The following is a 57,671-nucleotide window of genomic DNA, read 5'->3' as shown; positions in this document are numbered from 1 at the left end:
AAGGGTTCCAAAAACGCAAAAAGCCCGCGTTCCAATCCATGGGAACGCGGGCTTTCTGGCCAGGCCGCCCCTGGCATCCGAGCCGGAGATCAGGGAAGTTGGTCTAGCCCGATTTTCGATGCAGAGCGTTCGGCCGACTTTTCCCGCTTCAACAGCAGGGGAAAGAGGATGACCAGCGTAAGCATGAGCAACAGAATTTCCAGCGCGTAGACGGACGTATAGCCAATCACCGGCCCCGCCCAATCAGGACCAAACATCCCTCCCTCGGCCATATCGGACACGATGTCGCGCATGGCTCCTCCGAACGCAACCGCAACGCCATTCGCCGTCGCCTGCACAGCCCCCCAAGCCCCTAGCGCAAGACCACTGTGCCCGCCCTCGGAAAGATCCATGGCCGCAGTCAACGTTCCCACCGAAACGAATCCCGCCCCGAGTCCGATGAAGGCGGTTCCGAAGCGGAATATACTCGCGGAGCCCGTGCTGGCCGCGAAGATCACCGCAGAAAAGGCGACGAGGCCGATCAAAGCACCGAAGCCCGTGATGCGATAAGCATTTCCGCCGCGACCAAGCAGATAGCCGGACACCCCAAATGCCAATAAGGTCCCGGCGGACAGAAGAGCCGTGAGCGCCGTGGTCTGAGACACGCTCATGCCCAGCACTTGCCCCCCGTAAGGCTCGAGAAGGATATCCTGCATCGTGAAGGCAGCCGTACCCAAACCGACCACGACCAGCAGCCGGCTCGCACGCCCGCCACTCGTAAAGGCCCGCCACGACTCCATGAAGGGAGGTCGTTTCTCGGGAGCAGCCGCGCGCTTGGGATCGATCGCCTCCTGCTTCCACAAGGCCACGACGTTGAGGACAATCGTCGCAACGGCAGCGCCCTGGATCAGCTGGATCAGCAACTGCTGGGAAAAGTTCGTCAGCAACTGACCGAACAGCAAGGCGCTCAACAACATCCCCACCAACAGAGTGACGTAGAGCAAAGCAACCACGCGGGGCCGCTTGTCCTGAGGCGCCAAATCGGTTGCCAGGGCAAGCCCTGCGGTTTGCGTGGTATGCAAACCGGCACCAACCATCAAAAACGCCAGCGCAGCGCCAATCTTACCCAGCAAGTTCAGCGCGTTCTCGGTATCGGAAAGCAGCAGCAGGGCAAACGGCATGATCGCGAAACCGCCGAACTGCAGCATGCTGCCGAACCATATATATGGAATCCGTCGCAATCCGAAGGCCGAGCGATGGTAATCGGATCGATGACCGATCAGGGCCCTAAAGGGCGCAAACACCAGCGGCAGGGCAACCATGGTTGCGACCAGCCAGGTCGGCACGCCAAGTTCGACCACCATGACGCGGTTGAGGGTTCCTGTCAGCAGAACCATTGCGATCGCTACCGAGACCTGGAACAGCGACAGGCGCAACAAACGCCGTAGCGGCAAGTCCGCCGAAGCCACGTCAGAGAACGGCATCAGGCGCATCAACAGCTCACGCCAAGCGGCGATCACGCGCGGATCAACAGGTTGGCTCATGCCGAGATCATCTCCCACTTGTGATATGAGAAGGGGAAAGGCACAGGCTTCAAAGGGCACCGCCCCATTCTCGCTTGCAGAACAGCCGTCAACGACAGCGTAAACCTAAATGCCGCCGAGCGAACGAAAGACGGCGATGGTACGCCCCCGCGAGGTTATTTGGAAGGCCGTCGAGGATTCCGCCGGCATGCACAGGAGAACGCGAGAATGCACCGCGAACTGGTATCGCCACTCCAGTCCATAGGCGAGACACATACTTATGAAGAAAACAGCAAGACGAAAAGGCGGGGGCACAACATACCGGAGCCGGAACCGATCACGTCAGTCCCGGCTCCCGATCCAAGCGGATGGGGCATCAAGCATATAGCAGAGATACCCCGTCCACCATCGCAAGGGGCGTGTATGGAGATCATACAAGGCCCGCTGCGGGCGTGGCCGACGACGCGGCCACAACCGATCCATACGGGGTCTTACTGCCAGCCGAGACCAACAGCGAAAACAACCCAGTGCACAGCAATGGCGAGAACCAGCAGTGCAAAGAAGATGGGCATCAACCAGGTAGCCGGGTTGACAACGAGCCAGATCTTCCAATCGTCTTCGGGGTTTTTCGGCTTTGCGACGTCGCTCATTGTATTACTCTCTTTGATGATAAAGTGAATTGGAACCAGCTTACCACCAAGGGTTAGCGGCAATCACGAACAGGTGAGCCAGCGCAGCCAGACCGACGAATGCGGTGTAGGTGACTTTGAACTGCTCGTGGAATTCCTTAGCCTGCTGCTCGGTGAGACCCGACAGAGATTGATCAGCCATTGCATTAACTCCCAAAGAGATATTTGACTACGCCACTGTCAAATAACAGATGACAAGGTATCTACCGCGGCAAAACAGCGCCGCGAAAGGGCAAACTTACTCGGCCGGAGCAGCCTCGACAGCTGCCGGCGCAGGCGCATGCCAGCCCTGACCGTCGAGCGAGAACGCAACGACGTGAACCAGAACTGCCAGAGCACCCAGTGCGATGAAGGTAGGAATCAGCCAGGTCGCAGGATTGACGACCAGCCAGATTTTGTAATCGTTTTCGAGCGGCTTGTAACCCATGAATTGCATTGTCATGCCCTCTCTAAATTACCACCAAGGATTCGCCGCGATGACGAACATATGAGCCAGAGCAGCCAGACCGACGAACGCGGTGTAGGTGATTTTGAACTGCTCGTGGAATTCTTTTGCCTGCTGCTCGGTCAGACCCGACAGACTCTTCGCATCAGCCATGGTTGGCCTCCATTTGAGAATAATACCGCTTCACACAGCCTGGGAGCACAGTAGAAGCGCGCCGACCTCAAAACTTCAGGACCCCGCTGGATCCTGGGTGTCATCTTAGCTTGACAGGGTTACATGTCAAGCCTTTTGGACACAAACCCACACGAGGATCAATATTCCACGGAAGCGTCGATTTCAGAGCCTCCCTCAACAAGCCAAGGGCGGCACAGCACGAGTAGCGCCCAAGCGCCAAAGAGGCGAACGAGCGGAACAGCGTCTTCGACCGTGGAAACGGTTGCGATTCATGTCGGCAGGCAACGGCAGGAACCAGCAAGAATGCCGACTCAGGGACAGATCGAACGGCAGCAACCCGAACGAGAGGCCCTTAAAAAACCAGAATCATAGACAGCAAGGAACGGCGATCAGAGCAACTGATACCGTCAGCCTAAGCCAGATGAAGCGAGGAAAGCAGGAGGGACAACTGACCGACAACGGATGATGACTAAACGATTAGCTCACCCTATACACATTTCGGGCGCGCTTATCGCGCGCCCGGAGTTCGCGGCAACACGGGGCTACCGCTGAACTGCATTGACTCCAGCTTACCAGCCCAAGCCAACAGAGAACACGACCACGTGCACGGCAATGGCAATACCAAGAACCATGAACAGGTAAGGCATCAGCCAAGTAGCAGGATTGACAACCAGCCAGATCTTCCAATCGTCTTCGGGATTTTTCGGCTTTGCGACGTCGCTCATTGTATTGACCTCTAAAATTAAGAGTGAACTAGAACCAGCTTACCACCAAGGGTTAGCGGCGATCACGAACAGATGAGCCAGAGCAGCCAGACCGACGAATGCGGTGTAGGTAACTTTGAACTGCTCGTGGAATTCCTTAGCTTGCTGCTCGGTGAGACCCGACAGAGATTGATCAGCCATTGCATTAACTCCCAAAGGGATGTTGACTACGCCACTGTCAAATAACAGATGACAAGGTTTCTACCGCGGCAAAAAACGCCACGAGAGGACAAACTTACTCGGCCGGAGCAGCCTCGACAGCTGCCGGCGCAGGCGCATGCCAGCCCTGACCGTCGAGCGAGAACGCAACGACGTGGACCAGAACTGCCAGAGCACCCAGTGCGATGAAGGTAGGAATCAGCCAGGTCGCAGGATTGACGACCAGCCAGATTTTATAATCGTTTTCGAGCGGCTTGTAACCCATGAATTGCATTGCTATGCCCTCTCTAAATTACCACCAAGGATTCGCCGCGATGACGAACATATGAGCCAGAGCAGCCAGACCGACGAACGCGGTATAGGTAACCTTGAACTGCTCGTGGAATTCTTTTGCCTGCTGCTCGGTCAGACCCGACAGACTCTTCATATCAGCCATGATTGGCCTCCGATATAAGAAATTGATGCTGTCACTCAACACGCTGGAGGTCATCCGGTAGAAAGCCGCCAGCTGCATGCCATGCCCACCTGAATGGGACTTGAAAAACTGTAGGACCCATCTGAGATCCTGGGTGTCATCTTAGCTTGACATGACCAGATGTCAAGCAGGTTTTACATATCAGATGGACCAACATCGGAGACCGAGCTGCACCCTTCACATTCAATGCATTAGGTCTTTCTGGCGATAAGGGCCAGAAACGGAGCGCACTCTATGCGCACACGCAGGATAAGGCCCGGGGCATCAGGCCAGCAGGTGCTTGAGATAGGTCAACCCAACAGCCATCAGGGCGATCACAGCGGTTGCGATAAACGCCACTTTACCCATGTAGAAGAAGGTGGATATGACCGGTCGCAGGTTCGGCATCTCGACAGGAGCAGAATCCTCGCCGCCCTCAGTCGCCGGTTCCTCCACCGGGGCTGCCGCATTGCCCGACGATCTTGGCTCTGCGGCAACGATCTGCAAAGGCGAGTCGCTTGCGACCCTGAAAAACTGGAGCTTGGGGCTGACCCCCTCCTCCTTTTCCATCACGACGAACTCGCTATCAGCGCCAAGCTGCTCCAAGACCGCGAATTCGTTTGCGAAAGCCTCGATGGAATCGCCATCCCCCTGGTGCTCCCAAGCCGAGGATTTCTCGGGCCAAGTCTTCTTCGCCGCATACTTCACGAGCATTTCCTCTCGAAATTCGAAATCGAATGAATCGCCCGACCCCATCCTCCAGGTAAGCCTCAGGCTCTCGGATGCGGACCAAGCTGACGAAACAGGCAACGCCAGCTCATGAGAAGGCCAACGAGTTGCTCCCCCGGCCGTCTAGATATGGAGTTCGCCCACTACAATCAGGGGATTGTATTTCTCGACCGAGGCATTGTCACCGTTACAAGGACGAAACATGTCTCCACCTTGCGCCACGAGCACCGCCCAAACAGCAAGATCTTGCAGCGTTGCCCTTCGAGAATAAGATCGATTATCCTTCACGCCTCAAGCGCCCCATCGCGTAACCCACTGACAGAAAAACCTTATCGACTCTAGAGAACACGAGATGCACGCCGAGCACCTTCATCTTTGGCAGCACAACCACGCATTCGGGCAAGAGCGCCGACGCCCCGGAGAACAGCGCACCCTCATCGTCATCGCCATCACTCTCGTGATGATGCTGATCGAGATCAGCACCGGCATCCTGTTCGGTTCCATGGCCCTGCTTGCCGATGGCCTCCACATGGCCTCCCATGCCGCCGCCCTAGGTATCGCCGCCTTCGCCTATGTCTATGCCCGCCAACACGCCAGGGACGCCGAATTCAGTTTCGGCACAGGGAAAATCAACGCATTGGCCGGATTCACCGGGGCCATTCTACTCGCCCTCTTCGCCTTGATCATGGCCTGGGAGAGCTTGGCGCGCATGCTTCAGCCGGTCACGATCGCGTTCGACCAAGCCATCGCAGTCGCCATCATCGGACTGATCGTGAACGGCGCCTCCGTGCTGATTCTGGATGCCGGCCACGACCATCATCACGACCAAGACGCGACGAGCCACTCACATCACCATGACCACAATCTCCGCTCGGCCTACCTGCATGTCTTGGCCGACGCGCTGACCTCCCTGCTCGCGATCTTCGCGCTCCTGACCGGGAAATATTTCGGATGGGTTCTGCTCGACCCGATCATCGGCGTCCTCGGCGCTCTGCTGGTCGCGCGCTGGTCCTGGGGGCTGATGAAAACGACGAGCGCGGTCCTGGTCGACCGTCAAGGTCCGGAAAGCATTCGCTCGAAGATCCGCGCCTCGATCGAGCAAGACACGCAAGACCGCGTTACCGACCTCCATCTCTGGTCCATCGGGCCAAACCTCTACGCCGCGGCCATCTCCATCATTTCACACAAGCCCAGACAGCCGGCGGAGATCAAACGCATGCTGCCGACGGACACAGGACTGGCGCATGTCACCATCGAGGTCAACCCCTGCTGCACACAAGGGACAGGAACCTGAACGCCTCCGCTGCGTAGCAGGGCCTAAATCACGTTCGGCCCAAGCGCGGGCGGCGGAAGCGGTGCAAGATCGCGGCGAGTCGCCGCCCCCCCCCCCACGCAGCACATGACCCGAATGACGCGCGATGCAGCAAACCATGCCTGCAGACTGCCACATCAAGGAGTGCGGATTCACGGATATGCGTGAGCTGGTAATCGAGCGGTGCGGAATCCATTCTTCTTGCAACCTCCCGATCCACCATCGGCGGCATGCGGCTCTCGATACATTCCAAACTCTTCCTCACGATCCTGCTGGCGTGCGTGATCCTGCTGATCGGCACGCACGCCTTCGTCCAATGGTCCTTCCGGCGCGGCCTGGTCGAAATGGCCGATGCGCGCGAACAGGAACGTATCGAGCACATCACCGACCACCTGATCGCCATCTATCGGCGCGACCATTCATGGGACTCGCTCGCCAACAGCCGCCGACACTGGCTCGACACCCTTCACCCCGACATTCCCCCCGAACCCGGATGCGGCCGACCGCTCAAAGGCAAGCGCTTCAGAGCCTCACCTCCCTGGAGGAAAGAGGCAACGAACGAGCCGGGCATGAGGCCTCCGTCGCAAGAGCCCAATCCGCGATCCTCAGGTAACCGCCCGACCCCGCTCGAGATGCGGCTCGCTCTCGCCGACCAGAGCGGCAACCTCATCCATGGCCGCGAGCCGCTCGCGCCTGACAGCCGCCACTACCCTTTACAACTGGATGGCGCCAAGATCGGCGAATTGATCCTGACGCCAGGCCCGCCCTTGCCCGAGGACGCCGAAATCCGCTTTCGCTCCACCCAAGGCGACCGCCTATGGATCATCGCGGTCGGCATGCTCCTCTTGTCCGCGGTCCTGGCCTACCCGCTGTCACGGCGGCTGGTCAGGCCCGTGCGTGATTTTCAGGACGCGACCCGCCAACTCGCCGCCGGCAATTACAGCGCCCGGGTACCTGTGCATGGGAGCGACGAAATCGCCAAGCTGGGGCGCGACATCAACGCGCTCGCCGGCGCGCTCGAACGAAACGAACAGACTCGCAGACGCTGGGTCGCCGACATCTCGCACGAATTACGAACCCCGATCGCCCTGCTGTTCGCCGAGCTGGAGGCGTTGCAGGACGGAATTCGCCCCTTGAACCGGGGTTCGCTCGACACCCTGCATGCTGACGCATTACGACTCGGGCGCCTGGTGGACGATCTCTACGAGCTTTCCACCACGGATATGGGGGCACTCGGATATCGCATGGAGCCAACCGAGGTCGGCGAAATACTGGGCGCAGACATCGATGCATTCCGACGTCGCTTCGAGGAGTCGGGACTGAGGCTGGAGTATCGCAGTTCGCTGGAAGATCCGACCTTCATCCACGCCGATGGACAACGTCTGTCGCAGCTCTTCCGCAACCTGCTGCGCAACAGCCTGCAATACACGGACGCTGGCGGCGGATTGACGGTCACGATCGCCCGGCAGCAGGATCGCATCCTGATCGACTTTCAGGACACCGCTCCCGCCGTCCAGCCAGCTGCCCTTCCCCGCCTGTTCGAGCGGCTCTATCGTGTCGACAGCTCGCGCAGCCGTCACACTGGAGGCGCAGGACTCGGACTGGCGATCGCCAAGAACGTCGTCGAGGCCCATGCGGGCGACATACATGCATCCGCCGCCCCGCGTGGAGGATTGTGGATCAGAATCCAATTGCCCATATAGACCCGACGACCTCCAGAGATCAACATGGAGCACGCATCCACGATGAGCGGCCGAACCCAACCCCTGATCCTGATCGTCGAAGACGAAGAGCGGCTTGCCGAACTGGTCGCGGATTATCTGAGAACGGGCGGATACCAAATCCACCACTTGAGCGATGGCGCCACCGTCACCGACTGGGTCAAGGAAAACAAGCCCGACCTCGTCCTCCTCGATCTGATGCTGCCGGGCAAGGATGGCCTCACCATCTGCCGCGATGTCCGGGAGCGCAGCGAGACCCCGATCATCATGACCACGGCGCGCGTCGAAGAGATCGACAGACTCCTGGGGCTCGAACTGGGCGCGGACGACTATGTCTGCAAGCCCTACAGCCCGCGCGAACTGGTGGCACGGGTCAAGGCCGTACTGAGACGCACCCAGGCACCTGAGAGAACGCCTCGCAACGAGATCCTCTCGCTACTGCCGGAAAGCCTTCGCGTTCGCACGCCGCATCGCGAGATCGAGCTGACCGCCGTCGAGTTCGCCCTGCTGGAAACACTCTATCGCGCACCAGGGCGCATCTTTTCTCGCAACAGTCTGATGGATCATATCTACCGGGACCACCGTGTCGTCTCGGACCGCACCATCGACAGCCACGTCAAGAAGCTCAGACGCAAGCTGGCCGAGCTCCTTCCCGATCGAGAAATCATTCACTCGGTCTACGGCGTGGGATATCGCTACGAGGATCTGGAAGGCGATCACGGCGTCTGATCGACACCACAGCTTTGCTCCTGCAAGACCGAAGAACAAATTCTGCGTCTTTTTCTACGGATATGCTGCCTCGATCATGGATTCGCCGCTCCATTGGTCGATAATGTGAGTGCCGTAAGCGGAGCGGTATCGAGAGACGATGCGGCTATCCCTGCAGAAACCGCTCTTGGTCCATGACTGCTGCAGGCAGCTCGCCGCACATCACCTAGTCGGAGCAGGAGAAACATGATGAAAAGAATAATGACTTCTACCGCGATCAGTCTGCCACTGGTCTTGTGCCTGAGCGCCTGCGGTCAGCAGTCAACCGTCAGCTTCGAAAAGGACGTTCACCCGATCATCAGCAAGCATTGCGTCGAATGTCACCTGAAAGGGGGGCAAGGGTTCGAGGCCAGCGGATTCTTGGTGGAATCCTATGATTCCGTCATGAAAGGCACCAAATTCGGCCCAGTGATCGTCGCCAGCGACCCCCTCTCCAGCAGCCTCTACCGGCTCGTCGCGGGCGAGGTCGACGAATCGATCCGGATGCCGCACGGCAAGGATCCCATCAGCGAAAAAGAGATTGCGACCATCGAGCGCTGGATCGAACAGGGGGCGAAGAACAACTGACCGAACGCCAGCACTTCGACCGCACTCAGCGGCGCGACCACTCCAGCACGCCGCTGAAGGCGACAGCCCACTCGAGATGACAGTCACGGCCTGCTGTCATGCCTTGCGGGTTCGCTGTGCTCCCAACCGAACCCGCCGACGACCGCATTGCCCCTCGCCCCCGCGATCCGGGCCGTTCGCCAAAGAGCGCCCCGCGGCATGCCGTAGCGCGGGAAACCCCGCGGAAGCCTCGACAGACGCGCCCTCGCGCCTTGCTTTCGCCGCAGCCTGAAATCTGCAATGCTAACGCGCCTTTCGTCCGACGATTCCTAATTGGGGATACGATGATCTCCGTGACACTGAATGGCGAGCCATTGGAACTCGACCTGGATCCAGACACACCTCTGCTGTGGGTCCTGCGCGACCACCTCGGGCTCACTGGAACCAAATACGGTTGCGGCGAAGGCCAATGCGGGGCCTGCATCGTCCAACTCGACGGCGAACCGGTCAACGCCTGTCAGACGCCGCTCTCGGCGGCGGCGAACCATTCCGTCAAGACGATCGAGGGACTGTCGCCCGACGGACGACATCCGCTGCAGCTTGCCTGGATCGTCGAAGAGGTCGCCCAATGCGGCTATTGCCAAAGCGGCCAGCTCATGACCGCCGACGCCCTGCTGGCCAAGTACCCACGCCCGACGGACGCCCAGATCGATGCGGCCATGTCGGAGGTTCTCTGCCGTTGCGGATCCTACAACCGCATCCGCCGAGCCATTCACCGAACCGCCAACCCCGAGTCCCAGAATGGCTAGCCCCCTTGCAGAGCTTCGCCTCAGCCGACGCGCCCTGCTGCGAATAGGAGCGGCCACTGGCGGCGGACTGGCACTCGGCATCTTGTTCCAGGCCCGGGCAGAACCGGAGTCCGACACTCAGGATTCGAGCCAGCATAACGGCATCCTGTCTCCCAACGCATGGATCCGCATCCATACCGATGGACGCATTCTGCTGGTCATCGCGCGCTCCGAGATGGGACAGGGAATCGCAACCGGCCTGGCGATGCTCATGGCGGAGGAACTGGAGGTCGGGCTCGATCAAATCCAGGTGGAGCAGGCACCGGTCGGCTCAGCCTACACCAATCACCTCTTGGGCGAGCAGGCGACCGGCGAAAGCACCTCGATCCGCGATGCCTGGCAGATCATGCGCGAGGCGGGGGCGGTCGCGCGTCAACTCCTGATCGCGGCCGCAGCCACCATCTGGTCCGTACCCGACAGCCGATGCTCGGCCCGCCGCGGGCGCGTCCATCTCGCCGAGGATCCGCGCAATCTGTCCTACGCCGAACTGGCCGAAACGGCCTCGCGGCTGCCTCTGCCACCCGCGCCCAAGCTCAAACCGAGCGACGCCTGGACCCTCATCGGCACACCGCAGCCACGGATCGACAGCCCGGACAAGGTGCTCGGAGCCGCCAGCTTCGGTCTCGACATCAAGCTGCCCGAAATGCTCTATGCGTCGATCGCGCGCTGCGAGGTCATCGGTGGACGCATCACGGGCTGGCGCTCCGAGGCCGCGCTCGAGATCCCCGGGGTGCTGGATGTCTTCGCCGTCCGCTATGGCATTGCAGTGATCGCCAAGACCAGTTGGGCCGCCTTGCGCGGACGCGATAAGCTCGAACTCAGCCTGCGGCCGTCCGCCAACCCGGCGGCGGACTCCAACCGCATCCGCGATCGACTGCAGGGCGCCCTCAAGGGCCGCGCCGCCGTCGCCCGCAAGGATGGAGACGTGAGCACGGCACTCAATGGCTCGCACGCCCAGATCGAGGCCGTCTACGAGGTGCCCTTTCAGGCCCATGCCTGCATGGAACCCATGAACTGCACGGCGGACGTCACGACCGAACGCTGCGACATCTACGTCCCAACCCAGGCGCAAGGGCGCACCCAGGCGACGGCCGAGCGGATCACAGGTCTGCCGAAGGACCGCATCGCGGTCCATACGACCTTTCTCGGCGGCGGCTTCGAGCGGCGCCGCGAGCAGGATTTCGTCGTCGATGCCGTCGAGCTGTCGCAGCTGCTCAAGCGGCCGGTGCAGGTCGTCTGGACCCGCGCGGACGACCTCCAGCACGATTTCTTCCGGCCCATGAGCCTGCATCGGCTGCGTGGCGGAATCGATGCCGAGGGTCGGTTGACGGCCTGGTTCCATCGCGTCGCCGGCCCCTCGGTTCTCGCGCGGATCGCACCGGACGAGATCCGTGACGGGATCGATCCCTGCATGATGGCCGGGGCCGCCGACCTCCCCTACAGGGTTCCTCATCAGCGTATCGAATATCGCCGCGCCGACACCCAGGTTCCGATCGGACTCTGGCCGGGCGGCGGCTACGACCACAATAGCTTCGCCGCCGAGTGTTTCATCGACGAGTTGGCACACCTGGCCGATCGGGATCCGTTGCAGCTACGGCGCAACCATCTCGCGGATCGGCCACGGCATCTAGCACTATTGAACGAGGCCGCTCGAGAGGCGGACTGGGACAAGCCGCCCGCCTCGGGTCGAGGCCGGGGTCTCGCGCTGGCCGAGGCGTTCGGCAGCCTGATCGTAGCCATCGCCGAGGTATCAGTGGAGAACGCCGACATCCACGTGCACCGAATCCTCTGCGCGGTCGATTGCGGACAGGCGATCAATCCCCAGTCCGTGCGGGCCCAGATCGAAAGCGGGGTGGCGTTCGGCCTGACGGCTGCCCTCAAGGGGAAGATCACCCTGACCAAGGGACGCGTCGACCAGAGGTGCCTGAGCGATTATACGCCCTTGAAAGCACACGAAATGCCGGAGGTCTCGGTCCATCTGGTCGCCAGCGACGCCGAGCCAGGTGGCGTCGGCGGGCTCGCCATACCCGTCATGGCCCCCGCTGTCGCCAATGCGCTTTTTGCATTGACGAAACAGCGGATTCGAACATTGCCGATCCGGCTGAGCTGAATCCTGGACCAAATCGATGACAGGCGCACCCGACCATGAGTCGGGCGCAACCGTCGTTCAGCGAAGAAACTCACCCGGAAACGAGCGAGAGATCATCTGGGGCTTGGGTCATGGAAGACACCCTCACCTATAGCGGCTCGTCCTGAATGCGAGATGTCGCTAATAGAGAATGTCGTTCGAATCCGGTATCTGGTCGATCAGACCCGGATTCTCCAAGATCATAGCGAAGGCCGCGTCCCAAACCTCGCGCTTGATGAAGATGCCACCGATCGTCGCCGGCCCCTGAGGAACCCCGACCGACCTCATGTCAAGCTCGCCCAGGTCCACATAGAGCCTGAAGCACATCTGGTTCTCATTCTGATACTCACAGCGGAAGGCACTGAGGAAAATGACCGCGTCCACCGGTACACCACCTATAGTGCACACGCCTGTCCCCTGCGAGATAAAGTAGTTGGCCAGCCCCTCGCCCGTGTAGCCGTTATCGTGGTTCGTGGAAGGCATGTCGGAATCCACCTTGACCGAACCAAGATCCTGATCGACCAAGGCCGACGAAACGAGATCGTAGATGGCATCCGCTTGGCTCAGGGTATAGGAACCGTCGACCGCCTTGAATCGGGCGATGATGCAGGCATGGGTGTCGCCCGATTCAACGAAGGTCGTCCCCACGTACCAGTCCTCGGCCTCCGCCATCAAAGGCGTCATCGCGAGCAGGATCGCGAGGCATTTCAGAAAGGTTTTCATGTTCGCCTCCTCGTCTACAACTGAAAGATGCACGAATCCTCTCCAACTAAGTATATTGGATTCACAGTGTGCAAACCTCGTCCAAGGAGGGTGCCAGTCGACGGATCCATGACCTGGATTAAATAAATCCAAAACTTTTCTTGCGTGCGGTGCAAAACCAGAAACGCATCTAGATTGAATCGCTTAGACGATCTCTGAAGCCGGGCACGGACGATCCACTGCCCCCACGGATCGGTCCCGGCCTCAGTGTTCCAAGGCCGTAGCCTGACGCTTCATCTTATCCACGATGGCATAGACGCCGACGTGTCTGTTCGGGCTGAGGTGCTCCTGCAGATGCAGTCCCTCGAACAGGGCGTCCACATCCAAATCCGCGATCTCGGCAGACGTCTTGCCCGAGAACAGCCCCACCAGCAGTGCCACGACCCCCTTGATGATGGCCGTATCGCAGTCGCCCTGATAGCGGACGAGCCCCGCTCGCGAGGGATCCGGATCCGGTCGGGCACAGACATGCACCAGACTCATGCACTCGATGACCCGGTTGGCATCGGTCTTATCCTCCGGGGCCATGGCCGGCAGTCGCTCGCCGAGTTCGACCAGATACTGATAGCGCTGATCCCAGTCCCCGAGAAGCTCGAAATTGTCGATGATCTCGCTGATTTCCGTGTTGAGCATGGCTACGCTTGCCACCTGTCTATGCTTGGCGCCGGATCCGGGATCCACTCAGACGCTGAACGACTCGCCGCAGCCACAAGGGTTCTTGGCGTTCGGATTGTTGAACTCGAATCCCTGATTGAGCAGGTTCGATCTCACGAAATCGATTTCCATGCCGTCGATGCGCTCCATGCTCTCGGTGTCGACGACCACCTTGACCCCATGACTCTCGAAGATCTGGTCGCAAGCCCCCAGATCGTCCGCATAGTCGACCTCGTAGCTGTAGCCGCTGCAACCGCTCTTCTTGGTTCCGACGCGCAGACCGACCCCATGGCCACGCTTGGCCAGCATGTTCGCAACGTGCCGGGCGGCCGCTTCAGTGAGAGTGACAGCCATGATGAGAATCCTCCCCATTGAGTGATGTCATTGGACACCGACTTAGACGCCCAAGGGGTCGATTTCAAGGTTGAAGCCTCCATGAGCCACGAGTATCGTCGCCGCACGTAAGGATCATACCCCGAATCATCGACCCCCCTTGCCCTCCGAACTCAGCGTTTCGCACCCGGCACAGTGTCGCTCGACCGCAACCGATGCCGACATCGCCATCGCTTTGTGCATCCTGGATGTCCAACTGCAGCCGAACTGGCATTATGCCGCGGACCATCGGGGAACGAACGATGCGAGCCATCTCCAGGTACCCGGCTGGGCCAAACGCCTGACGGCCTCCACGGAGTTCATTCTCGCCGCTCGGCGCGCATGGGACGAGGCGCGCGCGGAGCGGCTCGGGCTGACCCTGCCGGACCCGGTCGGGACGCGGCGATTCGATGTCACCCTGGCCCCGATAAGGGCCCCGGACGGATCGGTCCACGGAATCAACGTCTGCATTCTCGACGTCACACGATCCCTACTGACCCGGGAGGCCATGGCGGACACGGCCGACTGCTACCGTCTGGCCGCCGACTACACCTACGACTGGGAGTACTGGATCGCGCCGGGAGGGCGTCTGCGCTGGATGTCGCCGTCCAGCGCACGCGTCAGCGGATACGAGCCCTCCGCCTTCTTCATCGATCCCGATCTGCTGGAACGGATCGTCCACCCGGACGACCGCGCGGCGGTCATGGCGCACCTGCTCCGGCGCTGCAGCGAAGGTGAACCCGACACTCAGACCTTCCGCATCCTCAGAGCGGATGGCGAGATTCGCTGGATCGAGCAGATCTGCCAGGCCGTGTTCGAATCCAATGGCGATTTCGCCGGCAAGCGCGCCAGCAACCGCGACGTCACAGACCGCATGCAGGTCGAACAGGCCCTGCGCGAGAGCGAGAACCAGTTCCGTCTCATGTTCGAACTGGCGACCGTCGGCATGGCGCTCATCGACCCCCAGACGCGAAGCATCCTGAGCGCCAATCAGCGCCTCTGCCGGATCCTGGGTTACTCCGCGGACGAACTGCTGGGCAAGACCTTCTACGAGCTCACCCATGCTGAGGATCGCGAGCAGGACCTGTTGAGCTTCAGGCGCGCGATGCAGCCCGAACAGGCCGACTATTTCACCGAGAAACGCTATGTCCGCAAGGACGGCCGAATCGTCTGGGGCCTGGTCAATGCCACCTTCATTCGCGACGAAACGGGTTACCCGCTGAAGGCGGTCGCGGCCATCATCGACATCACCGCCCGACGCCAGGCCGAGGCCCGCGCGCGCGAGCTGGCCACCGTCGTCGAATGCTCCTCCGATTTCATCGGCATCGCCGACCTCGACGAGCGCGGCATCTATCTCAACCCAGCCGGCAAGGCATTGGTCGGACTGGACAGTGACGAGGCGGTTCTGGCGGCCCGTATCGAGGATTTCATTCATCCCGAAGACCTGCCATTCGCCAGGCAAGAGGTGCTTCCGATCATCGCCCGCGAGGGCCGCTGGTCCGGTGAGATCCGCTTCCGCCATTTCCGGACCGGGGAGGCGATCGACGTCTACTGGGACGCCCTGCGGATCGACGACCCCGAGACCGGCCGCCCCCTGCAATTCGCCACCGTCACGCGCGACATCCGCAAGGAAAAGGCCGCCGAGCTGGCGATGCGGCAGGCCGACCAGCGCAAGGACGAATTCCTCGCCATGCTGGGCCACGAGCTGCGCAATCCCATGGCACCCATCCGCAACGCGGTCGAGATCATCCGCCGGGTCGGTATCGGCGACGATCCGCGCATCCACTGGGCCGTGGAGGTGCTCGACCGGCAGACGGCCCACATGGGGCGGCTACTGGACGACCTGCTCGATGTCTCGCGCATCGTCAAAGGCCGGCTGGAACTGGAGCTGCGCCCGGTCTCTGTCAGCGACATGGTTCAACAGGTCGCCGACGGCGTGCAGTCCCTGATGGACGAGCGGCATCACCATTTCACCTGGACCCTTCCCGGTCCGGATGTACTGGTCGAAGGCGATTCGGTCCGGCTGTCACAGATTCTGCTCAATCTGCTGGTCAACGCGGCGAAATACACGCCCGCGGGCGGTCGGGTGCGCGTCGAGACCGAGACGACCAGCGATCGAATCCTGATCCGGGTGATCGACACCGGACAGGGCATGAGCCGGAAGCAGATCGATTCGCTCTTCACGCTCTTCGCGCCGGGCGTGAGACCTGCGGACACCCAGAGCGGAGGACTGGGTCTCGGACTCGCCATCGCCAGACGCCTCACCGAAATGCATGGCGGACACCTCCAGGCCATCAGCGCCGGCGTGGATCGCGGCACCGAAATGCGACTCCAGCTGCCGCGAATCCAGACGCCTCAGCCCCACGAAGAGACGGCGACCGAGACCGACCGTCCCATCCCGGCATCCGCACCCGACCTCAAGCGCATCCTGGTGGTGGACGACAACGCGGACGTCGCGGGCGCACTGGCGATGCTGCTCGAGCTTCTAGGCTATAGCGTCGAAACGGCCCATTCGGGTGCCGCTGGAATCGCCGCCGCTCGGCGCTTCCGTCCCCGAATCGCCTTTCTCGATATCGGCATTCCGGATATGGACGGCCTGGAGATGGCCCAGCGACTCAGGGCCGACTTCCCGGATCCCAAGCAGCTGATGCTGGTGGCGCTCACCGGACTCGGCCACGAACAGGCCAGGGAACGCATCGCCGCCGCCGGTTTCGATCGGCACCTGGTCAAGCCGGCGGAACAGAGGGTCCTGATGGAACTCCTGGAACAGGTGGACTGACGGCGGATCCAGGCCGACGCGAACCTCTCGAAGCATGGCTACTCGACTGGATGGGGCCGCAACTGCCGGACAAGGCGGTCAGTGGCGGTGCTCGGCGACGCGCATGCTGGACGCGGACGCCATATCCAGCAATCCCCTCATCAACGCGGCACGCTCCAAGGTCGACAGGGTCTCGATGAGCGCCTGCTTGTCTTCCGGACTCAGGGGAAGATGGGCGCACAGGAGATTGATCAGCTCGCTGTCGCTCATCTTCTCCAGATCCTCCCAGGGGATCTCGACGCCCCGCAGGGTGCAATAGCTCCTCAATGAGGACAGAAAACCCGAGCGGTCCGGGATCTTCTGCGTCTCGCTGTGATAATCGGCGGCGAATCGTTCCCAGTCCACGGATGCGCGCCTGTATCCCTTGCGCCCCTCGATCTCGGCACGCACCTGAAAGCGGCAGACCCCGGTGAGCACCAGGACGATGCGTCCGTCCGACGTCTCGCTGTAGGAGGTGATTCGACCGGCACAGCCGACGCGATGGATCTCGGGGGTCTCTTCCGCCATGGTTTCGCTCGTCGGCTGAACCATTCCGATGAGATGATCCGAGGCCAGAGCGTCCCCGACCATGTTCAGATACCTGGGCTCGAAGATATTGAGCGGAAGCTGAACGCCCGGCATGACCACGGCCCCGGCGAGCGGAAAGACGGCGAGGTCGGATGGCAGATCGGTGAATTTCGGAAAAAACGGATTTCGGGTCATGATGTGCTCCAGAGGACGAATCCGGACTCCGATCCGTCGCATTTGGCTCCTGTCGAAGAAGGATCCGTGACTCGCCTAACTTGGGGTATTCGCGTCCGTTACCCAACCCGTCCCGAGGCTCGGATCCGAAAAGGCATCCCAACACCCATCCTAATCCATAGCAGCTCTAAAGAGAGGGTCCATCCCCTGCTCCGGCCTCTCGGCCCTTTTCTCCCCTCAGCGCCGCCCATCCAACGCCCCGACCCGCGGCACCCGACCGCTGTCGATCGAGGCGCGAGGATACAGGGTGGAAATCCTCGGCCACGACCGCATTCTGTCCTCCATGCACCGGAACACGAGGAGGACGACATGCAGGATACATCGCCGCCGACGGACCAGATGGAAACGGATCGGATCCGGATCTCGCGCGACTTCGAGCGCGTGCGCCATTTCAGCGAGCAGCTCTGCGAACCGCTGATCACCGAGGACTATGGACTCCAGACGGCACCCGAGGCCAGCCCGCCCAAATGGCACCTGGCCCATGTGACCTGGTTCTACGAGACCTTCCTGCTGCGCCCCTTTCTGCCGGGCTATCAGGTCTTCCATCCGCGCTTCGAATATCTGTTCAACAGCTACTACGAGCAGACCGGAACCGGTTTCTGGCCCCGGCCGGAGCGTGGACTCCTGTCGCGTCCGAGCGTGGCCGAGGTCTACGACTACCGCCACCATGTCGACGCGGCCATGGAGCGGCTGATCGCGGACGGCCCCGAATCCGACTGGCCACGCATCTGGCCGAGACTGCGGATCGGCCTGAATCACGAGCAGCAGCATCAGGAGCTCCTCGTCACCGACATCAAGCACCACCTCGCCCACAACCCGCTGCGCCCGGCCTACCGGCCGGACCTGCCGTCGGCAGCGATCGCCGATCCGGCGCCGCTGGGCTGGACCCGATTCGATGCCGGTCTCATGGAACTCGGGGCTGGCCCGGAAGGCTTCGCCTACGACAACGAGCGCCCGCGCCATCGCGTCTTCGTCGAACCCTTCGCACTCGCCGACCGGCTGATCACCAATGGGGAATTCCTCGAATTCATCGCCGACGGGGGTTACCGGAACCCGGCCTTCTGGCTCTCGGACGGATGGGCGACCGTGAAACGCGAGGGCTGGACCCACCCGCTCTATTGGGAAGGCCAGGGAACGCCGAACCCGAGCGACTGGCAGATCATGACCCTGGCCGGAATGCGCCCGCTGAACCCGGCCGAACCCGTCTGTCATGTCAGCTATTACGAGGCGGACGCCTTCGCCACCTGGGCCGGCAAGCGCCTGCCCACCGAAGCGGAATGGGAGCGGGCCGCCGCGGATCGGCCGATCAGGGGCAATTTCGTCGACGACGCCTGGCTGCATCCGCGCCCGGCCGAGAATGGCGAGGGACTGCGCCAGCTCTTCGGCGATCTCTGGGAATGGACCGGCTCCGCCTATCTGGCCTATCCCGGATACCGCGCCCCGGCCGGCGCGCTCGGCGAGTACAACGGCAAGTTCATGTGCAACCAGATGGTTCTGCGCGGCGGATCCTGCGCCACCTCGCGCAATCATGTCCGGCTCAGCTACCGCAACTTCTTCTACCCGCACGAACGCTGGCAATTCAAGGGGTTCAGACTCGCGGAGAGCATCCAATGAGCGCAGCTGCCGCAACCAGACTTCAGCATGATCAGAACCGAGCGGACCGCTGGGAAGGCAACCTGGATGCAGACCATCCCTCGGACCCATCGGAGCGAATCCGCTTCTACGACTATCATCCGGCCCCTGCAGACGTGCGTGCCGAGGTACTGGAGGGGCTGTCCAGACCCCAGAAGCGTCTGCCGCCCAAGCTCTTCTACGACCGGCGCGGATCGCAACTCTTCGACGCCATCACCGAACTGCCCGAGTACTACCCGACCCGCACCGAGATCGGCATCCTGAGCGAGCGCGGCGCGGAGATCGCCGAACTGCTCGGCCGCCACAAGGTGCTGATCGAGCTCGGCAGCGGCAGCAGCCTCAAGATCCAGACCCTGCTGGCCGCGCTGCAGCCCCAGGTTTACGTGCCGGTCGACATCTCGCGGGAACATCTGCTCGCATCGGCCCAGACGCTGGCGGCACGCTTCACCTGGCTCCATATCCGGGCCGCCTGTGCGGACTATTCGGCACCCTTCACGCTGCCGCTCGAGTCCCATTGGTCCAATCTCACCGCCTTCTTTCCCGGCTCCAGCATCGGCAACTTCGATCCCCAGGACGCCCTCCGCTTCCTCCAGCGCGTCGCCCAAATGCTCGGTCAGGGTGGCCGGCTCCTGATCGGAGTGGATCTGCGCAAGCAGCCTGAGCTGCTCCATGCCGCCTACAACGACGCCCAAGGCGTCACGGCGGACTTCAATCTCAACCTGCTCGTCCGCATCAATCGCGAGCTCGATGCCGATTTCGACCTGGATGCCTTCGAGCATCGGGCCTTCTTCAATGCGGACAAGAGCCGCGTCGAGATGCACCTGATCAGCCTCCGCGATCAAAAGGTTCATGTCGGAGGACAGGGCTTCAGCTTCGCGCGGGGCGAGAGCATCCATACCGAGTGCTCCTACAAATACGGCATCCAAGACTTCCATGCGCTCGCCGCCGATGCCGGATTCCGGCCCGAACGCGTCTGGACGGATAGCGACCAGCGCTTCAGCGTTCATGCGCTGCGCGTGATCTAGGCCGACTGGCCGCTGGCATCAGCGTTTTTGTCCCCTGGCTCGGGTCAAGGTAGTATCCGAGGCTCACCGGCCCCATTCCGAGGCCGTCGGCATCGAGTATCGACCCCGATGAACGAGATTTCCCAGGAACAGACGCTCGAACGCGATGTTCAGTTGTTTACCGCCCTATTGGGCGAGGTTCTGCGCGAACACAGCCGCAAACGCGTGCTGGTGATCGTGGAACGGCTGCGCGACGGCTTCATGCAGCTGCGCGAGCAGGAAGATCCGGAATTGCGCGACCGACTCATGAAGCGCATCGAGGGATTGGATCCCCAAACGCTGTCCGAGGTCATCCGCGCCTTCAACATCTACTTCGGCCTGGTCAACACGGCCGAGGAGCTGAATGCCCACCTGGCGCGGATGGACCTCATATCCGCGGGCGAGCGCCTCTGGATCGGCTCCTTCGACGATACGGTGCGTGGCTTCCAGGAGGACGGGGTCAGTCCGGAGAATTTCCAGAGCCTATTGGAGCATCTGGTCTATCTCCCCGTCTTCACCGCGCACCCGACCGAATCCAAGCGCCGCACCATCGCCGATACCTTCCGCCGCATCTTCCTCATCGCCCAGGATCTGCACCGCCGTCGGCTCAACGAGGAGGAGCTCGAGGAGAAGCTGCAGGAGATCCTGACCCAGATCCAGATCCTCTGGAAGACCGACGAGGTGCGCGTCCACAAGCCCCAGGTGACCGACGAGATCCGCCAGGGGCTGCACTATTTCCGCGAATCGCTGTTCGAAGCGGTCCCATCGGTCTACCGCTTCCTCGACAAGGCGGTCCGGCGCGTCTATGGCCCCAATTGCGGGATCAAGGTCCCCAGTTTCATCCGCTTCGGCTCCTGGATCGGGGGGGACCGCGACGGCAACCCCTTCGTCAAGCCCGAGACCACCGAACTGGCCGTGCGCATGCATGCCGAGCTGATCCTGGAAGAATATCTCGACCGCATCCGCCGGCTGCGCCGGATGCTCAGCCATTCCAGCGCACTCTGTCAGCCCTCCCCCGATTTCCTCGACAGCCTCGACGCGGACGAGGACTACTGGATCGAGACCATGGGGCAGAGCCAGCGTCTCTTTCTCTACGAGCCCTATCGGCGCAAGCTCGCCATGATGAGCCATCGCCTCCAGGCCAACCTGGACCGGATCCGCGCCCGCATGGAGGGCCGCGATCACGACGGCCTGCCCGAGGGCTACGGCAGGGACCGCGATTTCCTGGCCGACCTCTATCTGATCCGCGACTCGCTGATCCATCACGGCGACGCGAGCGCCGCGAACGGCCCGCTGCAGGATCTGATCCGCCTAGCCGAGTCCTTCGGCTTCCATCTGGTCCATCTGGACATCCGCCAGGAGTCGACCCGCCACACCCAGGCGGTGACCGAGCTCTTCGCCCGCCAGCCGGGCTCGCCCTACTATCAGGCCTTCAACGAGGAACAGCGTCTCATGGCGCTGGCCGAGGCCATCGCCCATCCGCACCCCTTCGTCATCGACAAGGCGACCCTGACCGCAGAGACCCGCGAGACATTGGAGGTCTTCGAGGTCATGGCGCGGATGCGCGCCGAGATCGGCGACCGGGTCTTCGGCCAGTACGTCATCTCCATGACCCACGCGGCCAGCCACGTCATGGAGGCGATGTTGCTGGCGCGCCTGGCCGGACTGCTCGGCAAGGACCGTCAGGGATGGTTCTGCAGCCTGCAGATCTCGCCCCTGTTCGAGACCATCGAGGATCTGAGCCACATCGACCAGGTCATGCGCACCCTGTTCGACGACCCGACCTACCAGGCGCTGCTCAAGGCCTCCGGCAACCAGCAGGAGGTGATGCTGGGCTATTCGGACTCCTGCAAGGACGGCGGCATCCTCTCGGCCAGCTGGAACCTCTACGAGGCCCAGAAGAAGGTGATCGCGCTCGCCGACGACCGGGGCGTGGCCTGCCGGCTCTTCCACGGCCGCGGCGGCACCGTCGGGCGCGGCGGCGGGCCGACCCACGAGGCGATCCTGTCCCAGCCGGTCGACACGGTACACGGCCAGATCAAGTTCACCGAGCAGGGCGAGGTGCTCTCCTATCGCTACGCCAATCCGGAGACCGCCCGCTACGAGCTGACCATGGGCATCAGCGGTCTGATCAAGGCCAGCCGCTGTCTCATCGAGCCGCCGGACGAGGAACGCAACGACTATCTCGGCATCATGGACGAGCTGGCCCGCTACGGCGAGGAGGCCTATCGCGGACTGGTGAAGGACACCGAGGGCTTCCTCGACTATTTCTACGAATGCACCCCACTCGACGGCATCGGACTGCTCAACATCGGATCGCGTCCCTCGCACCGCAAGAAGGCCGACCGCTCGCTCGGGTCCATCCGCGCCATTCCCTGGGTCTTCGGCTGGGGCCAGTCGCGCCATACCATCCCAGCCTGGTTCAGCATCGGCCAGGCCATTGAGCGCTATCGCGCCAACGACCTGGAGCGCCTGGCCAAGCTACAGCGGATGTACGAGGAGTGGCCCTATTTCCGTGCCCTCCTGTCCAACACCCAGATGTCCCTCTTCAAGGCCGAGATGCGGATCGCGCGTCAGTACGCCCAGCTCGCCGAAGACCAGGAACAGGCCGCGCGGATCTTCGATGCGATCGAGGAGGAGCACAGACGCACCGTGACGCAGGTATTGAACGTGGCGGGACTGCGCGTCCTCATGGAGGAGACCCCGGATCTCCATCGCTCGCTGGCACGCCGCAACATCTATCTGGATCCGCTGAACCACATCCAGGTCGCCCTGCTGGGACGCTATCGCACCGAAGAGGACGAGGAACAACGGGAGGAGTGGCTGGATCCACTGCTGCGCTCCATCAACGCCATCGCCGCCGGAATGCGGAACACCGGATAACGAAGATGCCACGAGCGATCGACCAATGAGCGCACTCATCGAGTCCAGGGATCTGGTCCGGCTCTACCCGGGCGTGCGCGCCGTCGACGGAATCAGCCTCGGGGTCGAGCCGGGTCAGTGCTATGGCCTGCTCGGCCCCAACGGCGCCGGCAAGACGACCACGCTGGAGATGCTCGAGGGCATCCAGAGACCGACCTCGGGTCAGATCCTCTTCAAGGGCCGCCCATTGGATCGAGAGTATCGCCAGTCGATCGGTATCCAGTTCCAGGCCACCGCGCTGCAGGATTTCCAGACCGTCGGCGAATCGCTGCGGATGTTCGCCAGTCTCTATCAGCGCCGGGCGGATCGCGACGAGCTGATCCGTCTCTGCAACCTCTCGGAACTCCTGGACCGAGACACCCGCAGGCTCTCCGGCGGACAGCGCCAGCGCCTGCTGCTGGCCATCGCGCTCGTCAACTCGCCCGAGCTGGTCTTTCTCGACGAGCCGACCACGGGACTCGATCCCCAGGCTCGGCGCAACTTCTGGGGGCTGATCGAGCGGGTGCAGCGGCGCGGCACCACCATCATCCTGACGACGCACTACATGGAGGAGGCGGAAAGGCTGTGCGACCGGGTGGCCATCGTCGACCGGGGGCGCATCGTCGCCGAGGGACGCCCGGCCGATCTGATCCGGGCACATTTCCCCTCGCGCGTGATCCGACTGCCGGATTCGGCCTGGCCCGAAGGCGCCATACTGCCACCCGAAGCGGTCATAGAGGACGGGGAGATCGAACTCTATGCCGAAGAGGTCGCCTCCACGCTCGCCGAGCTGGAGCGGCTGGGAGCGGATCTCGGCGACCTGAGACTGGAAGCGCCCAATCTCGAGGATCTATTCCTCAAGCTCACCGGTCACGCCTTGCGTGCCTGAGCCGACCCCCCAAGACACCCAGGAGCATCGGGAATGTGGTGGCAACGAACGCGCGCGATCCTGATCGCCCGCAACCGCGAGTTCTATCGCGACCGCGCCGGTCTGGCCTGGAATATCATGATGCCCATCATCATGATCCTGACCTTCGCCTTTCTCTTTCCGAGCGAGCGCGACAAGAACCTGTTCGAGGTCGGAATCGTCGCGCCGGACGGCGAGATCGCCAGCGCCTCCTCGCCCTTCCTGGAACTGGAGCACATCCGCTGGATTCCCTATGCGAGCCCGGAGCCGGCGATCGCCAAGGTCGGGCGCCATCAGCTGGATCTGCTGCTCGACCTGCGCGGCGCGCCCTCCTATTGGGTGAACGAGGGTTCGGCCCGAGGCTATCTCGCCGAGCGCCTGCTCCGGACGGCCTACGCTCCAGAGGCGGAAAACGTGCCACGGCGGCGCGCATTGAGCGGCGAGCCATTGCGCTACGTCGACTGGGTCCTGCCCGGGATCCTGGCGATGAATCTCATGTTCTCCAGCCTCTGGGGGGTGGGCTGGGTCGTGGTGCGCTATCGCAAGAACGGCGTGCTGCGTCGCCTGAAGGCGACGCCCCTGAGCCCATTGGAGTTCCTCACCGCGCAGGTGATCTCGCGGCTCCTGGTGGTCCTGGCAGCCAGCCTCATCGTCTATCTGGTGGCCGTCCTGGTCCTGCATCCCCCGATGCGCGGCTCCTATCCGGCCCTGTTTCTGATCTATACCGCCGGCGGGCTCTGCCTCATCAGCATGGGGCTCATCGTCTCCTCGCGACTGCGCAACGAGGAGGTGGCGGACGGCTTTCTCAACCTGTTGTCCTGGCCAATGATGCTGCTGTCGGGGGTCTGGTTCTCGATGGAGGGGACCAGCGCGATCGCTCAGGATCTTTCGCGACTGATCCCCCTGACGCATCTGGTTGAGGGTGCCAGGACCGTCATGATCGACGGCGGCGGCATTCTGGACGTCCTGCCACAGATCGGATGGCTGCTGGGACTCTCGGCGGTCTTTCTCGGAATCGCCACGCGTCTCTTCCGCTGGGAATAGATCCGGGCGATCTCGGAGGCTCAGGAGCCTGGAAGCTTCACGACCTTGAGTTCGACCTTGGCGACACCCTTCTTGATGATTCCAAGCTCGCGGGCCGCCTTTCGCGAAAGGTCGATGATACGGCCTTTGACGAAGGGCCCCCGGTCGTTGACCTTGACGAGGATGCTGCGTCCGGTTCTGGTATCCGTGACGCGAACCTTGGTCCCCAGGGGCAGGGTCTTGTGGGCGGCGCTCAAACGGTTCTTGTTGTAGACCTGTCCGCTCGCGGTCCGGCGGCCGTGCAGACTGTCGTGGTAATAGGAAGCGATCCCCTTCTGGACCTGACCGACATTGGTCCGGGCCATCGCGTCGCCACCCATCGGCAGGAACAGGATCAGCAGCGCGGCTGCAGCAAGGGTTTTCATCATTGGCGCAAATCTCATGTCTAGGAACGACCACGCCCAATGAAGACAAGGCGTGTATGACAATCACGAATTTCCGCCAGTCTAAGTGAAAACCCTATTCGGGTAAACCCTTAATGCTATGTAATTGTTTCAGCCTCCCTCCAACAAGTCATGATCCGCACGTCCATTCTCAATGACCCCATCCGGTCGACGATAAGACGAAGCACGCGCGCCTTCCGGGAATTTCAGGATGCGCCAAGACCAGCGCATGGCCTCAGGATCCATGGGCCACGGGCCGCTCGCGCTCTTTCATGTCGTCGCAATCCATATGGGCCATCGGCCCCACCAGATCGGCCGACAGATTCTTCGAGGCGCTGATGATCGCGACCAAGACCGAGGCCAGGTAGGGGATGGATTGCACCATCAATACGGCGGCCCAGATCCGCACGTCCAGCATGAAGGCATCGTCGCGCAGCATCACCAGGGCCGCCGCGAGCCAGAAGGCGAACCCGAACAGGGCCTCTTCGCGCGTCTCGGCCAGCGCACGCATCACGGCGGACGCCTCCGCCCTCTTGGGCGTGCGGAAGAAGCCCAGCTTGCCGGTGACCAGGCCGCCGAACATGGCCCGCGAAATGGTGTGGGACAGCGCCAGGCCGGCCAGACCCGCCGCGAAGCTCTGACGCAGCGTGGCCGTCACGCGCCGACGATAGAGGAAGAAGCTCTTGGTCATCTTGAAGACGAAGAGCACCAGGGGCACCAGTGCGACCGTCATATAGGGCGGCGTCACCGTCTGCGGGAACATGACCATGGCCACCGACCAGGCCAGTGCGGCGAAGTTGAACAGCAGGTTGAACCCGTCGGCGAACCAGGGTAGCCAGCCGGCGACGAAATGATACCTCTGCCCGGCCGAGAGCGCGCTCTTGCGCACACCCAGCAGCTCGCGCCAATGGTGGAGCAGGATGCGCACCGCGCCGTAGGCCCAGCGGTAGCGCTGCTTGCGGAAATCGGCGAAGGTGTCCGGCATGAGGCCGCGGCCATAGGTGCAGGGGATGTAGAAGGCCTTGTAGCCTGCCTCGAACAGACGTAGACCGAGTTCGGCGTCCTCGGTGATGCACCATTCGGCCCAGCCATCGACATCGTCCAGGGTATTGCGCCGGATCATGGTCATGGTGCCATGCTGGATGATGGCGTTGCGCTCGTTGCGCGTAACCATCCCGAGATGGAAGAAGCCGCGGTACTCGGCCATGCACATCGCCTTGAAGGCATTCTCGTCGGCATCCCGATAGTCCTGCGGCGCCTGAGCGATCGCGACCTCCGGATCGGCGAAAGCCGGAACCAGATGACGCAGCCATTGCGGCTTGACGATGTAGTCGGCGTCGATGACGGCGACCACTTCGGCCGCCGGATCGGTCTGGCGCAGAGCGTAATTGAGCGCCCCCGCCTTGTAGCCGGCCAGCGGGTCCACGTGAAAGAAGCGGAAGCGCGGCCCCAGCTCGCGGCAGTAGGCCTCGACCGGCTGCCAGACGTCCGGATCCTTGGTGTTGTTGTCGATCACCAGGACCTCGAAACGGGGATAGTCGAGCGCCGCGAGACCATCGAGCGTCTCCTTGAGCAGATCGGGCGGCTCGTTGTAGGCCGGCACGTGCACCGAGACGAAGGGCAGCTCGGCATCGGGCACCGAGCGCAGCGGGAACGGACGCCGCCATCGGTGCAGCCAAAGTGACTCGGCCCATTCGTGCGCCTCGGCCATCAGCAGCACGATGACGCCGACACCACCGATCATCAGCAGCAGACCGACGATCGCGGTCGCCGGGGTCATGTACTGACGCGTGTAGTCGTAGACGATCCAGACGGCCGCGGTGGAGATGGCGTAGGTGATGAGCGCCAGAAAGCCCTTGCCGCGCTTGGACAGGGTCGCGCTGTCGCGATAGAGGAAGGCCAGCAGCAGAACGCCCATGACGACCGACAGTGCCGCCAGCTCGCGCCAGTGCGGAATACGGACGACGGGCTCGCTGAAGGCGAACTTGGGCTCGCGATTGGCGTCGTAGACGCCCCAATAGGTCCCTGTCGCCCCCTCGGTCCTGGCCTTCCAAGGCTGGTCGAATGCCTCCATCACGTAATAGATGATGTGCTCCGACTCCGCCTTGGCCAGGAAGCGGCGCAGGAAACGCGTCTGATTGTTCGGCGATGCCTCGGCGCCGCGGTTGCGCCGGCCGTTGCTGGGCCAGCCGACCTCGCCGATGATGATGGGCTTGCCCGGATAGGCCTCCTTGACCTCCTCGTAGCGGTTGATCGCATAGTCCACCGCCTGGTCGAACGGCACGCCCTCCCAGTAGGGCAGCAGGTGGACGGTGATGAAGTCCACATGCTCGACCAGTTCCGGATATTTGAGCCAAATGTGCCAGGGCTCGGCGGTGCTCACCGGGATCCAGGTGAATTTGCGCACCCGGTCCAGATACTGGATCAGCTCCGCCACCTCGACGTCCTCGCGCAGGAGGGCCTCGTTGCCCACCATCACGCGGACCACGTTGCGGTTTCCCTCGGCGAGCACATCGGCGAGCCGTTTGATCTCGGCCTCGTTGAAGTCCTTGTCGTCTCCGATCCAGGCACCGAGCGTCACGTTCAGATCGTGGGCGGCGGCCAGGCGCGGCACCGCGGCCAGGGTGCTCTCGACCGTATAGGTCCGCACGGCATGGGCATCGCCCTGCAGCAGCGCCAGATCGGCATCGATGTCCAGCAGCGAGGGGAACATCTTGCGGCTCGGATCGTCGTCGGCGCGCATCGGCGAGAAGGAGAACCCCTGGATCCGGCTCGGCCAGGGCGGCTCCTCGGCGGGCTGGTTCAGCAGCCACCAGGCCGAGACGGTCAAGAGTGCGATCAGAATCGGGATGACGAAATTGATGGAGCGATTCATGGCTGGGATCTGAATGGATGGCTGATTCGAGCGACGCGACCGAGGTCCGCGCGCCTCCAGGGCCTAGGTGCCTTGCGAGCTGTCGATCGCACCCCCAGGCTTCGAACCCCCGCCTGGGACATCGAGGATGAACCACTGCCAGGTTCCGGCCAGAGGGATGGGCGTCCCCAGGGGCCCGAGCGCGCTCAAGAGCGCCTCGGACGGGCTCAATAGGATCATCCGATCGAAGCCCGGAGGAATGACCGGTGGAGCGTCGGAGGAGTCACCCCAGATCCGGACCTGGGGCTGGAGACGATAGGCCAGAGAGATCAATTCGCCGGTCGCGATTCCCGACCTGGACGCGCTGGCCAGAACCAGCGTGCGGCCACCGGCGTTCGCGGCCTCGGCCACCTCCAGATTGCTGGCGCTGAAATTCTTGTTCGACCAGGTGGAGGCCAGCATGATGCGGGATTCGGACAGGGCGCCCAGGACCACGAGAACCGCCAAGGCGATCACCCCAACTCTCCTCGAACGAGATCCGGAAGGCTCCGCGATCAGTTGCCCGATGACCCAGGCGACCATCAGCTGGACCGCGAGAATCGCCGGCAGAGCGTAACGCACATGCAGCGACCGGCTTCCGCCGAGCAGCAGATCCGGACCGAGCACGACGCCCACATAGACGACCAGGGTGAGCAGTAGCATCCACATCCCCGACCGAGGTGCAAGACGCAGGAAGCGCCAGAGCGCCCATATCAGAGGCATCAGGAGCAGCCCCCACCAGGGCTCGGCCCCGGGGGACAGGTCGACGAAGGCCGCCGCCAGATGGTCCGACCAGGCGGCGAGGATGTCGGTCAGGCCGATCGGCCTCGTCATCCAGGCGGTGAACTGGTCGACCCGCTCCTGCCCCCTCGCCAGCACCCACAGCCAAGGCGAAAAGAGCGATACCGCGGCGAGGACGCTGACCGACCAGCGGATGGCCAGGACCTTGACACGCGAGATCGGCCGCCGGGCCTGAATCTGGTCGGCCAGCCCGAAGAGTCCATGGACCGGGATCATGAGCAGAAAGAGCAGATGGGTATAACAGCCCAAGACGACCGAGATGCCGTAGATCCACCAGTCGCCCCTTCTGTCGTGCCTCAGGGCGCGGACCAGCGCGGCGCTGGAGACGACCAGCATGAGCATCCAGAGCGCGTACTGACGCGCCTCCTGGGCATAGAGGAGCTGCAGGGGGGAGCAGGCGACCAGGATCGCCGCCACCCAGGGTACGGGTCCGCGGCCGAAAAGCTCGCGCATCAGCCAGTAGATCGCCGGAATGAGCAGGACGCCGAACAGGGCGGACAGACCGCGCGCCGCTACGATCGGCTCGACCGGCAGCCCCGTCGCCAGACGGGTCAGGATGTAATAGAGCGGAGCATGTTCGGGATGGCTGGCGAAGGCCGCCATTGCATCCGCCCAGGTCAGGGACGGATCGGGCATCTGATAGCGCAGCAGATCCGCCGGGGTCAGCAGCGTCTCGCTGAAGATGTGCGAGAGCGTCTCGGCCTGGGCGTAACCGAAGACCCGGATCAGGGTGAAGACCTCGTCGTGCCAGACCAGCAGGTGATCCAGACCGAACAGACGCACCGAGGCGGCAACCAGGACGATCGCACCCGCGATGAGATGGAAGGAAACACCGAGATCTGCCGCAGAGGTGCGGCCAGCGACGGCGGTCGGGGCGGACGGGCGCTCCAAGGGGATTGTCCTGAAAAGGCCTCATCGTCGTCCTGACCCAGGGACAGACAGGCATTGCACGGAGTCGCCCCAGACGCGGTGGGACCGATGAGGCAATGCCCCCGACCGCGGCGCACCTATCATAGCTCGATTCGCCGCAATTCGGCGGATCGCGATCGAGGCCGGAACTAGCCGGACGATTCCGCGAGCGACCTTCGCACCGGACCGAAGCTGCGCCGATGATGCGGACAGGGACCGAGCCGACGCAAGGCATCCAGATGTGCAGGGGTCGGATAGCCCTTGTGCACGGCGAAGCCGTAACCGGGAAAATCGCGATCCAGCCGAACCAATAGCCGGTCCCGGGCGACCTTGGCGAGGATCGAGGCCGCGCCGATCTCCATGACGCTCGCATCGCCGCCGACGATGGCGCGCGAATCCATATCCCAGTCCGGACAGCGATTGCCGTCGACGAGCACTTGGGAGGGACGCACGGACAGCGCCTCAACCGCCCTGCGCATGGCCAGCATGGTCGCGTGGAGGATGTTGAGCCGATCGATCTCCTCGACGCTCGCCCAGGCGACGGCATAGGCGAGCGCGCCGTCGCGGATCGCGATCTCGAGCCGTTCGCGGCGCGCCGCCGTCAGCTTCTTGGAGTCATTGATACCCACGATGGGACGCGCCGGATCCAGGATCACGGCCGCGGCCGCGACCGGTCCGGCCAGCGGACCGCGGCCGGCCTCGTCGACACCGGCGACGAGTCCCTGCAGCTGCGTCACGTGCTCCGGCTCCCGGCCAGATCCACGAGCACCCTGGCCGCCTCGCCGGCCGCGCCGCGCCGCAGATCGCGATGGATCCGCGCGTATTCGGAGTGAATCTCGGCAACCCGCGCCGGATCCTCGAGGAAGGCGAGCACCGCCGGGGCCAGCAGTTCGGGGCTGCAGCGCGACTGAATCAGCTCGGGCGCCAATTCGCGCCCGGCGAGCAGATTCGCCATGGCGATATGGGGCACCTTGATCAGCCCCAGCCGCTTCACCAGATGATAGGAAATGGGATGGACCCGATAGGCGACCACCATCGGTCGCTTGAAGAGCAGCCCCTCCAGGGTCGCCGTACCCGAGGCCGTCAGCAGACAGTCGGCCGCCGCCATGGCCTCTCGGCTGTGTCCGTCGACCAGGAGCGCTGGCAGGTCGGGCGCCAGGCGCGCCAGGGCATCGGCGAACATGGCGCGCAATCTGGGGGTCACGCAGGGCACCACGAATCGCAGATCCGGCCGCGCGTCGAGACAACGCCGTGCCGTCGCGATGAAGGGCGCGGCCAGGCGCTGCATCTCGCCGACGCGGCTCCCCGGCAGGATGGCGACGACCGTCCCCGCGGACGGCAGTCCGAGCGCGGCTCGCGCCGCCTCCCGGTCGACCTCCAGCGGAATCTCGTCGGCCAAGGGATGACCGACATAGGTCGCCGGCACACCGTGCCGTCGCAGAAAGGTCTCCTCGAAGGGAAAGACGCTCAGCATCAGATCGACCGAGCGCCGAATGCCCTTGACCCGCCCCGGACGCCAGGCCCAGACCGTGGGACTGACGAGATGGGCGGTCCTGATGCCGGACTCGCGCAGACGCCGCTCGAGTCCCAAATTGAAATCCGGGGCATCCACGCCGATGAAGATGTCGGGCGGATCGGCGAGGAAATAGCGCACCAGCGCCCGCCTCAAGCCCAGAAGCTCGCGCAGGTGGCCCAGCACCTCCATCAGCCCCATGACCGATAATCGTTCCATCTCGAAGAGCGTCTCGCACCCCTCGGCCAGCATGTGGGGACCGGCGACCCCGACGAAGCGCGCATCCGGGAACAGACGACGCATCTCGCGAACGATGGCCGCGCCGAGAAGATCGCCGGAGGCCTCGTTGGCCACGATACCGACAGTGAAGGGACGCATCCGGAGCTCCTAGCGCACCAGACCGCGATTGGTCGCGGCCAGAAAGTCGGCGAAAATCGCCAACTCCGGTTGGTCGTCGACCATGCCGCGAATGCGCTGGACCGCCTCGTCGAGCTTGAGGCCCGACATATAGAGCGACCTGTAGGCCCGCTTGATGGCCTGAATGCTCTCCGGGGTGAATCCGCGCCGGCGCAGCCCTTCGCCGTTGATGCCGTGCGGCTCGGCCGGATGACCGCCGACCATCACGTAGGGCGGCACGTTCCGGCTCAGGACCGAGCCCATTGCACAGAAGCTGTGTGCGCCGATGCGGCAGAACTGATGCACGATGGTGAAGCCGCCGAGGATGGCCCAGTCCTGGATCTCGACATGCCCGCCCAATGATGCGGCGTTCGCCATGATGATCCGATTGCCGATACGGCAGTCGTGCGCCACATGCGTATAGGCCATGAAGAGATTGTCGTCGCCGATGCGGGTGACGCCCTGGTCCTGCACCGTCCCTCGGTGCAGGGTCGCGAACTCGCGAATCTGATTGCGATCCCCGATCTCGAGGCGAGTCGGCTCGCCGCCGTACTTCTTATCCTGCGGATCCTCGCCGACCGAGGCGAACTGGAAGATGCGGTTGTCGCGACCGATCGACGTCGGCCCGCGCACCACGGCATGCGGACCGATACGGGTCCCGGCACCGATCCGGACCCCGGACTCGATGACGGCGAAGGGGCCGACCTCGACGCTGGGGTCGAGCTCGGCCCCTGGATCGACCAGAGCTGAGGGATGGATCAAGCGGTGAAGTCCCGCGCCGTGCACATGATCTCGGCCGTCGCCACGACCTTGTCGTCGACGCGCGCTTCGCCATCGAACTTCCAGATCCCGCGGCGCACCGGCCCCAGCTTGACCTCCATGATCAGCTGATCGCCCGGCTCCACCGGACGCTTGAAACGGGCCTTGTCGATCCCGACGAAATAATAGAGCGACTTTTCACCGACCTCTTCCGGCCGCGAGGCCATCGCCAGCAGCCCGGTCGCCTGGGCCATCGCCTCGACGATCAGGACCCCCGGCATGACGGGTCGCACAGGAAAATGCCCAGTGAAAAACGGCTCATTGAAGGTGACGTTCTTCAAGGCGATCAGATAGTCGTCGACCTTGAAATCGACGACCCTGTCGACCAGCAGAAACGGATAGCGGTGCGGCAAGAGACTCAGCACCTTATGGATATCCATGGTGCCGATGACGTCCTCCGCGCGACTGCGCTGCTGATCGGAATCCGCTGACACCGGATGCGATCCATCCATCAGGATTCCTCCCGCCCTTGTGCTTGATTCATGATTTCCAGAGATGTCTCGAGTTGCTTCAATCGACGCGCCAGCTCGTCGAGCTGTCTGAAGCGCGCCACGTTGCGTCGCCAGGCGCCGCTCGGCATCGCCGGGATGCCGCTGCTGTAGACGCCTGGCTCCAGAAAGGACTTGGTCACCATCGCCATGCCGGTGAAATGCACGTTGTCCGCGATCTCGAGGTGGCCGGCCATGCCGACCGCCCCGGCGATGGTGCAGTTGCGGCCGATACGGGTCGAGCCCGAGATGCCGGTGTTGGCCGCCATCGCGGTATTGTCGCCGATTTCGACGTTGTGTCCGATCTGAATATGGTTGTCGAGCTTGACGCCATCGCCCAGAACCGTATCGCCGATGGCGCCGCGATCGACACAGGTATTGGCCCCGATCTCGACGTCGTCGCCCAGAACGGCACGTCCGATCTGGGGGATCCGCACCCAGCGCTCGCCATCGCGGGCGAAGCCGAAGCCCTCGCGCCCGATCACGGCTCCAGGATGCAGCAAGGCGCGCCGCCCGACCTGGGTTCCGGCGCACAGCGTCACCCGGGCGACCAGACGCGAATCCTCACCGATCCGGACGCCCTGGCCGATGACGCAGCTCGGCCCGACGAAGACCCCGGCGCCGATCACGGCGTCGGCCTCGACCACCGTCAGCGGACCGACCCAGGCCGTCGGATCGATCCGCGCGCTCGGATCCACCGCCGCGCTCGGATGCACCCCGCCGACCACGGGCGCGGGCGGGTGCAGGATACGCGCCGCCTCGGCGAAGGTCAGGTAAGGATTCTTGCTGACCAGGACCGGAACCGGACACTGGTCGGCGTCGGCCTCGGACAGGATCACGGCGGATGCCCTGGTCTCGGCGAGGCGAGCGCGGTACTTGGCGTCGCCGAGAAAGGACAGGGTTCCTTCGGCGGCCTGGTTCAGCTGGGCCACACGGGAAACCAGAACATCGCCATCGCCACGCAGGGACGCGCCCACACGCGCGGCGAGCTCAGTGAGATTGATCTCCAAGCCTTCTCTCCGATGGTGATGCGTCTCGCCACCCGAGGAACGGGGCGAGAGATGGAGGCCGTACCCGCAGCGTCACTTCTTCTCGAGCTCGGCCTTGTTCTCGAACTCGGCCTTGAGCCGCTCGATGACCAGATCCGAGATGTCGATCCGCGGATTGGAATAGACCAGGCCATCGCTCAGGATGAGGTCGATCTTCTGCTCCTTGGCGAGTTCGACGACCACCTCCTGGACCTGGCGCCCCAGCTTGGTCCGAAGCTCGTTCTGACGCAGGGCGAAATCCTCCTGGAATTCGTCGCGGGCATACTTGAGCCGCCGGGTACGGCTGCGGATGTCGTTCTGCAGCCGCTGCACCTCGTTCTCGCTCATGAGCGCGCCATCGCGCTCGAGCTTGCTCTGCAGCGAGGCGATCTGTTCCTGCTGTTCGCGCAGGGTGCGCTCGCGCTCCTCGACCTCACGCTGCAGCGCGTCGCGCGCGGCCTCGTACTGGGGCGACTGCTCCACCACGCGATTGGGATCGACCACCGCGATACGATAGTCTCCTGCCATGGCCGGGGGCTGAAGCACCGCCAGCAGCATGAAAACGCCGATTGCAAGGATCTTCACGAACACACTCAACCCACTAGAAGGTCTGACCGAACCCGAATTGGAAGACCTGTGTCTCGTCGCCATCCTCCTCGTTGAGGGGGAAGGCCAGGCTCACCGAGAGCGCCCCGACCGGCGACAGCCAGGTCGCGGACAGACCGGTGGAATAGCGCAGATCGCCCAGATCGAACCCGGTCGAGGTCAGCAGATCGGAATCGGACGTCGCCCAGACGTTGCCGAAATCGAAGAAGGCGCCCAGTCGCAGCGATTTCTCGAACTGCCCGCCGACGGGCGCGGGGGCGAAGAACTCCAGACTGCCGGCCAGTTTGAGGTTGCCGCCGACCGGATCGTCGGTGCTGATCTCGCGCGGTCCCAGCGAGTTCGCGACCCAGCCGCGCACCGAGCGCGGACCGCCCGCGTAATAGTTCTCGAAGAAGGGCAATGTGTCGGTGTCGCCAAACCCGTCACCGTAGGCGACATCCCCCGACAGTGCGAAGACATAGCGCGAGGTCAGGGAGACGAAATGCTGCTCCGAATAGCTGACCTTGTAATACTGCAGATCGCTGCCCGGAACCGACACCTCGCCATAGAGCGTCCGGGTAAAACCCGAGGTCGGGAAGATGGCCGTGTCCCGGGTGTCGTCCGAATAGGTGGCGGACAGGATGAAATCGTGGAAGGTATTGCCGTTGTCCGCTACGAACTGCTGGGCGACGTCCGACTGGCCCGCGGTGAAATCCGTGTACTCGTAGCGGATGCCAAGCCCGGCGCGGCTGGTATCCGTGATGGGGAGACCGAAGTTCATGCCGGCGACGCCCACGTCGGTCGAGTAGTCGGCACCGATCAGCTCGTCGTAGTCGGTCTCGCGATACGAGAGGTTGAAACCGCGGCTGATGCCGTCGACCGTATAATAGGGATTGCTGTAGCCGAGCTGGTACAGACGGGTCGAGGTGCTGGTATTGAACGCCAGGGACACCTTCTTGCCCGTTCCCAGGAAGTTGTTCTGGGTGATGCTGGCGTTCAGCAGGATACCCTGGGACTGCGAGAAGCCGACACCGGCAGCCAGGTTGCCCGCCGGCTTCTCCTTGACCGTCACGTCCACGTCCACCTGATCGGCGGACCCGGGAACCGGGGGCGTCTCGATCGAAACCTCGTCGAAATAGCCCAGACGCTGGAGCCGTTCCCTGGATTTGCGGACCAGATCGGCCGAGAACCAGGCCGTCTCCAGCTGGCGCATCTCGCGGCGCAGCACCTCGTCGCGGGTGCGGGTGTTGCCCTTCATGTTGACCCGGCGGACATAGACCCGCTTGCCGGAATCGACGAAGAAGGTGACGGCGACCTCATGAGCCTGGTCGTCGATCTCCGGGACCGTGTTGACGTTGGCGAAGGCATAGCCCTCGTCGCCCAGCAGGTTGGAGATGCGTTCGGCGCTCTCGGTCGTAGCCTTGCGCGAGAAGAATTCGCCGCGCTTGAGCTGAATCAGCGGAAAGAGCTTCTCGACCGGAACCGAGGGCTCGCCGGCGAGCCGGATGTCGCTGACGCGGAAGGGCTCGCCCTCCTCGATGACGACGGTGACGTAGATCTCCTTCTTGTCCGCGCTGATCGAGACCTGGGTCGACTTGATGTCGAACTTGATGTAGCCGCGGTCCAAATAGAAGGAGCGCAGGGTCTCCAGATCACCCGCGAGCTTCTGCTTGGAATACTGATCGTTCTTGGTATAGAAGGAATTCCAGCGCGTGGGACCGAGCTGGAACTGTTTGCGCAGTTCCTTCTCGGTGAATGCCTCGGAGCCGATGATGTTGATCTGTTTGATCCGGGCGGTCAGTCCCTCGATCACCTCGATGTCGATTCCGACCCGGTTGCGCTCGAGCGGCGAAACCGTGGACTGGATGATCACGCCGTACTTGCCGCGGGCGAAATACTGACGCTCCAGTTCCTGCTCGATGCGGTCGAGCACGGAACGGTTGAACACCCGCCCCTCCTTGAGCCCGATATCGGCGAGGGCGTTGGTGAGCGCCTCGGTCTCGATGTCCTTGTTGCCGCTGATCTTGATCTCGGCGATGGCCGGTCGCTCGCGCACCCAGACCACCAGGACGTTGCCGTCGCGCTCGACCCGCACGTCGTCGAAGAAGCCGGTCTGGTAGAGGGCGCGGATGATCCCGCCGGTGACGTCGTCGCCGACCGTGTCGCCCACCTGGACGGGCAGATAATTGAAAACGGTCCCAGGGGCGATGCGCTGCAGCCCCTCGACCCGGATGTCGGCGACCTGAAAGACGGCCGCCTCGGCGGCCGCGCTCGGATAGAGGAGAACGGGGGAGAAAAGAACGGCGAACAGCAGATAGGTTTGCCGGACGCCACCGCGTAGAATCTGAGAGATCGCGCGCAAGAGGGGTTCCCCTTATCAAGCCCAAGTCAGCCAGAAGTCGGCATCCAAGGCGCGCTAGTATAAGGGAACAGTGTATTCAGCCCAATAGCCGCGACAGATCCACGTAGAAGGCGAGCGTCATCAGCATGGCCAATAGCAGGAATCCGACCTTCTGCCCCTGGATCTGGGCCTGCTCCGAGACCGGGCTGCCCTTGATCCACTCGATCAGGAAATACATCAGGTGCCCTCCGTCCAGAACCGGGATGGGCAACAGGTTGAGCACGCCCAGGCTGATGCTGACCACGGCCAGGAACTTGACGAAGGAGTCGAGCCCGTAGCTCGCCGTGCGACCGGCCGTCTCGGCGATGGTGATGGGACCGCTCAGATTCTGGATCGATGCCTCGCCGATCAGCATCCGCCCCATCACCTTGAGCATCAGCACACTGGTATCCAGGGTCTTGTCGAAGGCCTGACGCATGGCGTCCACGGGGCCATAGCGGACATCGACCAGATAGCCGTCCATGAGATCGTCCGGCACCAGAACGCCGGCACCGATTCGGCCGACACTCGCCCCCTCCTCGGATTCGAGCGCGCGCGGCGTCATCCGAATCTCGCGCAGCGAACCGTCGGCGCCCTCGACATCCAGCGTCAGGGTCTGGCCCGGGCGCTCGCGCACCAACGACACCAATGCCTTCCAGGAGGTGATGGCCGAACCGTCCACCGTTAGGACGCGATCACCCAACCGCAGACCGGCGAGATCGGCCGGCTCGCCCGCGACCACCTCGCCGATCACCGGGGGCAGCTCGGGACGGCGCGGCTGAAAACCGAGCCGGCCGATCAGGTCGGGCTCCTCGGCCAGATTGGAGACGGTGTCGCCGGAGATCCAGCGATCCCTCTCGAGACCCGAATCATCGCGTACCCGCACGACCATGTCCTGGCCCTTCATGGCATCCACGGTGAAGGCGAAGACGGCCGTCTCCCAGCTCCCCGCGGGACGATCGCCGATGGTCAGCAGCTCGTCACCCGGCTGGAAACCTGCCTCGGCGGCGATGGAATCGGGCTCGACGCCCGCGACGACCGGTTTGAGGCCCGTATCGCCGACCATGAAGATGGCCCAGTAGGCGAAAATGGCGAACAGCAGATTGAACAAGGGACCGGCGAACACGATCGCCGAGCGCTTCCACAACGCCTGCCGATTGAAGGCCCGGCCCAGCTCGCCCTCGGGTACCGGCTCCTCGCGTTCGTCGAGCATCTTGACGTAACCGCCCAGCGGAAAGAGCGCGAGCACGTATTCGGTGTCGTCCGGATGGCGCTGCCAGCGCAGCAGTGGCCGGCCGAACCCGATCGAGAACCTCAACACCTTGACGCCCAGCCGGCGCGCGACCCAGAAATGACCGAATTCGTGCACCGCGATCAGAATCGCGAGGGCGACCAGGAAGGAGCCGATGGTGAAAAGCGTATCCATAGGGCGATATCAGGGATCAGGAGCGACGGGTTTGAACCAGGTGCTCGGCGCAGTCGCGGGCGCGGCGATCGACGTCGAGCAGGAAATCCACCCCCTGCCCTTCGACGCCCTCCTCGGGCATGGCGTCGAGCGTACCCTCGACCACGGCGGCGATGCCCGGCAGGTCGATGCGACGATCGAGGAAGGCGGCCACCGCGATCTCGTTGGCGGCATTGAGCACGGCCGGAGCCGTACCGCCCTGCCGAGCGGCCTGGAAGGCCAGCGCGAGACAGGGGAAGCGCATCATGTCGGGCTCCTGGAAGTCGAGCCGGGCCACGGCGAAGAGATCGAGCGGGGCTACGCCCGAGTCGAACCGCTCCGGCCAGGCCATGGCATGCGCGATCGGGGTGCGCATGTCCGGGTTGCCGAGCTGGGCGAGCACCGAACCGTCTTCGTATTGAACCATGGAATGGATGACGCTCTGGGGATGCACGACCACCTGTATATGGTCGGTATCGGTCCCGAACAACCAGCAGGCCTCGATGACCTCCAGCCCCTTGTTCATCATGGTCGCCGAATCGACCGAGATCTTGCGCCCCATGGCCCAGGTCGGATGGGCGCAGGCCTGCTCCGGGGTGACCGAGGAGAGCTGCTCGATCGGCCAGTCGCGCAGCGGCCCGCCCGAGGCGGTGAGCAGGATGCGTCTCACCCCGACCTCGGCCAGGCCCTTGGAGAAATCGGGCGGCAGACACTGGAAGATGGCGTTGTGCTCGCTGTCGATCGGCAGCAGTTCGGCGCCGCTCTCTTCGACGGCCTTCATCAGCAGGGCACCGGCCACGACCAGGGATTCCTTGTTCGCCAGCAGGACGCGCTTGCCGGCCTTGGCCGCCGCCAGGGTCGGACGCAGACCGGCCGCGCCGACGATGGCCGCCATCACATGGTCGACCTCGGGAAGCGCGGCGACCTGCTCCAGTCCCTCCACCCCGGTGAGGATCTCGGGCGGCTGCGACATGTCGGCGAGCAGATCGGCCAGACGCCGCGCGGCGTCCGGATCCACCATGACGGCATAGCGCGGACGGTGCTGCCGACACTGCTCGGCCAGCCGCTCCGCATCCCGGTTGGCGGTCAGCGCCACGGCGCGGAAACGGTCGGAATGCCGAGCCATGACATCGAGCGTACTGACTCCAATGGAGCCGGTCGCACCCAGTACGGTTACGCCTATCACAATCCTACTCCGATCACATGAGGGCCCAGGTCATTCCCAGGGCAAACAGTGGTGCGGCCGCGGTGAGACTGTCGATACGGTCCAGCAGGCCACCATGGCCCGGCAGAATCTGGCTCGAATCCTTGAGACCGCGGCGGCGTTTCAGGAAACTTTCGTAAAGATCTCCGACGATCGAGATCGAAGCCGCGAAGGCGCAGAAGAGCAATACCAGCAGACCGGCCCACCAGCCGAGCGATTGCTGCCAGGCGAACAGCAGACCGCAGAAGGCCGCGCCCGCGATCCCGCCATAGACGCCCGCCAGGGTCTTGCCGGGACTCACCGCGGGCGCCAGCTTGGCGCGCCCCCAGCGGCGCCCGACGAAATAGGCTAGGGAATCGGCGGTCCAGATGATCACCAGGAGGAAGAGCACCAGCGCCGGGCCGATCCGATGCAGATCGACCAGTGCGGCCCAGGGCGCCACCAGCACCAGCAGACCGACCGGAAGCAGCAGGGGCTGCAGACCGGATACCGGCAGGACCTCGCGCATCCGCAGCATCCGCACCGACTGGGCGATCCACCAGGGAACGCTGAGCCCGATCAGCCAGAGGCGCCAGTCCGCTTGCGGCCAGAGCAGGCCCATGCAGGCCGCGATGAGCGCCAGATAGGCGGCGCGTTGCGGGAGCGAGACGAGACCCGCCAGTCCGCACCACTCCCAGCCGGCCCCCATCACCACCAGGCCGAAGAAGAGGGCGAACGCCGGAGTCGGCAGCCAGAGCACGGCGGCGATGACCAGCGGCCCGAGAACGACGGCGGTCAGGGTGCGCTGCCGCAGGCTGCTCGATACCTGCAAGACCTCAACCCCGTCCATAGACCGCCACGAGAGGAGCGGATTGAACCTGCTCGCCGGTCATCCCGAAGCGGCGCTGACGCCGCCCGTATTCGGTTAGCGCCAAGGCGTATGCCTCCTCGTCGAAATCCGGCCACAGCCGGTCGGAGAAATAGAGTTCGGAATAGGCGGACTGCCAAAGCACGAAATTGCTCAAGCGCTGCTCGCCCCCAGTGCGGATGAAAAGATCGGGCTCGGGCAGATCCGGGAAGGACAGCCTGCTGGAGAGCGCCTGCTCGTCGACGGCGTCCGGATCCAGCAGACCGGCCTGGACATCGGCGACCAGCCTTCGCGCGGCCTGAGCGATATCCCAGCGTCCGCCGTAGTTGGCGGCCACCTGCAGGTTGAGCGCGGTATTGCCCGCGGTGAGGGCCTCGGCCTCGGCGATCCGATGCTGAAGCTTCTCGGGAAAGGCGGTGCGCTCGCCGATGACCCGAAAGCGCACATTGTTCTCGTGCATGCGCCGGACCTCGCCGCGCAGGGCGCTGATGAACAGCTCCATGAGCACGTTCACCTCTGAGCGCGGGCGCTGCCAGTTCTCGCTGCTGAAGGCGAACAGGGTCAGGGTCCCGACGCCGCGGCGCACGCTCTCCTCGACCACGGCGCGCACGCTCTTGACGCCCTCGCGATGACCGGCGGTACGCGGGAGATTGCGCTGTTTGGCCCAGCGCCCGTTGCCGTCCATGATGATGGCGACGTGCCTGGGAATGCGTTCGTTGGGCTCTGAAGCGAGCGCGGCGGGTGCTGCTGTTTCCACGATGGTGTCGATCGCCGTCGGTCCCCGCGGCCTCAAATGGACATCAGGTCCTGCTCTTTCTCGGCCAGCACCGAATCCACGTCCTTGACGTACTGGTCGGTCAGCTTCTGCACGATCTCCTGACCGCGGCGCTCGTCGTCCTCGGAGATCATCTTCTCCTTGACCAGCTCCTTGAGCTCGTGATTGGCGTCGCGACGGATGTTGCGCACGGCGACACGGGCCTGCTCGGCCTCGTGGCGCGCCACCTTGATGAGGTCGCGGCGGCGCTCCTCGGTCAGCGGCGGCATGGGCACGCGGATCACGGTCCCGGCGGTATTGGGATTCAGCCCCAGATCGGACTGCATGATCGCCTTCTCGATGGCCTGCACCATGTTCTTTTCCCATGGCACCACCGAGAGGGTGCGGGCATCCTCGGCATTGATGTTCGCGACCTGGCGAATCGGGACATCGGAGCCGTAATAGGAGACCATGATGTGGTCGAGCAGCGAGGGATGCGCGCGCCCGGTCCGGATCTTGGCGAGCTCGTGCGAGAGTGCCTCGACGCTCTTGGCCATCCGGTCGGCAGCATCTGTCTTGATATCGTCGATCATGTTAGTTCTCGCTTACCACCAACGACCCGACATCCTCGCCGCGAATCAGCCGCAGCAAGGCACCCGTTTCGTTGATATTCATTACACGAAGTGGCATCCCGTGTTCCCGGCACAGCACGATGGCCGTGGTGTCCATGACCTTGAGATCCTCGCGCAGCGCCTGGTCGTAGCTGATTCTGCGATAGAAGGTCGCGGAGGGATCGGTCACCGGATCGGCCGAATAGATGCCGTCCACCTTGGTGGCCTTGATCAGAAGATCGGCACCGATCTCGACCGCGCGCAGACTGGCGGCCGAGTCGGTGGTGAAGAAGGGGTTTCCGGTTCCGGCGGCGAAGATGACGACCCGCCCCTTGTCGAGATGGCGTATCGCGCGCCGGCGGATGAAGTCCTCGCAGACCTGATTGATCTTGAGCGCCGACATGACACGGGCGGCGACGCCCATCCGTTCAAGGGCGTCCTGCATCGCCAGGGCATTCATGACGGTCGCCAGCATGCCCATCTGATCGGCGGTGACGCGGTCCATGCCCTTGGCGGCCATGATCCCGCCGCGGAACAGATTCCCGCCTCCGATCACCAGCGCGACCTGCACGCCCTCGGCAGCGAGACCGGCGACCTCCTGCGCGAAGCGTTGGAGAACATCCGGGTCGATTCCATAGGAACCCGAACCCATGAGCGCCTCACCACTGAGCTTGAGCAGGATGCGTCGATACACTGAGGCCGCCATGGCCGTCTACCTCGTCGCCGAATTGGTTGCGGAAAGATCGTCCGGATGAAGCAGGATACCCCAATCGATCAGTCGCCGCGAACCTGCGCCATGACCTCTTCGGCGAAATTCTCGGTTTTCTTCTCGATCCCCTCGCCGACCTCGACCCGCGCGAAGCAGACGACCTTGGCGCCCGACTGTTTGAGCAGCTTTTCGATCGACTGATCGGGATCCTTGACGAAGGGCTGACCCAGCAGGGTCACCTCCTGGAGATATTTGCGCATGCGGCCTTCGATCATCTTCTCGACGATCGCCTCGGGCTTGCCGCTGTCGAGGGCCTGCGCCTTGAAGATCTCGCGCTCCTTGTCCAGCATCTCGGCCGGGACCTGGGAGGCGTCGACGCACAGCGGATTGCTGGCCGCGACGTGCATGGCGATGTCGCGCCCGAGGGTCTCGTCGCCGCCGGCGAGCTCGACCATGACACCGATACGCACGCCATGGATATAGCTATGGAGCGTACCTTCGGCGGACTCGAAGCGCATCAGACGACGCACCTGGACGTTCTCGCCGATCTTGGCGATCAATGCCTCGCGGGCGCCATCGACGGTGAGCGAAGCATCGCTGGCCAGGGACTGACCCGCCAGCTCGGACACATCCGCCGCGGAACCCGCGAGCGCGGTCTCGGCGACCGCGTCGGCGAAGGCCTGAAAATTGGTGTCCTTGGCGACGAAGTCGGTCTCGCAGTTGATCTCGACCATGACGCCGCGCTTGCCGTCATCCGAAATACGGATCACGACGACGCCCTCGGCGGCGGTGCGGCCGGACTTCTTGGCGGCCTTGGCCTGACCGGACTTGCGCATCGCCTCGATGGCGGCCTCGATGTCCCCATTGGACTCGACGAGCGCCTTCTTGCACTCCATCATGCCGGCGCCAGTGCGCTCGCGCAGCTCCTTGACCAGTGCGGCTGTAATCGCCATGGTTAATTCACCTCTATCCCGTGCCGGGAAAAACAGAAAATATCTAATGGCGGCGGCCCCGAAACGCCATGGGGCGTCAGGGCCAACCACTTGAAACGGCGCACCGAGGCGCCGTCGGTCAGTACGATCAGGCGTCGGCGGCGCCGGCCGCTTCCTCGGCCGCACCAGCCTCTTCGATCGCGTCGCCGCGACCGACCATGGCGGCTGCGGTGTTGCGGCCGTCGAGAACGGCGTCGGCGGCACCGGCGATATAGAGACGCACGGCGCGAATGGCGTCGTCGTTACCGGGGATCACGTAGTCGACGTTGCTCGGATCGTTGTTGGTATCGACCACGCCGATGACCGGGATGCCGAGCTTGTTGGCCTCGGTCACGGCGATCTTCTCGTGACCGACGTCGACGACGAACATGGCGTCCGGCAGACCATCCATGTTCTTGATGCCGCCCAGGCTCTGCTCGAGCTTGTCCCGCTCGCGCGACAGGCCCAGCGCTTCCTTCTTGTTGAAGCGCTCGATGGTACCGCTCTCGAACATCGCCTCAAGCTCCTTCAGCCGCTTGACGGACTGACGGATGGTCTTGAAGTTGGTGAGCATGCCGCCGAGCCAGCGATGGTTGACGTAGGGCATGCCGCAGCGCGCGGCCTCTTCCTTGATGGCATCGCGCGCGGCGCGCTTGGTGCCGACGAAGAGGATCTTGCCGCCGTTGGCCGTCAAGGTCCCCATGAAATTGACCGCCTCCTGGTAGAGCGGAAGGGTCTTCTCCAGGTTGACGATATGAATCTTGTTGCGGTGCCCGAAGATGAAGGTGGCCATCTTGGGGTTCCAATAACGGGTCTGGTGGCCGAAATGAACACCGGCCTCCAGCATCTGGCGCATCGTGACTTCGCTCAAGGTCTTGCTTCCTAAGATTGAATTGGGTTGGACCTCCACGCATCCCACGCGACAACCCGTGTCGACGGGCACCCAGCCGCATGTGCCGATACGTGTGTGGACATTAGGTTCGAAATCCGGCGGAGCATGCCCGTCACATAGCATCCAGCGCCCCTGACTCGGGGACGAGAGCAAGGTGACGAGAGGGCACGAGGACAACATGCACGCCGGAGACGGCCGATATTCTAGAGATCGAAAAGCCGAGGCATTCCGCTTGGCGCCAGCGCATCGATACCCATATCGGATAGCGACTCCTTGAGAAATATATCGGCCATTTGGAGTTCATTGCGGCAGCGCGCCGCGTTTTATACCATAGCCGATTCGATACGGGCAATCGCCCTTCACACAGACGAGATTCGATTCAGATTCCTGTGGACGCCTCAAACGACAACATGAGTGTAAAGATCAAGACACCCGAAGCGATCGAGCGGATGCGCGTCGCGGGCCGACTCGCGGCCGACGTGCTCGACATGATCGCCCCACACGTCAAGCCCGGCGTCACCACGGATGAGCTCGACCGCCTCTGCCACCAATACATCACCGAGGTCCAGGAGGCGATTCCCGCCCCGCTCAACTATCGGGGCTTTCCCAAGTCCATCTGCACCTCGATCAACCACCAGGTCTGCCACGGCATCCCGAGCGACAAGCGCCTGAAAAAGGGCGACATCATGAATATCGACATCACCGTGATCAAGGACGGCTATCACGGCGATACCAGCAAGATGTTCTTCGTCGGCGAGCCCTCGGTACTGGCACGCCGGCTCGTCACCGTCACCCAGCAGTCCATGATGCTCGGGATCGGCGCCATCCGCCCGGGCGCCACCCTGGGCGATATCGGCCACACCATCCAGAAATTCGTCGAATCCCAGGGCTATTCGGTCGTTCGGGAGTACTGCGGCCACGGCATCGGGCGCGAGTTCCACGAGGATCCTCAGATCCTCCACTACGGCAAGCCGGGCGAGGGGCTCGTGCTCGAACCGGGCATGTGCTTCACGGTGGAGCCCATGGTCAATTCCGGCAAGCGCTTCATCAAGATCCTGCCCGACGGCTGGACCGTGGTCACCAAGGACCGCAGCCTCTCGGCCCAATGGGAGCACACCGTGCTGGTGACCGAGGACGGATACGAGATCCTGACCCTGCGCGCCGAAGAGCGAGACGAGCCGCAGCCAGACCCGCAATGACCCAGCCCACACGGACAGAGGATCACGCAACGCCAGCACCCCATACGTCTGGGGCAGCGCCCCCGGTCGCCCCCCCTCCCCCACCGATCGCGACCTACAAATCGCGGCTCAAGTCCGGCTGCAACGATCTCTATCACCAGTTCGACCTGGGCATCCCCATCGCGGCGCTCGTCAGGGAGCGCAGCGACCTCATCGACGCGGTTCTATGCGAGCTCTGGGAACACCACCTCGGCCCGAACCCTGAAGAGGCGGCGCTGATCGCCGTCGGCGGGTACGGCCGCCAGGAGCTGCAGCCGGCCTCCGACATCGACATCCTCATCCTCATGGCGCCGGACGCGGAGCTGACCCGGCCCCTCGAACAGCTCGTCACCTGTTTCTGGGACATCGGACTGGAGATCGGGCACAGCGTGCGCACGGTCGCCGACTGCGTCAGCGAGGCATCGAACGACGTCACCGTGATGACGAACCTGCTGGAGGCGCGCCTGCTGAGCGGCAGCGAGACCCTGTTCCAGGAGATGCGTGCCGCCACGGCCCCCGAGCACATCTGGGACAGCGAGCGCTTCTTCGCCGCCAAGGCGGCCGAGCAGCGCGCACGCTGGCACAAATACGGCGAGACCGCCTACAACCTGGAACCCAACATCAAGGAGAATCCGGGCGGTCTGCGCGACATCCAGATGATCGGCTGGGTCGCCAAGCGGCATTTCGACGCCGAGACATTGCACGATCTGGTTGGACACGGGTTCCTCACCGAGCACGAGCACCAGGCGCTCGTCGGCGGCCAGACCCTGCTGTGGCGGATCCGCTTCTCGCTGCACCGGCTCACCGGACGGCGCGAGGACCGGCTGCTGTTCGATTACCAGCGCACCCTGGCCAAGCAGTTCGGGTTCTGCGACGGCGCGAACAACCTCGCGGTCGAGCAGTTCATGCAGCAGTACTACCGCACCGTGCAGGAACTCAACCGTCTCAACGAGATGCTGCTGCAGCTTTTCCGCGAGGCCATCCTGCTGCACGACGACGTCGGCCCGCCGGTGCCGATCAACAAACGCTTCCAGTCCCGCAGCGGCTATCTCGAGGTCACCTCGCCGAGCGTCTTCAGACGCTATCCCATCGCCCTGCTCGAGGTCTTCCATATCCTCCAGACCCGTCCCGAGCTGGAGGGCGTGCGCGCGAGCACCATCCGTCTGATCCGCGAGAACCGCCACCGCATCGACGACGACTTCCGCGCCGATCTGCGCGCGCGCAGTCTCTTCATGGAGATCTTCCGCGAATCGAACGGGCTGACGCACGCCATCCGCCGCATGAACCGCTACGGGGTGCTCGCGGCCTACATCCCGGCCTTCGCCAACATCGTCGGCCGCATGCAGTACGACCTGCTGCACGTCTACACGGTGGACGAACACACCCTGACGCTGGTGCGCAACCTGCGCCGCTTCACCATCCCCAAACACGACGACGAGTTCCCGCTGTGCAGCGCGGTCGGACGCCGCATCCCCAAGCTGGAGCTCCTCTATCTGGGCGGACTCTTCCACGACATCGCCAAGGGACGCGGCGGCGACCACTCGACGCTGGGCGCGCGCGACGCCTGGGATTTCTGCCGCCTGCACGGCCTCAGCGAGTTCGACAGCCGGCTGGTAGCCTGGCTGGTCGAGCACCACCTGGTGATGTCCATGACCGCCCAGCGCAAGGACATCAGCGATCCCGAAGTGGTGCAATCCTTCGCCGAACTGATCGGCGACCCCAACCGGCTCGACTATCTCTATCTGCTCACCGTCGCCGACGCCCGGGCCACCAACCCCGAACGCTGGAACAGCTGGATCGACGCACTGCTGCGCGAACTCTATTACGCGACCCGCCGCGCCCTGCTGCGCGGACTCGACAACCCCCAGGCCCAGGACGAGCTCATCAGCCAGAAACAGGCCGAGAGCATGCGCCTGGTAGCCCGCTACGGCGGCGACCCCAGCGCCTGCAACGCCCTCTGGCTCAAGTTCAGCCTGGACTTCTTCCTGCACAACTCCCCGGACGAGATCGCCTGGCAGACCCGTCAGATCCTCTCCGCCGACCCAACGCATCAGCCACTGGTGGTCATCCGCCCCGTCACCGCCCGCGGCGGCACCGAGATCTTCATCTACACCCGCGACCGCGCCAATCTGTTCGCCCGCACCACGGCGACGCTGGACCAGATGGGGCTCGACGTCATGGATGCCCGCGTCATGACCACCGACGACGGCATGGCCGTCAACAGCTACCAGGTCCTGGACCAGGACGGAGAGCCGGTGGAAAACGAATTGCACATGGAAGAGATCCGCTCCAACCTCACGGCCAGCATCATGGAGCAGGGGGAAAGCCCCATCCGGGTCGCCCGTACTGTCCCCCGCCGTCTACGTCACTTCCCGATCGAGACCCGCATCAACTTCTCGGCCGACGAGCCCAATCATCGCACCATCATGCGGCTCACCACGCTCGACCGCCCCGGCCTGCTCGCCGAGGTCGGCGCAGTCTTCCAGCAATGCGGTATCAGGCTGCAGAACGCCAAGATCGCCACCGTGGGCGCGGAGGTCGATGACGTCTTTTTCATCACGACCGAAGACGATACGCCGATCACCTGCGAAACGGCGCTGGCCTGTTTGAGGAGGGAGATTCATGACAGGCTCGAAGGTCAGACCAAACAAAGCTGACGAGGGCCAGTCTTCAGGGGCGCTTAACTCACCGCAGCGGGGCATGTCTACCCCTGGATGGGGACTATCTCCAAATCCCACAGGTATCGATCACGATCTTCTCCTGAAGCAACTGACGCGATACCTTTCGAAAACCACGATGCGCGACCAGACCGAGCACGATATCGGCTTCCGCCAACGCCTCGTCCAGACCGCAAAGGCCGACGCCCGCCTCCTTCAGGGCCGCAGGCAAAGACTCGATATGCGGCTCGACCGCCAGCACACGCCCCACTCCCTCGCTTGCCAGCCGCTCTGAAATATGCAGCGCAGGACTCTCGCGCAGATCATCGATATCCGGTTTGTAGGCAAGCCCCAGGCAAGCGATGGTCGGACTCTGAAACCGCGCAGCCTTCGCCCGCACCTTCGCCATCACCTGCTCCGGCTTGCCCGAGTTCACCTCGCGCGCCAACCGAATCAGACGCGCCTGCTCGGGCGCCGAGTGCACGATGAACCAGGGATCGACCGCGATACAGTGCCCGCCCACACCGGGCCCCGGTCGCAGCACATTCACCCGCGGATGACGATTGGCGAGCTGCACCAGGTCCCAGACATCCACACCCAGGTGGTCGCAGACCTGCGACAACTCGTTGGCCAAGGCAATGTTGACATCCCGGAAGGTATTCTCCGTCAGCTTCGCCAGCTCGGCCGTTCGGCTGTCGGTTTCCAACACCTCCCCGGCCACGAACTGGCGATAGAAATCGGCGGCGGCGATAGTCGACGCCTCATCGACCCCACCGACGATCCGGTCGTTGTCCACCAGCTCGCGAATGATCTGACCCGGCAGCACCCGCTCAGGGCAATGCGCTACATGGATCGACTCTGGCGCCTCGATCTCCTGAATCCCGCGTCTCGGCACAACCAGATCCGGTCGTGCCTCCGAGATCCAGGCAGCAACCTTCTCCGACGTGCCGACGGGACTGGTCGATTCCAGGATCACCAGATTACCCGCAGCCAAACAAGGAGCAATGGCCCGCGTCGCCTCCTCCACATAACGCAAATCCGGCTCGAAACCATCCTTGAACGGCGTCGGAACGGCCAGAATGAAGATGTCCGCCGCCGTCGGCTCCGTATGGGCCGTCAGACGTCCGCTCTGCACGGCCGACTTGACCAGGATATCCAGCGCCGGCTCGCGAATATGGATATGACCCGCGCTGATGGTCTCCACCACCCGTGCGCTGACGTCGACTCCATGCACGCGAAGCCCCTTGCTCGCGAGCAGACTGGCCGTCGGCAGACCGATATAACCCAACCCCATGATACAGAGCGTTTGATTCATACTGACGTGCTCCTATAACCGCGTCGATACCAGAGTGCCCAGAATCCGCGCCGCCGCCTGCCCATCGCCGTAGGGATTGTGCGCCTGAGACATCCTCTCGTAGGCGGCCGGATCATCGAGCAGGCGAGACGCCTCCCGCACGATCGCCGTCTCGTCGGTGCCCACCAGCCGAACCGTCCCCGCCTCCACCGCCTCCGGACGCTCGGTCGTCTCCCGCATCACCAAAACCGGCTTGCCCAGTGAAGGGGCCTCCTCCTGAACACCGCCGGAATCCGTGATCAGAAAGCTCGCCCGGTCCATCAAGGCCACGAACGGCAAATAGTCCAGCGGCTCGATCAGATGCACATTACCCTTACCCCCAAGCAAGCGGCGCACCGGATCCTGCACATTCGGATTCAGATGCACCGGATAGACGATCTGAACGTCCTCCCGCTCCGCCAGCACGGCCAGCGCCTGACAGATCCGCTCGAACCCCTCGCCAAAGTTCTCGCGCCGATGGCCCGTCACCAGGATCATCCGTCGACTGGAATCCAGGAAATCGAAATCACGTTCGATCTCGGCGCTCAGCCCATCGTCTTCTCGCAGCCGGCGAACGACGTCGAGCAAGGCATCGATCACCGTATTGCCCGTCACGATGATCCGCTCGGGCCGAACCGCCTCGCGCAGCAGATTCTGGCGCGCCCGCTCCGTCGGCGCGAAATGCCACTCCGCGATACTCCCGGTCAGGCGTCGATTCATCTCCTCCGGCCAGGGCGCATAGATGTTCCCGGTCCGCAGACCGGCTTCCACATGCCCGACCGGGATGCGCTCATAGAAGGCCGCGAGCGATGCCGCAAAAGTCGTCGTCGTATCGCCATGGACCAGCACCAGCTGAGGGCGCGTCTCGCGCAGAATGTTACGCAGGCCGGCCAGGACGCGTGAGGTGATGTCCGTCAAGTCCTGTCCAGGCTGCATCAGATCGAGATCGAATTCTGGCGTGATACCAAACAGACTCAATACCTGATCCAGCATCTGCCGATGCTGCGCCGTGACGCAAACCTGGCTCTCGACCTCGGGGGCGGCCGCCAGCGCCTGAACGACGGGGGCCATCTTGATGGCCTCCGGGCGAGTGCCAAAGACCGTCAATGTCTTCATATCGAATCAATCTCCTTTCACGAGCCAGCGGATCGAGTGCCACAGGTCGAAGAGAGCACATCCTCATAGCGCTTGGCCAAATGGCTGCGGTCAAAATGCGTCTCGACATACTGCCGTCCGTTCCTCCCCAGCTGCCGACACAGCCCCTCGTCGTCACACAACCGCTCTACAGCACGCGCCAGCTCCGCTGCATTCTCCGGCGCAATGCAGAGTCCAGCCTCCCCCGCATCGATAAGGGACTGGGCCTCGCCCTCCACGCCCAGAATGATCGGCACCTCCATCGCCATGCTCTCGAAGATCTTGGATGGGATCACGGTCTTGAACAGATCGGAACGACGCAGCAGCACGAGACTCGCGTCCGTCAACGACCATAGGGCGGGCATGCGGCTCTTGGGCAGCTGATCCAGCATGATCACATTGGCCAGCCCCATCTCGTCCCGGAGCGCGCGCAACCGGGCGCGCTCCGCGCCGTCTCCCACCAGCAGGAAAACGATGTCCGACCGATCGACTAGCGCAGCCGCCTCCAGGACGGTCTCGAGATGATGAGCCATTCCATGCGTTCCGACATAAGCGGCAATGAAGCGCCCTTCCACGCCAAGCTCTCTCGCCAGACCTGCATCCGCCGCCCCCCCCGGGTAGAAGCTCAGATCCACCCCGTTCTTGATGACTGTGATCTTTGCCTCATCCACGCCGCGATCGATCATGTATCTCCGAAAGGCATCGGTCACCGGCACGATATGATCGGCCTTCCGGTAGGCGAAGGCCTCCAGCCACTCCAATAAACGAATGATGCGTTTATTGGTAATGGCGCCAACGGCAAGGATCGAGTCAGGCCAGAGATCGCGAATCTCCAGCACCCAAGGACAGCGCTTCAACCGGCTGGTGAAATACCCCGCCAGACCATTGAAGAACTGAGGCGACGTCGAGATCACGATATCCGCCTTCGGCAGCCAGGGCAGAGCCAGGACGACAGCCACCAAATAGGACATATAGTTGAGCGTCCGCTTAAGAAAGCCCTCGTTGGCCGTCACATAGGTCCAGAGCCGAACGACCTGGATGCCCTCCATCTCCTCGCGCTGGTAGAGCCGATTCCGATAGCCGTCGTAAACCACACCACGCGGGTGATTCGGGGCGCAGGTGACAACCGTAACCTCATGACCCAAGCGCACCCATTCACGACAGTGCTCGAATGTTCGGGTCGCGGGCGCGTTGACTTCAGGCGGGAAGTAGTGAGAGAGAAACAGAATCCTCATGCAGACCTCAGACGATAGGCGATATGAGAGCCACTCTGAAGCTGCTTGGAAACCGTCAAAACCGTTGCCGCTTCCTTCAAACCGAACTCCCGTGAAAACGCGTACGTATCCGCCGACAAGACACCCTCTTCGACCTCCATGACCAAGCACTTACCATCGACGGACAGCCGTGCTGTCTTGCCATCACAGGCCAATACCAAAACATCGGGATGCAAATGCAGGCGGCTAACGGCTTGGTGACACCGGCGCGAGGCGATCCGGTCCTCGACACGCAGACAGTCGTTGGATAGAGAGACCCTCCGCTCATGAACAGGCCGACCAGGCAATCGTCGGTACCCTGTGTGCTTCCCGGAAAAACAGACCCGGCCTCCAGCCTCTTCCCAAGCACGAATTTCTTGAGGATAACCGCGGCGCGCGACACGGAACGTCGCCCAGATCTCATGCTGCTCCTCGCCGTCCAGCTCGAGCGTGTTGTGCGCGCTCGTCCGGCGGAATCCGTTACGCTCCGAGCCAGCGTATTCGAAGGTTCCTGCATTCACCGCAACCAGTCTCCCGTTCCATGTCAGCTCGTAACTCAAGGTATCGCAATGGGCATGACCTGGCTGATAGTCGGGGCCGATAGCGCCGCAATCGATCACGCAACGCCATGTCCCCGCAGAAAGAGTGGCCAGTCCGAAATCAGGCTTCTCGATGATTCTCGACGTTCCATCCGTCGCTGAGGATGCCGAGCTGCCCGCAGCAGGCCGCTCAGGCACGGCCACCTGCAAACGTGTCGCATACTCCCAAAGCTGGTCGAGCGAGGGAGCAATACCCTCGGCCGTGTCATTGAAGCGAGGCAAGGTGCCGTCGGGATGAACACTGTCAGACAGGAAGCGCAGCATCTGCTCCGCCGTCGCCCGCAGCAGGCCAGCGAGATTCGGATCGCTCCTGCCGTCACCACAAGCACCCGGCATCGATGTGACGCCAGCACGCCCCTGCAACGCCACTAGATTCAAACAATCCAGCACGTCCTCGAGGACGATGGCGTGATACATGGGAGATCGCTCGAAATGTCCGCCGTCCGGCAGGACCTGCTCCGCGATCTCAGCGCGCAGGATCTCGGCGCCCTTTCGGTACCACTCGCCGGGCTCATCACCGCCGCGCAGACAGGCACCCGCGAACAGCAGAGCCACCCCATTCTTGAACAGATGATTCGCGAGTAGATGGTATTCCAGGCTCCGGCGCAAATGCCGGGTCTGTTCGAACAGAGACACCGCCATCAGCTCCAGCATGTCCTGCCCCAGCATCTGCCGATTCATGAACTTCAACCAGTTCACGATCCGCAGGGAGATGGGATAAGGCTCCCAGCCATTGCCCCGATAAGGAGGATTCTGCGCGATCCAGTCCCGAATCAGCGCAACGCCTCTGTCCGGAGACATGCCCGGCTGATGCAAATAATCGAAATAATGGAGGTTATAGAGCCAGAGCTTAGGTAGATCGGCCGCATGCCATGGGATCGGCGACGATGGTACCGTCCGATTCAAGAACCGGAAACCATCGCCAAGCCATCCCGGACAGCGCTTGATCGGTGCAACGAGAAGGAGCTGACAAACACCGATCGAAGGCGGCAGCGGCCGAGCGCGCCGAGTGGCGCGCGACCCGAGCAGATAGAACCGCCAATAGAGCTGGCGCCATCTCAGATAGTGCATTGTGGGCAAGAAAAGTGCGAGCTGCCGTACGAGCATGCTCCAACATCCAGATTCGGTTTATCAGCCTCACCCCATGCGCTCAGCAACCTCGAAGGTCACCTCCGCCACTTCGATCAGCTCCGAATACGGAATCGGCGCCTCGCCTCCAGTCGCAATCGCCTCGACGAAGGCCGCGACACAGGCCGTCTGCCCCTTGTCCTGCCGCCACAGCTTCATGGACTTGAAGCCGGGCCAGCCAAAGCCGCGCAGGACGCGGAAATTGTCCAACTGCAAGATCCGCCCTCCGCCGAAGATCTCCAGCCGCTCCTTCGGAAAGGACTTGTGGCCATTCGCCAGATAGTGAACCGTCCCGAACGAGCCGTCCTCGAAACCCAAGCTGACCGTCACCTTATCGTCTCGAATCGTCACGCCCTCGCCGATGCGCATCGCCTGGACCTCTGTGATCCGCGATCCGGCCAGGTAGCGCAGCAGATCGATGAAGTGGCAGGCCTCTCCGATGATTCGCCCGCCGCCGACCGCCCGGTCCTGCGTCCAGTGATCCGGCGGAATCTCCCCCGCATTGACCGTCATCACAAATGTCTTAGGCTCAGTCACCCCAGCCAGCAACGCCCGAGCCTTCTGCACCAAGGGCGAAAAGCGCCGGTTGAAGCCGGCGATCAGCAAGGGCGCACGGCCCTGCTGGGCCAGTGGCTCATAGAGGTCGCGAATCCGGCTCAGATGCGCCGGATTGAGTGCCAAGGGCTTCTCGACGAATACATGCTTACCCGCGCCCACGGCCTCGCAGACGAAGCGTGCGTGCGAGTCGTGCCGGGTCGTGATCACAACGGTATCGATCGCCGGATCCCGGATCAGTCCCGCGGAGTCCGTCGTTGTCTCCTCGAAGCCGTGCTTTCGGCCGGCATGCACGCCACTGATTCCGCCGCTCGTGGCGACCGACTTGAGCCGTGCCCGCGTCTTGGTGAAGGCAGGGATCAGGACACCGGTCGCATAGTTCCCGGCGCCGATAAAACCCACGGTTGGCCGTCCTGCACTCCCCGCGGCCCTTGGCGCGGGCTTGAGCACCACCGTGCGCTGGGTCAGGGTCTCCAGCGGCACCTCATCCTCGCTGGGATACTCCAGCAGAATACCGAGCGAAGGCTCGGAGCCGCCCACGACCGCGTAGGCCTGCTCGACTGCATCGAGCTTGAAGCGATGCGAGATCAGCGGCGTCACATCCAGCCGGCCGTCCGCCAGCATGTCGAGAACGGCCTCGAAATTGCGTTGCTCAGTCCAACGCACGAAGCCAACTGGATAATCGTTTCCGCCTTCCTCATAGGCCGGGTCATAACGCCCTGGCCCATAGGAGCAGGAGACTTGAAAGCTCAGCTCCTTCTCGTAGAAGTCCGCGCGTGAGAGCGACAAACCAGTCACACCCACCAGCACCATCCGCCCGCGCTTACGGCACATGAGCGCAGCCTGATGGACCGGCTCATTGCTCTGGGTCGAGGCGGTGATGATGACGGCATCGACACCGCGACCGCGCGAGAAGGTCTGTGAAACGGAAACCGGATCCTGCCCGGTCGACAAGTCGACTGTCTCCGCCCCGAGATCGCGCGCCAAGGCCAGCTTGGCCGGATCGAAATCCAGCCCCAGTACCCGGCAGCCGTGCGCCCGGAGCAGCTGCACCGTCATCAGGCCAATCAGACCAAGACCGGTCACCACCACCGTTTCCCCGAGGGTCGGCTGAACCAGCCGGATGCCCTGGAGAGCGATCGCGCCGATGACAGTGAAGGCCGCCGCTTCGTCCGAAACCGTATCTGGGACTTTCGCGCACAGGTTCACCGGTACGCCAACCATCTCGGCGTGCTTGCCGTTCGAGGCGACCCGATCGCCGACGGCGAAATCAGTCACCCCCGCACCCAGCTCGGCCACCACGCCGACGTTGCAATAGCCGAGCGGCAAGGGCTGCTCTAGCTTATTGAGCACAGCCTCTACGGTCGGCACCAGTCCATCGGTCTTCATCTTGTCCAAGACCATCCGAACCTTGTCTGGCTGCTGACGGGCCTTTTCGATGGGGTTGGCTTTGCCGAAATCGACGAGCATTCGCTCCGTTCCTGCCGAAACGAGTGAGCAACGCGTGCGGATGAGTAGCTTGCCAGTGCCGGCCCGTGTGCATGGAATCTCGGTGATCTCGGTCTTTCCATTCTTGAGGTTCTGTAGAATTTGTTTCACAGCAATTTCACGTCCTATACCGCTCTCATTTGAGTTTTTCGCCGACAGGCATTTTGTGACACATCGACCGGATCTGTAGAATCTTCGCCATGTCTGACTACAGCCTCACTGACAAGCAACTCGCGGAGCTGCGTGCCGCTCACCGAGGTACGCGCGATAAACGCGAGGCTGATCGGATCAAGGCCGTGGTTCTACTCGCGACCGGCTGGACAGCCGAGCAAATCGCAGAGGTGCTGCAGATCGACCCGAATACGGTGCGCAACCATTTCAAGCGCTATCGCCAGGATGGCCTGAAATCGCTGGGGCACGTGGCGTTCCGTGGCAGCGCCTGCCAGCTCGACGCCGCGCAATTGGCGTACTTGGAAGCGCACCTGCAAAGCCACCTCTATCTCAGCGCCAAGGCTGTCGCCCAGTGGATCGAAGACACCTTTGACGTGGCCTACACCGTCAGCGGCATAACGGCGCTGCTGCATCGCTTGGGCTACGTCTACAAGAAACCCAAGCTCATCCCTGGCAAGGCCGATCCCGAGGCCCAGAAAGCCTTCCTCGCCGAGTACGAAAAACTCAAGCAAACCAAGGGTGATGCGGATCCCATCTATTTCATGGATGCGGTCCACCCGCAGCACAATCCGGTCATCGCCCAGGGCTGGATCAAGCGCGGCGAGGATCGCGAGATCCGCTCCAACACCGGGCGGCGGCGCGTCAACATCAACGGTGCCATCGATCTCAATCGCCTCGAACCCGTTGTCCGTTTCGACGACAGCATCAATGCCGTCTCGACCATCGCTCTGCTGCAACAACTTGAGCAGCGGCACCCAGACGCGGCGGTGATACACGTGATTTGCGACAATGCGCGCTACTATCGCTCCAAGGCGGTTCGTGAGCACTTGGAGACATCACGCGTGCAATTGGTCTTTCTCCCGCCCTATGCGCCAAATCTCAATCTGATCGAGCGATTCTGGAAGTATTTCAAAAAGACGGTGCTCTATAATCGCTATTTCGAGTCGTTCGATGACTTCAAATCCGCTTGCGAGAATTTCTTTCGTCACCCGAACCAATATCGTGGTGAATTACGATCGTTGCTGACGGAAAACTTTGCCATTGTCGGCGAGTAAAACACCGAAAAATTGGCATTAGCTCGGTATATATTCCACTGAGACGGCTAAACCGAAAAACCTGAATCAAAGATAGGCTAAATGGCACTGCCGGTTGGCCCTTCCGTGTCCTCTACGCGAATGTCACTTCTTGGCTTCGACCAACATGAAAAGACCGAATGAAGGAAGTAGACGTCGAATTATACCCCGTGGCCAGAGCTTCCTAGCTATGGGCGGTGATCATAACTCCGGTCCACACTCATGCCGCCAGCGGTGTCAAATAGGGTTGTCGAGCGGGTGGCGGTCGTTGTCGTCGTGGCCGT

Annotated in this window: 52 protein-coding genes; 15 read left to right on the top strand and 37 right to left on the bottom strand. The window is 63.0% G+C overall.

The features are described from left to right. Positions 1-89: 89 nt before the first annotated feature. From D779_RS10915 to D779_RS10880, 10 genes are all read right to left on the bottom strand, one after another. The gene (locus D779_RS10915) at positions 90-1,523 is read right to left on the bottom strand and encodes a BCD family MFS transporter (RefSeq protein WP_043753674.1); all 1,434 of its coding nucleotides are present in this window, start codon (positions 1,521-1,523) and stop codon (positions 90-92) included. A gap of 470 nt (positions 1,524-1,993) precedes the next feature. Beyond that, complete coding sequence (gene pufA / locus D779_RS21660; protein WP_081763460.1) at positions 1,994-2,152, bottom strand: light-harvesting antenna LH1, alpha subunit; 159 nt, start codon at positions 2,150-2,152, stop codon at positions 1,994-1,996. A 40-nt stretch (positions 2,153-2,192) separates the two neighbouring features. Then, the gene (gene pufB, locus D779_RS10910; RefSeq protein ID WP_043753668.1) at positions 2,193-2,333 is read right to left on the bottom strand and encodes a light-harvesting antenna LH1, beta subunit; all 141 of its coding nucleotides are present in this window, start codon (positions 2,331-2,333) and stop codon (positions 2,193-2,195) included. A gap of 96 nt (positions 2,334-2,429) precedes the next feature. Further along, positions 2,430-2,627, bottom strand: coding sequence for a light-harvesting antenna LH1, alpha subunit (pufA, locus tag D779_RS10905; RefSeq protein ID WP_043753665.1), 198 nt, complete (start codon positions 2,625-2,627; stop codon positions 2,430-2,432). Between the two features lie 18 nt (positions 2,628-2,645). Further along, positions 2,646-2,789 (bottom strand): light-harvesting antenna LH1, beta subunit, encoded by a 144-nt coding sequence (gene pufB / locus D779_RS10900; protein ID WP_043753671.1) that lies wholly within the window; start codon positions 2,787-2,789, stop codon positions 2,646-2,648. Positions 2,790-3,379: 590 nt separating this feature from the next. Beyond that, positions 3,380-3,535 carry a light-harvesting antenna LH1, alpha subunit gene (gene pufA / locus D779_RS21655; RefSeq protein ID WP_081763459.1) on the bottom strand — a complete coding sequence of 52 codons (156 nt, stop codon included), beginning with the start codon at positions 3,533-3,535 and terminating at the stop codon, positions 3,380-3,382. 39 nt (positions 3,536-3,574) lie between these two features. Continuing rightward, on the bottom strand, positions 3,575-3,715 hold the full coding sequence (pufB, locus tag D779_RS10895; protein WP_043753668.1) for a light-harvesting antenna LH1, beta subunit: 141 nt from the start codon (positions 3,713-3,715) through the stop codon (positions 3,575-3,577). Between the two features lie 94 nt (positions 3,716-3,809). Next, positions 3,810-4,007 carry a light-harvesting antenna LH1, alpha subunit gene (gene pufA, locus D779_RS10890; protein WP_043753665.1) on the bottom strand — a complete coding sequence of 66 codons (198 nt, stop codon included), beginning with the start codon at positions 4,005-4,007 and terminating at the stop codon, positions 3,810-3,812. Between the two features lie 18 nt (positions 4,008-4,025). Further along, a complete protein-coding gene (gene pufB / locus D779_RS10885; protein WP_043753710.1) occupies positions 4,026-4,169 on the bottom strand; it encodes a light-harvesting antenna LH1, beta subunit in 144 nt (47 codons plus the stop codon). 303 nt (positions 4,170-4,472) lie between these two features. Next, positions 4,473-4,901: a hypothetical protein gene (locus D779_RS10880; RefSeq protein WP_232424157.1), complete on the bottom strand. Its 429-nt coding sequence runs from the start codon at positions 4,899-4,901 to the stop codon at positions 4,473-4,475. Positions 4,902-5,268: 367 nt separating this feature from the next. Between D779_RS10880 and dmeF the strand changes: the two genes are divergently transcribed. The 6 genes from dmeF to D779_RS10850 all read left to right on the top strand — a co-directional run bounded on the left by dmeF (position 5,269) and on the right by D779_RS10850 (position 12,221). Beyond that, complete coding sequence (gene dmeF / locus D779_RS10875) at positions 5,269-6,210, top strand: CDF family Co(II)/Ni(II) efflux transporter DmeF (RefSeq protein WP_043753662.1); 942 nt, start codon at positions 5,269-5,271, stop codon at positions 6,208-6,210. 248 nt (positions 6,211-6,458) lie between these two features. Continuing rightward, entirely contained in the window at positions 6,459-7,931 is a 1,473-nt protein-coding gene (locus D779_RS10870) for an ATP-binding protein (protein WP_043753660.1), read from the top strand. 42 nt (positions 7,932-7,973) lie between these two features. Next, a complete protein-coding gene (locus D779_RS10865; protein ID WP_043753657.1) occupies positions 7,974-8,678 on the top strand; it encodes a response regulator in 705 nt (234 codons plus the stop codon). A gap of 273 nt (positions 8,679-8,951) precedes the next feature. Next, on the top strand, positions 8,952-9,284 hold the full coding sequence (locus D779_RS10860; RefSeq protein ID WP_232424156.1) for a c-type cytochrome domain-containing protein: 333 nt from the start codon (positions 8,952-8,954) through the stop codon (positions 9,282-9,284). Positions 9,285-9,607: 323 nt separating this feature from the next. Then, positions 9,608-10,072 carry a (2Fe-2S)-binding protein gene (locus tag D779_RS10855; protein ID WP_043753654.1) on the top strand — a complete coding sequence of 155 codons (465 nt, stop codon included), beginning with the start codon at positions 9,608-9,610 and terminating at the stop codon, positions 10,070-10,072. Continuing rightward, on the top strand, positions 10,065-12,221 hold the full coding sequence (locus D779_RS10850) for a xanthine dehydrogenase family protein molybdopterin-binding subunit (protein ID WP_043753651.1): 2,157 nt from the start codon (positions 10,065-10,067) through the stop codon (positions 12,219-12,221). Before D779_RS10855 ends, D779_RS10850 begins: the two co-directional genes overlap by 8 nt. Positions 12,222-12,380: 159 nt before the next feature. Here D779_RS10850 and D779_RS10845 read toward each other — a convergent pair whose 3' ends face one another. The 3 genes from D779_RS10845 to D779_RS10835 all read right to left on the bottom strand — a co-directional run bounded on the left by D779_RS10845 (position 12,381) and on the right by D779_RS10835 (position 14,009). Beyond that, positions 12,381-12,995: a hypothetical protein gene (locus tag D779_RS10845; RefSeq protein ID WP_043753648.1), complete on the bottom strand. Its 615-nt coding sequence runs from the start codon at positions 12,993-12,995 to the stop codon at positions 12,381-12,383. 210 nt (positions 12,996-13,205) lie between these two features. Beyond that, entirely contained in the window at positions 13,206-13,634 is a 429-nt protein-coding gene (locus D779_RS10840; protein ID WP_043753645.1) for a SufE family protein, read from the bottom strand. A 48-nt stretch (positions 13,635-13,682) separates the two neighbouring features. After that, entirely contained in the window at positions 13,683-14,009 is a 327-nt protein-coding gene (locus D779_RS10835; protein WP_043753701.1) for a HesB/IscA family protein, read from the bottom strand. A gap of 139 nt (positions 14,010-14,148) precedes the next feature. Here D779_RS10835 and D779_RS10830 point away from each other — a divergent pair, with 139 nt between their 5' ends. Further along, the gene (locus tag D779_RS10830) at positions 14,149-16,806 is read left to right on the top strand and encodes a hybrid sensor histidine kinase/response regulator (RefSeq protein WP_043753643.1); all 2,658 of its coding nucleotides are present in this window, start codon (positions 14,149-14,151) and stop codon (positions 16,804-16,806) included. 78 nt (positions 16,807-16,884) lie between these two features. Here D779_RS10830 and D779_RS10825 read toward each other — a convergent pair whose 3' ends face one another. Continuing rightward, the gene (locus tag D779_RS10825; RefSeq protein ID WP_043753699.1) at positions 16,885-17,547 is read right to left on the bottom strand and encodes an LON peptidase substrate-binding domain-containing protein; all 663 of its coding nucleotides are present in this window, start codon (positions 17,545-17,547) and stop codon (positions 16,885-16,887) included. A gap of 348 nt (positions 17,548-17,895) precedes the next feature. Between D779_RS10825 and egtB the strand changes: the two genes are divergently transcribed. The 5 genes from egtB to D779_RS10800 all read left to right on the top strand — a co-directional run bounded on the left by egtB (position 17,896) and on the right by D779_RS10800 (position 25,113). Further along, entirely contained in the window at positions 17,896-19,200 is a 1,305-nt protein-coding gene (egtB, locus tag D779_RS10820; protein WP_043753640.1) for an ergothioneine biosynthesis protein EgtB, read from the top strand. Then, the gene (gene egtD, locus D779_RS10815; protein ID WP_081763458.1) at positions 19,197-20,243 is read left to right on the top strand and encodes an L-histidine N(alpha)-methyltransferase; all 1,047 of its coding nucleotides are present in this window, start codon (positions 19,197-19,199) and stop codon (positions 20,241-20,243) included. The genes egtB and egtD overlap by 4 nt, the downstream gene beginning before the upstream one ends. 108 nt (positions 20,244-20,351) lie before the next feature. Next, positions 20,352-23,144, top strand: a complete 2,793-nt coding sequence (ppc, locus tag D779_RS10810; protein WP_043753638.1) for a phosphoenolpyruvate carboxylase — start codon at positions 20,352-20,354, stop codon at positions 23,142-23,144. A 25-nt stretch (positions 23,145-23,169) separates the two neighbouring features. Further along, the gene (locus tag D779_RS10805; RefSeq protein WP_043753636.1) at positions 23,170-24,051 is read left to right on the top strand and encodes an ABC transporter ATP-binding protein; all 882 of its coding nucleotides are present in this window, start codon (positions 23,170-23,172) and stop codon (positions 24,049-24,051) included. 33 nt (positions 24,052-24,084) lie between these two features. Continuing rightward, positions 24,085-25,113 carry an ABC transporter permease gene (locus D779_RS10800; protein WP_043753633.1) on the top strand — a complete coding sequence of 343 codons (1,029 nt, stop codon included), beginning with the start codon at positions 24,085-24,087 and terminating at the stop codon, positions 25,111-25,113. Between the two features lie 20 nt (positions 25,114-25,133). Here the strand turns inward: D779_RS10800 and D779_RS10795 are convergent, their stop codons facing one another. From D779_RS10795 to rpsB, 18 genes are all read right to left on the bottom strand, one after another. Then, entirely contained in the window at positions 25,134-25,520 is a 387-nt protein-coding gene (locus tag D779_RS10795; protein ID WP_043753630.1) for a septal ring lytic transglycosylase RlpA family protein, read from the bottom strand. Between the two features lie 250 nt (positions 25,521-25,770). Further along, positions 25,771-28,410 carry a glycosyltransferase gene (locus D779_RS10790; RefSeq protein WP_043753626.1) on the bottom strand — a complete coding sequence of 880 codons (2,640 nt, stop codon included), beginning with the start codon at positions 28,408-28,410 and terminating at the stop codon, positions 25,771-25,773. A 63-nt stretch (positions 28,411-28,473) separates the two neighbouring features. Next, the gene (locus D779_RS10785) at positions 28,474-30,120 is read right to left on the bottom strand and encodes a glycosyltransferase family 39 protein (protein WP_052348043.1); all 1,647 of its coding nucleotides are present in this window, start codon (positions 30,118-30,120) and stop codon (positions 28,474-28,476) included. A 167-nt stretch (positions 30,121-30,287) separates the two neighbouring features. Next, positions 30,288-30,875, bottom strand: coding sequence for a ribonuclease HII (rnhB, locus tag D779_RS10780; RefSeq protein WP_043753623.1), 588 nt, complete (start codon positions 30,873-30,875; stop codon positions 30,288-30,290). Then, positions 30,872-32,029, bottom strand: a complete 1,158-nt coding sequence (gene lpxB / locus D779_RS10775; protein WP_043753620.1) for a lipid-A-disaccharide synthase — start codon at positions 32,027-32,029, stop codon at positions 30,872-30,874. The genes rnhB and lpxB overlap by 4 nt, the downstream gene beginning before the upstream one ends. 9 nt (positions 32,030-32,038) lie before the next feature. Then, a complete protein-coding gene (gene lpxA, locus D779_RS10770; RefSeq protein WP_052348042.1) occupies positions 32,039-32,809 on the bottom strand; it encodes an acyl-ACP--UDP-N-acetylglucosamine O-acyltransferase in 771 nt (256 codons plus the stop codon). Beyond that, a complete protein-coding gene (gene fabZ / locus D779_RS10765; protein WP_043753614.1) occupies positions 32,806-33,318 on the bottom strand; it encodes a 3-hydroxyacyl-ACP dehydratase FabZ in 513 nt (170 codons plus the stop codon). The genes lpxA and fabZ overlap by 4 nt, the downstream gene beginning before the upstream one ends. Continuing rightward, positions 33,318-34,364, bottom strand: coding sequence for a UDP-3-O-(3-hydroxymyristoyl)glucosamine N-acyltransferase (gene lpxD, locus D779_RS10760; protein WP_043753611.1), 1,047 nt, complete (start codon positions 34,362-34,364; stop codon positions 33,318-33,320). Before lpxD ends, fabZ begins: the two co-directional genes overlap by 1 nt. Before the next feature lie 72 nt (positions 34,365-34,436). Then, the gene (locus D779_RS10755) at positions 34,437-34,940 is read right to left on the bottom strand and encodes an OmpH family outer membrane protein (RefSeq protein ID WP_043753690.1); all 504 of its coding nucleotides are present in this window, start codon (positions 34,938-34,940) and stop codon (positions 34,437-34,439) included. Positions 34,941-34,983: 43 nt separating this feature from the next. Further along, on the bottom strand, positions 34,984-37,329 hold the full coding sequence (gene bamA, locus D779_RS10750; RefSeq protein ID WP_043753610.1) for an outer membrane protein assembly factor BamA: 2,346 nt from the start codon (positions 37,327-37,329) through the stop codon (positions 34,984-34,986). A 76-nt stretch (positions 37,330-37,405) separates the two neighbouring features. After that, positions 37,406-38,773 carry an RIP metalloprotease RseP gene (gene rseP, locus D779_RS10745; protein WP_043753607.1) on the bottom strand — a complete coding sequence of 456 codons (1,368 nt, stop codon included), beginning with the start codon at positions 38,771-38,773 and terminating at the stop codon, positions 37,406-37,408. A gap of 16 nt (positions 38,774-38,789) precedes the next feature. Beyond that, positions 38,790-39,977: a 1-deoxy-D-xylulose-5-phosphate reductoisomerase gene (ispC, locus tag D779_RS10740; protein WP_043753604.1), complete on the bottom strand. Its 1,188-nt coding sequence runs from the start codon at positions 39,975-39,977 to the stop codon at positions 38,790-38,792. Positions 39,978-39,990: 13 nt separating this feature from the next. Beyond that, the gene (locus D779_RS10735; RefSeq protein WP_052348041.1) at positions 39,991-40,824 is read right to left on the bottom strand and encodes a phosphatidate cytidylyltransferase; all 834 of its coding nucleotides are present in this window, start codon (positions 40,822-40,824) and stop codon (positions 39,991-39,993) included. Further along, positions 40,811-41,599, bottom strand: a complete 789-nt coding sequence (locus D779_RS10730; protein ID WP_094300784.1) for an isoprenyl transferase — start codon at positions 41,597-41,599, stop codon at positions 40,811-40,813. The genes D779_RS10735 and D779_RS10730 overlap by 14 nt, the downstream gene beginning before the upstream one ends. A gap of 32 nt (positions 41,600-41,631) precedes the next feature. Beyond that, entirely contained in the window at positions 41,632-42,189 is a 558-nt protein-coding gene (gene frr / locus D779_RS10725; RefSeq protein ID WP_043753603.1) for a ribosome recycling factor, read from the bottom strand. A gap of 1 nt (position 42,190) precedes the next feature. Beyond that, positions 42,191-42,913 (bottom strand): UMP kinase, encoded by a 723-nt coding sequence (gene pyrH, locus D779_RS10720; protein WP_043753600.1) that lies wholly within the window; start codon positions 42,911-42,913, stop codon positions 42,191-42,193. A 68-nt stretch (positions 42,914-42,981) separates the two neighbouring features. Beyond that, complete coding sequence (tsf, locus tag D779_RS10715; protein ID WP_043753597.1) at positions 42,982-43,869, bottom strand: translation elongation factor Ts; 888 nt, start codon at positions 43,867-43,869, stop codon at positions 42,982-42,984. Positions 43,870-43,996: 127 nt separating this feature from the next. Beyond that, positions 43,997-44,743 carry a 30S ribosomal protein S2 gene (gene rpsB, locus D779_RS10710; protein ID WP_094300782.1) on the bottom strand — a complete coding sequence of 249 codons (747 nt, stop codon included), beginning with the start codon at positions 44,741-44,743 and terminating at the stop codon, positions 43,997-43,999. 446 nt (positions 44,744-45,189) lie between these two features. Here rpsB and map point away from each other — a divergent pair, with 446 nt between their 5' ends. Together map and glnD are read left to right on the top strand one after the other, a co-directional pair. After that, entirely contained in the window at positions 45,190-45,978 is a 789-nt protein-coding gene (gene map / locus D779_RS10705; RefSeq protein WP_043753591.1) for a type I methionyl aminopeptidase, read from the top strand. Further along, a complete protein-coding gene (gene glnD / locus D779_RS10700; protein WP_043753589.1) occupies positions 45,975-48,653 on the top strand; it encodes a [protein-PII] uridylyltransferase in 2,679 nt (892 codons plus the stop codon). The genes map and glnD overlap by 4 nt, the downstream gene beginning before the upstream one ends. 64 nt (positions 48,654-48,717) lie before the next feature. Here glnD and wecC read toward each other — a convergent pair whose 3' ends face one another. Genes wecC through D779_RS10675 form a run of 5 tightly spaced genes read right to left on the bottom strand, consistent with a single transcriptional unit; the run spans position 48,718 to position 56,125 of the window. After that, positions 48,718-49,968, bottom strand: a complete 1,251-nt coding sequence (gene wecC / locus D779_RS10695) for a UDP-N-acetyl-D-mannosamine dehydrogenase (protein ID WP_043753587.1) — start codon at positions 49,966-49,968, stop codon at positions 48,718-48,720. Positions 49,969-49,980: 12 nt separating this feature from the next. After that, entirely contained in the window at positions 49,981-51,102 is a 1,122-nt protein-coding gene (gene wecB / locus D779_RS10690; protein ID WP_043753585.1) for a non-hydrolyzing UDP-N-acetylglucosamine 2-epimerase, read from the bottom strand. Between the two features lie 17 nt (positions 51,103-51,119). Continuing rightward, complete coding sequence (locus D779_RS10685; RefSeq protein ID WP_043753583.1) at positions 51,120-52,355, bottom strand: glycosyltransferase family 4 protein; 1,236 nt, start codon at positions 52,353-52,355, stop codon at positions 51,120-51,122. After that, a complete protein-coding gene (locus D779_RS10680; protein WP_081763457.1) occupies positions 52,352-54,079 on the bottom strand; it encodes a heparinase II/III family protein in 1,728 nt (575 codons plus the stop codon). The genes D779_RS10685 and D779_RS10680 overlap by 4 nt, the downstream gene beginning before the upstream one ends. Before the next feature lie 30 nt (positions 54,080-54,109). Continuing rightward, positions 54,110-56,125 carry a bi-domain-containing oxidoreductase gene (locus D779_RS10675; protein ID WP_232424155.1) on the bottom strand — a complete coding sequence of 672 codons (2,016 nt, stop codon included), beginning with the start codon at positions 56,123-56,125 and terminating at the stop codon, positions 54,110-54,112. 218 nt (positions 56,126-56,343) lie between these two features. On the opposite strand from D779_RS10675, the gene D779_RS10670 reads away from it, so the two are divergent. Continuing rightward, a complete protein-coding gene (locus tag D779_RS10670; RefSeq protein WP_043753577.1) occupies positions 56,344-57,369 on the top strand; it encodes an IS630 family transposase in 1,026 nt (341 codons plus the stop codon). The last annotated feature ends 302 nt before the right edge of the window (positions 57,370-57,671 follow it).

This window comes from Imhoffiella purpurea, assembly GCF_000585215.1.
Lineage (GTDB): Bacteria > Pseudomonadota > Gammaproteobacteria > Chromatiales > Chromatiaceae > Imhoffiella > Imhoffiella purpurea.
This window is presented reverse-complemented; position numbering and strand designations above follow the sequence as displayed.

Bases quoted from the DNA above. Each gene is read 5' to 3' on its own strand.
- D779_RS10915 (WP_043753674.1), bottom strand. From the start codon at position 1,523: ATGAGCCAACCTGTTGATCCGCGCGTGATCGCCGCTTGGCGTGAGCTG.
- pufA (WP_081763460.1), bottom strand. From the start codon at position 2,152: ATGAGCGACGTCGCAAAGCCGAAAAACCCCGAAGACGATTGGAAGATC.
- pufB (WP_043753668.1), bottom strand. From the start codon at position 2,333: ATGGCTGATCAATCTCTGTCGGGTCTCACCGAGCAGCAGGCTAAGGAA.
- pufA (WP_043753665.1), bottom strand. From the start codon at position 2,627: ATGCAATTCATGGGTTACAAGCCGCTCGAAAACGATTACAAAATCTGG.
- pufB (WP_043753671.1), bottom strand. From the start codon at position 2,789: ATGGCTGATGCGAAGAGTCTGTCGGGTCTGACCGAGCAGCAGGCAAAA.
- pufA (WP_081763459.1), bottom strand. From the start codon at position 3,535: ATGAGCGACGTCGCAAAGCCGAAAAATCCCGAAGACGATTGGAAGATC.
- pufB (WP_043753668.1), bottom strand. From the start codon at position 3,715: ATGGCTGATCAATCTCTGTCGGGTCTCACCGAGCAGCAAGCTAAGGAA.
- pufA (WP_043753665.1), bottom strand. From the start codon at position 4,007: ATGCAATTCATGGGTTACAAGCCGCTCGAAAACGATTATAAAATCTGG.
- pufB (WP_043753710.1), bottom strand. From the start codon at position 4,169: ATGGCTGATATGAAGAGTCTGTCGGGTCTGACCGAGCAGCAGGCAAAA.
- D779_RS10880 (WP_232424157.1), bottom strand. From the start codon at position 4,901: ATGCTCGTGAAGTATGCGGCGAAGAAGACTTGGCCCGAGAAATCCTCG.
- dmeF (WP_043753662.1), top strand. From the start codon at position 5,269: ATGCACGCCGAGCACCTTCATCTTTGGCAGCACAACCACGCATTCGGG.
- D779_RS10870 (WP_043753660.1), top strand. From the start codon at position 6,459: ATGCGGCTCTCGATACATTCCAAACTCTTCCTCACGATCCTGCTGGCG.
- D779_RS10865 (WP_043753657.1), top strand. From the start codon at position 7,974: ATGAGCGGCCGAACCCAACCCCTGATCCTGATCGTCGAAGACGAAGAG.
- D779_RS10855 (WP_043753654.1), top strand. From the start codon at position 9,608: ATGATCTCCGTGACACTGAATGGCGAGCCATTGGAACTCGACCTGGAT.
- D779_RS10850 (WP_043753651.1), top strand. From the start codon at position 10,065: ATGGCTAGCCCCCTTGCAGAGCTTCGCCTCAGCCGACGCGCCCTGCTG.
- D779_RS10840 (WP_043753645.1), bottom strand. From the start codon at position 13,634: ATGCTCAACACGGAAATCAGCGAGATCATCGACAATTTCGAGCTTCTC.
- D779_RS10835 (WP_043753701.1), bottom strand. From the start codon at position 14,009: ATGGCTGTCACTCTCACTGAAGCGGCCGCCCGGCACGTTGCGAACATG.
- D779_RS10825 (WP_043753699.1), bottom strand. From the start codon at position 17,547: ATGACCCGAAATCCGTTTTTTCCGAAATTCACCGATCTGCCATCCGAC.
- egtB (WP_043753640.1), top strand. From the start codon at position 17,896: ATGCAGGATACATCGCCGCCGACGGACCAGATGGAAACGGATCGGATC.
- egtD (WP_081763458.1), top strand. From the start codon at position 19,197: ATGAGCGCAGCTGCCGCAACCAGACTTCAGCATGATCAGAACCGAGCG.
- ppc (WP_043753638.1), top strand. From the start codon at position 20,352: ATGAACGAGATTTCCCAGGAACAGACGCTCGAACGCGATGTTCAGTTG.
- D779_RS10805 (WP_043753636.1), top strand. From the start codon at position 23,170: ATGAGCGCACTCATCGAGTCCAGGGATCTGGTCCGGCTCTACCCGGGC.
- D779_RS10800 (WP_043753633.1), top strand. From the start codon at position 24,085: ATGTGGTGGCAACGAACGCGCGCGATCCTGATCGCCCGCAACCGCGAG.
- D779_RS10795 (WP_043753630.1), bottom strand. From the start codon at position 25,520: ATGATGAAAACCCTTGCTGCAGCCGCGCTGCTGATCCTGTTCCTGCCG.
- D779_RS10790 (WP_043753626.1), bottom strand. From the start codon at position 28,410: ATGAATCGCTCCATCAATTTCGTCATCCCGATTCTGATCGCACTCTTG.
- lpxB (WP_043753620.1), bottom strand. From the start codon at position 32,029: ATGCGTCCCTTCACTGTCGGTATCGTGGCCAACGAGGCCTCCGGCGAT.
- fabZ (WP_043753614.1), bottom strand. From the start codon at position 33,318: ATGGATGGATCGCATCCGGTGTCAGCGGATTCCGATCAGCAGCGCAGT.
- D779_RS10755 (WP_043753690.1), bottom strand. From the start codon at position 34,940: ATGCTGCTGGCGGTGCTTCAGCCCCCGGCCATGGCAGGAGACTATCGT.
- rseP (WP_043753607.1), bottom strand. From the start codon at position 38,773: ATGGATACGCTTTTCACCATCGGCTCCTTCCTGGTCGCCCTCGCGATT.
- D779_RS10735 (WP_052348041.1), bottom strand. From the start codon at position 40,824: ATGGACGGGGTTGAGGTCTTGCAGGTATCGAGCAGCCTGCGGCAGCGC.
- frr (WP_043753603.1), bottom strand. From the start codon at position 42,189: ATGATCGACGATATCAAGACAGATGCTGCCGACCGGATGGCCAAGAGC.
- pyrH (WP_043753600.1), bottom strand. From the start codon at position 42,913: ATGGCGGCCTCAGTGTATCGACGCATCCTGCTCAAGCTCAGTGGTGAG.
- tsf (WP_043753597.1), bottom strand. From the start codon at position 43,869: ATGGCGATTACAGCCGCACTGGTCAAGGAGCTGCGCGAGCGCACTGGC.
- rpsB (WP_094300782.1), bottom strand. From the start codon at position 44,743: ATGCGCCAGATGCTGGAGGCCGGTGTTCATTTCGGCCACCAGACCCGT.
- map (WP_043753591.1), top strand. From the start codon at position 45,190: ATGAGTGTAAAGATCAAGACACCCGAAGCGATCGAGCGGATGCGCGTC.
- glnD (WP_043753589.1), top strand. From the start codon at position 45,975: ATGACCCAGCCCACACGGACAGAGGATCACGCAACGCCAGCACCCCAT.
- wecC (WP_043753587.1), bottom strand. From the start codon at position 49,968: ATGAATCAAACGCTCTGTATCATGGGGTTGGGTTATATCGGTCTGCCG.
- wecB (WP_043753585.1), bottom strand. From the start codon at position 51,102: ATGAAGACATTGACGGTCTTTGGCACTCGCCCGGAGGCCATCAAGATG.
- D779_RS10685 (WP_043753583.1), bottom strand. From the start codon at position 52,355: ATGAGGATTCTGTTTCTCTCTCACTACTTCCCGCCTGAAGTCAACGCG.
- D779_RS10680 (WP_081763457.1), bottom strand. From the start codon at position 54,079: ATGCTCGTACGGCAGCTCGCACTTTTCTTGCCCACAATGCACTATCTG.
- D779_RS10675 (WP_232424155.1), bottom strand. From the start codon at position 56,125: ATGCTCGTCGATTTCGGCAAAGCCAACCCCATCGAAAAGGCCCGTCAG.
- D779_RS10670 (WP_043753577.1), top strand. From the start codon at position 56,344: ATGTCTGACTACAGCCTCACTGACAAGCAACTCGCGGAGCTGCGTGCC.